Below are 54,327 nucleotides of genomic sequence, written 5' to 3'. Positions count from 1 at the left end.
GGCGGGTCTGGAATGGTTCGAGCAGGCGCTTGCCTCGGAACGCCTGCATGACGCGCTTGGCCGGCAGGTCATGTTCTCTGCCATCATCCTCGCGATCGAGGTGCCGCTGGGCATACTCGTGGCGCTCTGCATGCCGAAGCGCGGCTTCTGGGCGTCGGTCTGCCTGGTGCTGATGGCGCTGCCGCTTCTGATCCCGTGGAACGTGGTCGGCACCATCTGGCAGATCTTCGGCCGTGTGGACATCGGCCTTCTGGGCTACACGCTGAACGCGCTGGGGATCGACTACAACTACACCTCGGACGCGCTGGACGCCTGGATCACCGTGATCGTCATGGATGTCTGGCACTGGACGTCGCTGGTGGCCCTGCTGGCCTATGCCGGGCTTCAGTCGATCCCGCAGGCCTATTACCAGGCGGCCAAGATCGACCAGGCCAGCCGCTGGAAGGTGTTCCGCTACATCGAGTTGCCCAAGATGCAGGGCGTGTTGCTGATCGCCGTCCTGCTGCGCTTCATGGACAGCTTCATGATCTATACCGAGCCCTTCGTCGTCACCGGCGGCGGCCCGGGCAATGCCACCACCTTCCTGTCGATCGACCTGGTCAAGATGGCCACGGGTCAGTTCGACCTGGGCCCGGCGGCGGCGTTCTCGATCATGTACTTCCTCGTGATCCTGCTGATTTCCTGGGTGTTCTACACCGTGATGACCAACCTCGACAAAAGGGAGGGCGCGTGATGGCGGACGCGACCATGGCCGCAACCTCGCGCAGCACGGGCCTTGCCCTGCCGCGGATCAAGGCAAGCACCGTCGTGATGGTGCTGTACCTGGCCTTCCTGATGCTGCCGATCTACTGGCTGCTGAACATGAGCCTCAAGACCAACAGCGAGATCCTCGGCACCTTCTCGCTGTGGCCGCGGGAACTGACGTTCCAGAACTATATCACGATCTTTACCGATCCGAGCTGGTACTGGGGCTACATCAACTCGCTCACCTATGTGGTGATGAACACGGTCATCTCGATCGCGGTGGCGCTGCCGGCGGCCTATGCCTTCTCGCGCTACAGCTTCATGGGCGACAAGCACCTGTTCTTCTGGCTGCTGACCAACCGCATGGCGCCGCCCGCCGTGTTCGCGCTGCCGTTCTTCCAGCTTTATTCCTCGGTCGGGCTTTACGACACCCACATCGCCGTCGCGCTGGCGCACTGCCTGTTCAACGTGCCGCTGGCGGTCTGGATCCTCGAGGGGTTCATGCGCGGCGTGCCCAAGGAAATCGACGAGACCGCCTATATCGACGGCTACAGCTTCCCGCGCTTCTTCGTGAAGATATTCATGCCGCTGATCGCCTCGGGCATCGGGGTGGCCGCCTTCTTCTGCTTCATGTTCTCGTGGGTGGAACTGCTGCTGTCGCGCACCCTGACCTCGGTCGATGCGAAGTCGATCGCGGCGACCATGACGCGGACGGTATCGGCCTCGGGGCTGGACTGGGGCGTGCTGGCGGCGGCCGGCGTGCTGACCATCATTCCCGGCGCGCTGGTGATCTACTTTGTGCGCAACTACATCGCCAAGGGCTTTGCCCTGGGCCGCGTGTAAGCAAGGAGACGACCCATGGCATGGATGGCCTGGACCTGGCCCACGGCGATCTTCTTCATCGTGATCGCCTGCCTTCTGCTCACCATGACGATCCTCGCGATCAAGTTCCCCGAGACGCCGCGCCGCGGCATCCTGCGGATCGAGACCACGCGCGGCGACCGTCTCTTCATCAGTCTTCTGGGCTCGGCCTTCATCTGCCTGGCCTGGCTCGCCACCTTCGGCGCCCCCCTCTGGGGTGCGCTGATCGTCTGTCTCGTCTACGCCGCAGCGGTGTTTCGCTGGGTCTGACGGGGCAACCACAAGGCGACCGCGCGGGTGACAAGCGGGCGGTCGTAATCATAACCGCAGTCCTTTTTGGGAGGGATTAAATGAACTTGTCATACAAATCGTCCACGGCGCTGGGCCTTGCGCTCATCGCGCTCGCTGGGCCGGCCTTTGCGGACATGAACGCCGCCCGTGCGTTCCTCGACGCCGAGATCGGTGATCTGTCCTCGCTGACCCGCGAGGAGCAGGAAGCCGAAATGCAGTGGTTCATCGACGCTGCCGCGCCTTTCGAGGGCATGTCGATCAACGTGGTGTCCGAGACGATCACCACCCACGAATACGAAGCCCAGGTGCTGGCGCCCGCCTTCACCGCGATCACCGGCATCCAGGTCACTCACGACCTGATCGGCGAGGGCGACGTGGTCGAGAAGCTGCAGACGCAGATGCAGACCGGCGAGAACGTCTATGACGCCTATGTCAACGACAGCGACCTGATCGGCACCCACTGGCGCTATCAGCAGGCCCGCAACCTGACCGACTGGATGGCGGGCGAGGGCGCGGACGTCACCAGCCCGACGCTGGACCTGGACGACTTCATCGGGATCAGCTTCACCACCGGTCCCGATGGCAAGCTCTACCAGCTTCCCGACCAGCAGTTCGCGAACCTCTACTGGTTCCGCTATGACTGGTTCACCGACCCCAAGACCATGGAGGACTTCAAGGCGGCCTATGGCTACGACCTGGGCGTGCCGCGCAACTGGTCTGCCTACGAGGATATCGCCGAGTTCTTCACCGGCCGCGACATGTCCTACATCGGCGGCCCGTCCGAGGGCGTCTATGGCAACATGGACTACGGCAAGAAGGACCCCTCGCTTGGCTGGCGCTTCACCGACGCGTGGATGTCGATGGCCGGCATGGGTGACAAGGGCGAGCCGAACGGCCTGCCCGTCGACGAGTGGGGCATCCGCGTCAACGAGAACTCGCAGCCCGTCGGCTCCTGCGTGAACCGTGGCGGTGCCACCAACTCGCCTGCCGCGGTCTATGCGATCGAGAAGTACGTTCACTGGCTGAACAACTTCACCCCGCCCGCCGCCGGAGGCATGACCTTCTCCGAGGCCGGGCCGGTTCCGGCGCAGGGCAACATCGCCCAGCAGATGTTCATGTACACCACCTTCGTGCCGTCGCTGGTCGAAGAGGGCCTGCCGATCGTGAACGAGGACGGCACGCCGAAGTGGCGTCTTGCCCCGTCGCCGCACGGCGCCTACTGGGAAGAGGGCATGAAGGTCGGCTACCAGGACGCCGGTTCCTGGACGCTGATGGAATCGACCCCGGTCGATCGCGCCAAGGCCGCCTGGCTCTATGCGCAGTTCGTGACCTCCAAGACGGTGGACGTGAAGAAGAGCCATGTCGGCCTGACCTTCATCCGCGAGTCCACGATCGATCACGACTCCTTCACCGAGCGTGCACCGCGTCTTGGCGGCCTGGTCGAGTTCTACCGCTCGCCCGACCGCGTCCGCTGGTCGCCGACCGGGACCAACATCCCCGACTATCCCCGCCTCGCGCAGCTGTGGTGGCAGAACATCGGTGATGCGTCCTCGGGCGCCAAGAGCGCGCAGGAAGCGCTGGACGCGCTCTGCGAGCAGCAGGAGCAGGTGCTCGAGCGTCTGGAGCGTGCCGGCGTGCAGGGCGATCTGGGTCCGAAGATGAACGAGCCGCAGGACGCCGCGTTCTGGCTGAACGAGCCGGGCGCGCCGAAGCCCAAGCTCGAGAACGAGGACGAAGAGCCGATCACCATCGGCTATGACGAGCTGATCGCCTCCTGGCAGTAAGCCATCTCCCCCGGTCGGGGCCTGGCCAGGGCCCCGATCGAACCCGCCCGCCCCGGTCGCCTTTCGCGCCCGGGGCGGGTACTTTCCCCCAAACGCCACAACCAGAACGGACGAGGGGCAATGCCGCATATCCTTTCGATCGACCAGGGAACCACGTCGAGCCGCGCCATCCTCTTCGACGCGCGCATGAGGATCGTCGCCACCGCGCAGGAAGAGTTCACCCAGCACTACCCCGCCTCGGGTTGGGTCGAGCATGACGCGTCGGACCTGTGGTCCACCACTGCCGGCACCTGCCGCGAGGTGATCGAGCGGGCGGGCATCCCGGCCTCGGACATCGTCGCCATCGGCATCACCAACCAGCGCGAGACGACGCTGGTCTGGGACGCGAAGACCGGCCAGCCCATCGGCCGCGCGATCGTCTGGCAGGACCGCCGCACCGCAGCGCTGTGTCAGGAACTCCGCGACGCGGGCCATGCCGACATGGTCACCGAAAAGACCGGGCTCCTGCTCGATCCGTATTTCTCGGCCACCAAGCTGAAATGGATCCTCGACAATACGGACGGTGCGCGCGAGCGCGCCCGGCGGGGCGAGATCCTGTTCGGAACCGTGGACAGTTTCCTGATCTGGAAGCTGACCGGGGGCGCCGCCCATGTCACCGACGCGACCAATGCCGCGCGGACCATGCTCTACAACATTTCCGAGGGGCGCTGGGACGACGACATCCTGAAGCTTTTCGACATCCCGGCCGAAATGCTGCCCGAGGTGCGCGACTGCACCGGCGAGTTCGGGCGCACCCGCGCCGATCTTTTCGGGCGCGAGATCCCCATTCTGGGCGTGGCCGGCGACCAGCAGGCCGCGACCGTCGGCCAGGCCTGTTTCAAGCCCGGCATGTTCAAGTCCACCTATGGCACCGGCTGCTTCGCGCTTCTGAACACCGGCGAGACGCGGGTCGCGAGCCGCAACCGGCTGCTCACCACCATCGCCTACCAGTTCGACGGCAAGCCGACCTATGCGCTGGAAGGGTCCATCTTCATCGCGGGTGCCGTGGTCCAGTGGCTGCGTGACGGGCTGAAGATCATCCGCGAGGCGAAGGAGACCCAGCCCCTGGCCGAGGCCGCCGATCCGGGGCAGGGGGTGATCCTGGTGCCGGCCTTCACCGGGCTTGGCGCACCTTACTGGAATGCAGAGTGCAGGGGCGCGGTGTTCGGCCTGACCCGAAATTCGGGCCCCGCCGAACTGGCCCGCGCCGCGCTGGAAAGCGTGGGTTTCCAGACCCGAGATCTGCTTGAGGCCATGAAAGCCGACTGGGAAGGGAATGGCGGCAACGTGCTGCGCGTCGATGGCGGGATGAGCGTGAGCGACTGGGCGATGCAGTTCCTGTCGGACATCATCGGCTCTCCGGTGGATCGGCCCGAGGTGCTGGAGACGACGGCGCTTGGGGCGGCATGGCTGGCGGGTGTCACCGCCGGCGTCTATCCGGAGCAGGAGGAATTCGCCCGCGGCTGGGCGCTGGAGCACAGGTTCGAGCCCAGCATCGACGAGGCGACACGCGCCGCGAAATACGCCGCATGGAAACGCGCCGTGGCCGCCACCATGGCCGCGGCATGAGCCTGCCCGTATTCGGCTTCGTGACCGCCGGCGCGATCCGCTTCGGTCGCGGCGTCGCCTCCGAGGCGGTTGGCTTTGCGGCTGCCAGGGGGCGGCGCGCCCTGGTCGTCCACGGTGCGACTGCCGCAAGGGCTGACTGGCTTGTCGCGGGGCTGGAACGGGCCGGGCTTGCCACGGCCCGCATCGCCTGTGCCGGGGAACCTGCCCTGCGGGAACTGGAAGCCGCGGTCGCAACCGCGCGCGCCCACCGGCCCGACGTGATCCTGTCGCTGGGCGGCGGTGCCGCGATCGACCTGGGCAAGGCGGTGGCGGCCCTGAGCCCCGTGCCGGGCCCCGCGCTCGACTATCTCGAGGTGGTGGGCAAGGGGCGCAAGCTCGAGTCGGATCCGCTACCCTTCGTGGCGATGCCGACGACAGCCGGAACCGGCGCCGAGGTCACGAAGAATGCGGTGATCGGCGTGCCCGAAAGCCGGCGCAAGGTCAGCCTGCGGGACGACCGGATGCTGCCCGACCTGGCGCTGGTGGATCCGGCGCTGACCGACGGGCTGCCGAAGGCGGTCACGCTGGCCTGCGGGCTGGATGCGGTGACGCAGGTGATCGAGCCCTATGTCAGCGCGCGCGCGAACCCGCTGACCGACGCGATCTGCCGCGCGGCCATTCCCGAGGGGCTTGCGGCGCTCATGCGGCTGATGGAAGGCGAGGACGCGGACGCCCGCGAGCGCATGGCCTGGGTCAGCCTGTCCGGCGGGCTTGCGCTGGCCAATTCCGGGCTTGGCGCCGTGCATGGCCTGGCCGGTGTGCTGGGCGGCCGGATCGGCGGGGCGCATGGGGCCATCTGCGGATTGCTGCTGCCCCATGTGATCCGGGCCAACATGGCGGCGGTGCCGGAGGGCGGCCTCGTTCATGCGCGACTGCTGGAGGTGCGCGACTGGATCGCCACGGCGATGGGCGTGCCCGCCGGGGATGCGCTGGATGCCCTTGCCGGCTGGATGGTCGCGCAGGGCCTGCCCACGCTCGGCGGGCTGGGCGTGGGGCAGGCGGATCTTCAGACCATCGCCGACGATGCGGCGGCGTCCTCCTCGATGAAGGCGAACCCGGTGCCGTTGCCGGCCCCTGTGCTGGTCGGTGCCCTGCGCGCCGCCCTGTGAATTGTCCGCCTTGTGGCCGCTTTGGGGCCGCAGTTGCACAAACTGTTTCCGTGCAGATGGCTATTCCGCTGCTTGATCCCTTGCGATAAGCGCCCATCTGCGGACCAGGGGCGCGGGCCACCACAGGCCCGCCCAACAGGAGACAGCGATGACCGACAAGGCGATACCGGGCCTGCATCATGTGACCGCGATTTCCGGTCCGCCGCAGGCCAATGTGGATTTCTTCACCGGCGTTCTGGACCAGCGGTTGGTCAAGCGCACGGTGAATTTCGACGATCCGGGCACTTACCACCTGTATTACGGGGATCACGAGGGCAGCCCCGGCACGATCCTGACCTTTTTCCCCTTCGTGGGTGCGGGCCGCGGCAGCGCCGGGGCGGGCATGGCCAGCGCCTATTCCTATGCCGTTCCGAAGGGGCGCTTTGACGACTGGATCCACCGGCTGGACGATCTGGACTTTGCCCACGAGGCGCCGGCAGAGCGTTTCGGCGCCCGCGTCCTGACGCTGCACGATCCCGACGGCGCCCCTGTCGAGTTGATCGAGACCGACCGCGCGGGCGATGGCACCATGCTGGACGGGTTCCATTCCGTCACGCTCTGGCTGCGCGACATCGGCCCCACGGCGAAACTGCTGACCGAGGTCATGGGCTACGAGGAAGCCGGCCACGAGACCGTTGACGGGACCGAACGGCTTCGGCTGCGTGCGCCCGGCGATGCGCGCGGGGCCATCGTCGAACTGATGCGCCGCGAAGGGGCGGGCATCGGCCGGCAGGGCGCGGGGTCGATCCATCACGTTGCCTTCCGCGCCGAAAGCGACGCTGTGCAACTCGACTGGCGCGAGCGGCTTCTGCGCGCGGGCATGCAGGTGACGCCCGTGATCGACCGGCAGTATTTCAACGCGATCTACTTCCGCGAGCCGGGCGGCGTCCTGTTCGAGATCGCCACCGACCCGCCCGGCTTTGCCGCGGACGAGCCGGTCGAGACGCTGGGCCGCGACCTGAAGCTGCCCCCGCAATACGAGGCGTATCGCGCGCGGATCGAGCAGGTCCTGCCGCCACTGAAGGTGCCGGCATGAGCGGCGCCGACCCGCACGGCACGGCGCGCCTGCTGCGTTGGGGCGCGCCCGCCGGGCAGGCACGGCTTGGCCTGGTGCTTCTGCATGGTCGGGGCGGCAGCGCCGAGGACATTCTCGGGCTGGCCGCGCATCTGGGACTGGCCGATATCGCCGCCGTCGCGCCGCAGGCTGCGGGCCACAGCTGGTGGCCGACCAGCTTTCTTGCGCCCACCGCCGCGCTTGAGCCCTACCTGTCCTCTGCGCTGGCCGCGGTCGGACGATCCGTGGCGGCGCTGGAAGCCGAGGGCATACCGCGCGCGCAGATCGCCATTGCGGGCTTCAGCCAGGGCGGCTGTCTTGCGGTAGAGGCGGCTGCGCGGCTTGCCGGGCCGCTGCATGCCGTGATCGCCCTGTCCGGCGCGATGATCGGCAGCGGTGACGCGGACGGCGCCCCCACGGATGCGCTTTACGGCCATGCGCCCAAGCGTTTCGACTACGAGACGCGGCTCGACGGTGTGCCGGTCTATCTTGGCTGTCACGCGCAGGACCCGCATATCCCGCTGGCCCGCGTGAACGAAAGCGCGCGCGTGTTGCGCGGGCTGGGCGCCGAGGTGGACGAACAGATCTTCCCCGGCCCGGGCCACGGCATCCTGCCCGAAGAGATCCGCGCGATGCAGGGGCTGCTCGGTCCGTCGTCCTGAACCGGATCCACTGCCCGCGCCGCGTTTTCGGCGCGGGCCAACAGACTGTTTCCCCGTGTCATGACACTTTCAGGTTCTCTGGACAGGGATTCGACCTAGAGTCCGCGCCAACAACAGAATGACGGTGCGGCAGCAGCGGAGGGCCAGACATGCGCAAGATCCAGACACAGGGCGTACATCACATCACGCTGATGGGCGCCGACCGGCAGACCACGATCGATTTCTGGGAGGGGCTGCTCGGCATGCCTTTCATCTTCGATCAGCCCAATCTGGACAACCCGTCGGAAAGCCATCTGTATTTCGATCCGGGCGACGGGCGACTGATCACGGTGTTCTGCGACGAGAACCGCAAGGTGGACCCGGCCCGGACCTCGACCGATGTCGGCTGCGTCCATCACATCGCCTTCAGCGTGAGCCAGGCGACCTCGAAGCAGGTCGCGAAGCGACTGGACGAGCGTGGCATCCGCCATTCGGGCCACAAGGATCGCGGCTTCATGGACAGCTTCTACTTCAACGATCCGCTGGGGCTGACGATCGAGCTGGCCTCCTACCGGTTCGATCCGCCCTGGGGATACACCCACGCCCATGTGCTGCTGGAGGCGCACAAGCTGCGCGTCGCGCGCGGCGACTACAACATCCAGGAAGAGCACCTGGCCGACGCCATCGAGATCCTTGCCACCCGCAACCGCGAGACCCTGTCCGAGGATCGCGCGCCAAAGGATCCCTACCGGGCGTCCTGACCGGCTGCGCCCGCCCCGCCGCCCGGGGGCGGGGGGCATTGACGCAGGTCAAGGCTCCGGTCCGTCGCACCGGCGACAAGGGTGCAGGCGCTTCCGCCGGGGAAGCGAATGTGACTGTCGGAGCGTTGGATGACGGGGGCGGGAAAAGCCACGGATAGCAAGGCCGGGCAACCGCATGACAGCGGCCTGTCGTCCGCGCCCGGTGTGACGACCGCGCAGGCCGATGCCCGAGGCTGAGCGGCAGACAGGCGCGGCCGGACCCGATGGCGGGGTCGTGTTCCGCGCTGCGGGCCTGACCAAGATCTACGAGACCGGAGAGGTGAAGGTCCGTGCCCTGGACGGCGTGGACATCGAGTTGTTCGCAAGCGAACTGGCGGTGCTGCTCGGCCCGTCGGGCAGCGGGAAATCGACGCTGCTGAACATCGTGGGGGGGCTCGATCACGCGACATCGGGCAAGGTCTGGTTCCGTGGGCAGGAACTGACGGCGATGAACGATCGGGCGCTGACCCGCTACCGGCGCGCGAATGTGGGTTTCGTGTTCCAGTTCTACAACCTGATCCCCAGCCTGACCGCCCGCGAGAACGTGGCACTCGTGACTGATATCGCCGATGATCCCATGACCCCGGACGAGGCGCTGGGGATGGTCGGGCTTTCGGCGCGGCTCGACCATTTTCCGGCAGAACTGTCGGGCGGAGAGCAGCAGCGCGTGGCCATCGCGCGGGCCATCGCCAAGCGCCCGGGCGTGCTGCTCTGCGACGAGCCCACGGGCGCGCTGGACAGCAAGACCGGCGTCCAGGTGCTCGAGGCGCTGGACCGCATCAACCGCGAGCTGGGGACGACGGTGGCCGTCATCACCCACAACGTGGCCATTCGCGCGATGGCACACCGTGTGATCCGGTTCCAGGACGGGCGTATCGCTTCCGTCGAGGTGAACGCCAGCCGCATCCGCCCCGATCAGATCGAGTGGTGAGCCATGCGCGCGCTCGACAGGATGCTGGTGCGGGACTTCAGGCGGCTGGCGGCACAGGCGCTGGCGATCGCGCTGGTGCTGGCCTGCGGCGTGGCCACGCTGCTGATATCGTTCGGGATGCACCGTGCGCTGGACGAGACGCGCACCGCCTATTACGAGCGCAACGAGTTCGCCGACATCTTCGTGCAGGCCCGCCGCGTGCCCCTGTCGCTTCTGCCCGAGATCGCGGCGATCGAGGGCGTGCGCATCGCAGAGCCGCGCATCCGCGCCTCGGCGGTGCTGGACCTGCCGGGACGGGACAAGACGGCGGCGGGGCACCTGCTGTCGCTGCCGGTGACGGGCCTGCCGCAGCTGAACCGCCCGGTGCTCTTGTCCGGGCGTCTGCCCGACCCCGCGATGGCCGGAGAGGTTGCGGTGAACGCTGCCTTTGCCAAGGCGAACGGCTTTCTGCCGGGCGACCGGTTCGAGGCCAACCTGAATGGTCGCAAGCAGGCGCTGACGATCACCGGGCTGATGGCCTCGCCCGAGTTCGTCTACACCATCGGTCCCGGTGCGCTGATGCCCGACAATGCGGGCTTCGGCATCGTCTGGATGCCCGAGGCGACGCTGGCCGCCACCCATGACATGCAGGGCGCATTCAATGATCTGGCGCTGGTCCTGACACGAGACGCGGTGCCGGGCCGGGTGATCGATGCGCTCGACCGGCTGCTGGAGCCCTATGGCGGGATGGGCGCGCATGACCGCTCGCTTCAGCAGTCCAACGCCTTCGTCGAGGCCGAGATCCTGCAATTGCGGACCATGAGCTTCATCATGCCGCCGATCTTCTTCGCCATCTCGATCTTTCTGGTGAACATGGTGATCAACCGGATCGTCGCGCTCGACCGCGCCGAGATCGGGCTTCTGAAGGCGCTGGGCTACACCAATCTGGAGGTGGCGTTCCATTACATCGCGCTTGCCATGCTGGTGGCACTGGTGGGCATCGGGCTGGGCTGGGCCGCGGGCTGGTACCTGTCGCGGGCGCTGGCCCGGCTTTATGCGCAGTTCTTCGACTTTCCCTTCCTGATCTTTTCCACCGCCTTGGACGCCTATGCCGTGTCCGGGGTGCTTGGCCTGCTGACGGCGGGGGCGGGGGCGCTTGCCAGCGCGCTGCGGGCGGCGGCGTTACCGCCCGCGGTGGCGATGCAGCCCCCGGCGCCGCCGCATTACCGGCGCGGGCTGATCGACCGCCTGCTCGAGGTGCTGCGCCCCTCGCAGCCCACCATGATGATCCTGCGCTCGATCATCCGCTGGCCGCTGCGCTCTGCGCTGACGGCGCTGGGCCTGTCGCTGGCGGTGGCGATGCTGGTCGCGTCTTCCTTTTTCCAGGATGCGCTGGACGAGATCGTCGATCTCGCCTTCTTCCAGTCCTGGCGGCAGGACGCGATGGTGATGTTCAACCGCGACATGCCCGAGACCGCCCTGTCCGAGATCGCCCGCCTGCCCGGCGTGATGCAGGTGGAAGGCGCGCAGATGCATGCCGTCGTCCTGCGTCATGGCTACCTTGAAAAGCAGGTCGGCCTGGAGGGGCGCGCCCCCGGCACCGACCTTGCCCGCGTCGTGGATGCCGAGGGGCGGCCGGTGCCGATGCCGCCCGAGGGCATCCTTCTGACCGAGCGGCTGGCCGACCGGCTGGAGGCGCGGCCCGGTGACCTGATCGAGGTCGAATTCATGACCGGCCTGCGCGAGACCCATGTGCTGCCGGTTGCGGGGCTGGTGCGGCAGTATTTCGGGCTGGGCGCCTACATGGACATGGCGGCACTCGACCGCCTGTTCCGCCGTGCGCCGCAGATCACCGTCGCGAACCTGATGCTCGATGACGCCCGGGCGGACGCCTTCCACGCCGCCGTCAAGAAGACGCCCGCGGTGGCCGGAACCGTGATGCTGACCGAAAGCCGGATCAGCTTTCAGGATACGATCCGGCAGAACGTGGTCATCATGACCACCGTCTATGTGGTGATCGCGGTGCTGATCACCTTCGGTGTCAGCTACAACAGTGCCCGGATCCAGTTGTCGGAGCGCGCGCGCGAACTGGCCAGCCTGCGGATCCTTGGTTTCACAAGGGCCGAGGTGTCGTACATCCTGATGGGAGAAACGATGCTGCTTGCGCTGCTGGCGCAGCCGCTGGGCTGGTTTCTGGGCGGCTGGATCGCCTTCGCCTCGAGCCGGGGGTTCCAGAGCGATCTCTATACCGTGCCGCTGGTGCTGAACCGCAGCAATTTCGGCATAGCGAGCCTGGTGGTGCTGGGCGCGGCGATGGCCGCGGCGCTGCTGGTCCGGCGCAGGCTGGACCGGCTCGATCTGGTCGCCGTCATGAAGACGCGGGAGTAGGACATGCACATCAAACCCAGATCCGTGACGCTGGCGGTGGCCCTTCTGGTGGGGCTGGCGGGGCTTGGGATCTACCTGTTCCGTCCGGTGCCGGTTCCTGTGGACCTTGCCGAGGTGCGGCAGGATCTGATGCGGCAGACCGTCGATGTGGACGGCAAGACCCGCATCCGCGACATCTATGAAGTGGCCGCACCGATGACCGGGATCGCCCTGCGCTCGCCGGTCCATGTCGGCGACCGGGTGACCGCCGGAGAGACGGTGGTCGCGGTGGTCGAGCCGGTGGCACCGAGCCTGCTCGACAGTCGCACCCGCAGCCAGGCAGAGGCCGCCGTGCGCGAGGCCGAGGCCGCGACGGACCTGGCCCGCGCCCGCCTGACGCAGGCCGAGGTAGAGGTGGCCTATGCCCGGACGCAGCTGGACCGGATCACCGCGCTTGTCGATCGCGGCGTCGCCTCGATGACCCAGCTTGAGGATGTGACCCAGCAGATGCGCCTTCGCGAGGCGGAACTCGATACCGCGCGGTCAAGCCTCGCCATGTCGGAAGGCGCGCTGGCCCGCGCCCGCGCCGCGCTGATCGAACCAGATCCCGCCGGAATGGTCGTTGCGGGCGAATGCTGCGTCCGCATCACCGCACCTGCCGACGGGGTGGTGCTCGATATCGCGCAGACCAGCGAACGCCCGGTCGCGGCAGGCACGATCCTTCTGTCCGTGGGCGATCCGGCCGATCTGGAAATCGTGGCCGACGTTCTGTCCAGCGACGCCGTGCGGATGTCCGAAGGCGCCCGCGCGATCGTCGAGCGCTGGGGCGGCCCGGGCGCGCTGGAGGCGGTGGTCCGAGCCATAGAGCCGGCCGCGCGCACCCGGGTCTCGGCCCTGGGGATCGAAGAGCAGCGCGTCGATGTGCGGCTCGAACTGACCTCGCCGCCCGAAGCGCGCGCGGGGCTTGGCGAAGGATATTCCGTCTTTCTGCGCATCGTGGAGTGGGAGGCAGAGAATGTGCTTCAGGTGCCGCTCAGCGCCCTGTTCCGCCAGGGCGAGGACTGGGTCGTCTTCGTCGTCGTCGATGGCGTCGCAAGCCTCAGACCGGTGGTGATCGGTCGCCGGAACGGCCAGGTGGCAGAGGTGCTGTCGGGCCTTGCATCCGGCGATGCGGTGATCACCCATCCCGGCGACAAGGTTGCCGACGGGGTTGCCGTCGTGGACCGACGCAGCCTGACCGATCCGGGTGCCGGCAGATAGAAGCGGGTGGACCCGCGCCATTCCCGTCCTGTTCCGCTTCCGCCACGCTGTCCAAGCGCAACCGAAGCGCGGCAGGCTTGCGGGCCTTCTCGGGAAGGCGGAATGGCGGAACCGGAAGCCCCGCCGCCACGAACACGCCAGACCGCCCCCCGGCCGCCCTGGCGCTGGGACACCTGGCCAGCCACTTCCGGATGGCCCTTCAAGACCGTGGAAAGATCCGACCGCGACCGGATCGGGACAACACCGTCGTCTGGGCTGCTGGCGGACGGGACGGGGCCGGGATCCGACGCTCACGAACCCGGCCGATTGCCTTGTCGGGGCATGAACTGCCCGTCGCGCTTTGCCCGATCATGGCGGCATTCACGCTGATGCAACGCAGTGCCGTTCCCGCCGATGTCAGTGCGCGTGTGGATCCTGCCCTGTCGCCAACGCAAGATGATGGGCCTGGTGATGCATGCCAACCGTCATCACGCCGATGAATCCGAGGGCCCTGATGCGGTCAGGGTCGGCGCCGGTCACGGTCAGGGCCGCACCGCCCGGGATCTCTGAGGCCTGCATTGTCCAGCCCTCGGCGCCATTCATGGTCGCCGCGTGGGCCGGGACCATGGCGCGGATGGAATTGGCGACTTCCGCGTCCTCGGACGTCGCCGCGAAGCGGGCGCCGTCTTTCATCTCCTGGACCTGAACGCGGGCGCGGAGCGTCACGTTGTCCATGTCGACAAGATGCTGACGAAGTGCCGCGATATCGACACGGCTCCAGTCCGTATTCGGGTCGGCCATCAACTGCGCCACAATCTCCTGGATGGCGGCGAAGGCAGATTGCCCCCCCTCCATCGGCAATGCGGGAACGGTGTCCGCGTTCATCCCATGACCCGCGTGATCCATGCCGGGCATGTGCTGCCCATGCTGCATTCCCGCGTGTTGCGGGGTCGAATCCTGCGCCAGCGCCAGACCGGCAGAGGAAAGAAGTGCGAAAACGAAAAAAGGACGGATCATGGGGGCCTCTCGTGGGTGCGTGCCCCCTTGTTGCAGAGGAACGCCGGCGGCCATATGATCGCGATCATGCAGACATCGATTTCCCTGATTTTCCAGGATGCACGTCTCAGGGGGCTTGCGCCGGGCGAGACGCTGTTTGCCGCGGGCGAAGATGTCGCCGACATTTTCTTGGTACGCTCCGGCAGGGTGCACTTGCATCGGCACACGACGCATGGTGCCCAGATGGTTCTGCAGAACGCCGGTCCGGGCGCAGTCATCGCCGAGGCTTCGGCCTACTCGTCGCGGTATCACTGCGATGCTGTCGCCGCCGGGGAAAGCGTGGTTGCGGGCTTGCCGAAGGAGCGCTTCCTTTCCGTGCTTTCCAATGAGCCGGCGCTGGCGGAATGCTGGTCCGCGCTGCTGGCGCGCAGCGTTCAGGCGGCACGCCTCAGGTCTGAAATCCGGTCGTTGCCAAGGGTCGCGGACCGTCTCGACGCATGGCTCGGAGAAGACAATTCAATGCCGGAAAGGGGCCGCTGGCAGGAGGTGGCGGCCGAACTCGGCATCACGCGGGAAGCTCTCTACCGCGAGTTGGCGCGGCGACGGACCTGAGTGAAGATCACTTGCGGTGCTGGCATTTTGCCGCGACGGCCGGGCGGCTGGGCGACCGCAGGCGAAATCACCCCGACCGACGAATGGACAGCTTGCCGGGGAACGACGAAAGGAGTGGTGCGCCCACCATTCAGGATCGTGGCGGAAAGACCAAGGTGCCGAAGGATGAGCCGGATCCGCGCGGCTTCGGTCATCTGGCTGCCGTCGCGGACGGCGCTTGCGGCATCCGGACCTGCACCGAGCGTGCAGAGTTCGCGCCGCCTCATGTTCTTCTCAGGGCGAGCAGAGCGATGAAGGAGGCAACGCCGATGCCCGCCGTCAGCCATATCGCCGAAAGACCCCAGGCCGTCAGCGCAGCGCCGAAGATCAGGGGCGCCGCTGCTTGCAGGATGCGTGCCGGCGCATTGAGCCAGCCGATCCGCCGCCCGTATCCCGCAGCACCGAACAGCGCCAGTGGCAGCGTTCCTTTCGCGATCGTCAGGATCCCGTTCCCCGCGCCGTGCAGGAGTGCGAAGGCATAGGCGGCGGGTCCACCGAAAGTCACCAAAGCGACCGCGGCGGCAGGGTGCGCCGCTGCGGCCACGCGCGTGGACATCAGGGGATGTAACCGGCGCAGAAGGCCGAACTCAAGCACCCTTGCCGCGACCTGCGCGGGGCCGATCAGGGCGCCGGCGGCGATGGCGACCGCCGTGCTGGCCCCTGCGGCCTGTAGCAGGCCGGGCAGGTGCGCGGCCATTGCGGTCGAGTTGAACCATGTCGCCGCGAAGACGAACGCAAGAAGCCAGATGGCGCGATCCGAAGGCGGCGGTCCCTCCTCGACCGTCGTGCTTGGTGGGGCCTTGGTCTCGGCGCCCTTCGGCAGGCAGGCGTTCAGCGGCAGGGCCAGGAACAGATGGATAAGCGCCCAGCCGATGCAGGCTTCGCGCCAGCCCCAAGTCGCCAGCATCAGCCCCGAAAGCGGCCAGCCGACCGTGCTGGCAAAGCCGGCGATCAGCGTGATGCCTGTAATCGGCCCGCGCGCATCCTTGCCGTAGATCCCCGCCAGCGTGGCGAACCCTGCCTCGTACAGCCCGATGCCCATGCCGAGCCCGATCACGGCCCAGCCTGCGAAAAGCACCAGGGGCACCGGCGCCACGGCAAGCAGCCCGAGGCCCGCCGCGAAGACGATGTTGGACGCCATCAGCACGCCGCGCCCGCCGGCGCCGTCGATCCGTGCCCCGGCCCAGGGTCCGACCATGGCCGAAACCACCATCGCCATGGAAAACGCGCCGAAGACCCAGACCGGTGACAGGCCGAGGTCTTCGGCCATGGGCACGGCCAGAACCGCGGGGATGTAGTAGCTGGAAGCCCAGCTGACCGTGAGGGACGAGCCGAGGGCGGCGACGATCAGGCCGCGCCGGTCGGAAGACAGTCTTGGGATCATGATGAGGTTCGACCAGGAAAGGAGCGGCGAGACAACGCGCCTCGCCGTAGTTGTTCAAGTCATCGAGGTCCAGAGCTGGAACAGCAAGCCCGATGCAAATGCGCCGGTCAGGGACAGGCCGATATAGACCGCAAAGACCTGCGGCCGCGCCAGTGCCCAGACCGCCATCGCCGCCGGGATCGAGGTGACGCCCCCGGCCACAAGAAAGGCCATGCCCGCACCGGGCGCCATGCCCTGCTCGATCAGCCCGCCCACGAGCGGCAGCGCCGCATAGCCGTTCAGGTAGGCCGGAACCCCGACCAGCGTTGCCGTCACGATGGGCAGCAGCCCCTCGCCGCCAAGCGCGGCGGTCACGGTTTCCGCCGGGATCCAGGCCAGCATCAGGCTCTCTAGGATGAAGGCGAGCGTCAGCCATTTGGCCAGGAACAGCGTGGTGGTCAGCGCGGTCTTGCCGAACCTGGCCCGGCGGTCGGCATCCGCCCAGAACCGCCAGACGACGGGCTTGGGCGCGCGGATCTTCGCACCGCCGCAACCGCCATTGCCTACGCCATCGCGCAGTGGATCGGCGAAGGCCCCGCCTTTTATCATCAGGTGCACCACCGTGCCGCCGAACACGCCAAGCCCGATGGCGGCGACGGTCTTGGCGACCGCGAATTCGAGGTCGAGCACGCCCGCCGTCAGCACGAACATCGACGGGTCCATGATGGGCGAGGCCAGCCAGAAGGCCATGACCGCAGAAAGCGGCACGCCCATCGCCAGCAGCGCCGCGATCAGCGGGATCACCCCGCAGGAACAGAACGGCGAGATGCCGCCTGCCAATGCGCCGAGGCCGATCATCAGGATCGGCGCGCCGGTAAAGGCCTTGGCGATCAGGTTGTCGGCGCCGGTTGCATTGGCCCAGGCCGCGATGGCGATGGACAGGATCAGGAACGGCGCCGTGTTCAGAAGGGCGTTGCCCGCGAAGATCGCACTGCCCGCAGCCTGGGGCGCATCGAAGACCGCCAGCGCCGCAAGGATCAGCGCCGAGGCGAGCCAGACCCGCTGGTCTTGCCACAGATGGCGCAGCGTGGACCGGAGGCCCGGTGTCGGGAGGGTTGTGTCGGTCATCACCAAATCTCCGGAAATGCAGTTGTATCGAGGCAATAAAAAAGGCGTACGCGCATCATGCAGCGTCCTCCGACGGTCGCACCGCGACACCGGCGCAGCACTCCGAGGTCAGAAAGCCGACGAGCGTGTGCATCGCCGGGAAATCCACCCTGTTGAACACTTCGCGGCCCTGCTTGTCCTGGAGCACAAGCCCCGCATCGACCAATGTCGACAGATGATGCGCGAGCGTCGACGGCGCGAGGCCCAGATGCTCGCCGATATCGCTGACCCGCAGCCCGTCATCCCCGGCCTTCACCAACAGTCGAAAGATCGACAGGCGGGCATCATGGCCAAGAGCGGCAAGGGCGCGAGCGTTGGAGCTTATCGTGGTCATATCGTAAAAATAACTACAATTCCGGTTTTGTAAAGGATTCATTTCGGCAGACGCAGAACCACATCCCGGCAGGGATGTCCCGCATCACGCGCCGGGACGAAGGCAGCTTGTGCCGCAGGGCTCGCGTTCCACCTGGATGGTGCTGTGCGCGATGCCGAATTCGTGCTTCAGCCCCTCGGCAAGGACGTGCAGCACCGCGTCGGTATCCTGCGCCCCGCTGACAACATGCACCGACAGCGCGGTGTGCGTGGTCGAGAGCGGCCAGATATGCAGGTCATGCACATCCCGAACGCCATCCTGCCGCCCGAGCCAATCCGCCACCGCCGCCGGATCGACCTGGCCAGGTACGCCATCGAGGCTGAGATGCAGCGCCTCGCGGAACAACCCGGCGGCGGTCACGGCGATCAGCAGGCTGACGGCGATTGCGACGGCGGGGTCGAGCCATGTCCAGCCGGTCAGCAGGATCCCCGTCGCCGCCAGCACCACGGCGCCCGAGACGGCGGCGTCGGCGGCCATGTGCAGGAAAGCACCCCTGGCGTTCAGGTCGACCTTCCGGGCGCGCATGAACAGAAGCGCCGAACCGGTGTTCACCGCGATCCCGACCAGCGCCACGACCAGGATGGTCAGTCCAGGCAGGTCGACCGGCGTCTGGAACCGATGCGCCGCCTCCCATATGACCCAGACCACTCCGATCAGGATGGCGAGCGCGTTCAGCATCGCCGCCATGATGGTGGCGCGTCCCAGCCCCCAGCTATGCGCACGGGTCGCAGAATGTTTCGCCAGAACCGCCGCGCCCCAGGCGATCAGCAAGCCCGCCACGTCGGTCAGGTTGTGTGCGGCATCCGCCAGAAGCGCAAGCGAGCCGGTCAGAAAACCCGCTGCCGCCTCGACGATCACATAGGCGGTGTTGAGCCCGACCGCCCAGCGGAAGGCCGGACCAAGGTCCGCAGGCGTGCCATGATCGTGGGCGTGATCATGCGGCATGGATCAGTCCTTCCGCCGGATCGTCCCGACAAGCTCGATGGCCTCGGCCAGCGTGTTGGAGATGGTGCCGTATTTGCGCAGGTTTCGGTGCAGAAGATCGAGCCGCTGGTCGGTCTCATCCGTATCCACCACGATCGCGTAGTCGATGCGGACCATCCGGGGCGGGCTGTCCTGACGAACCCCGTGCAGGCTGACCTCGATCCCGCGCAAGTCGAACCTGAGCATCGGTGCCACCCGCTCGGCCCCCTTCAGCAGGCAGGCCGCTAGGCTGGCGAGCAGCATCTCGGCGGGATTGAACGCATCGTCCCGCCCGGCCAGGTCGGTGTCGAGCACGAGGCGTGCCGATTTCGCCTCGGCCTCGGATCCGTGGCTGTCGATCCGGCGGGCGGTGACGCGATACTCCAGCATCATTCCCATTCCATCTGCTGGAACGCGGTCTGCGCGTTGCGGCCGGCAAGGCTGTCGAACTGCTCGAGATACGCAAAGGCCGACTGGTCGACCTGCGGCGCGGCCATGATGTCACCGCCCTTGTCCAGCAGCGCCCCGATCTGCGCGCGCAGGTTCATCAGGTAGTCGTAGGTGTCGGCGCGGGCATGCTCCATCGTCGTGGGCCCGCCGTGGCCCGGCACGACATGCGCGGCTTCCGTCGCCTCTACCGCCAGATAGGCGTCGGGCCATCGGGCGATCGAACTCTGGTCGCCCACGCCCAGGATGCGCTCGACGTAAACGATGTCGCCGGTGAAGACCGTATCGCGCGCCGGTACCCAGACAAGGCTGTCGCCGGGCGTGTGCGCGGGGGCGGGATGCACGATCTCGAAGGTCAGCCCGCCGATCTCCAGCGAATGTGCACCGGCAAAGGTCACATCCGCGAAGCTGGGCTCTGTGCCATCGAGCGCGTCGCCGATCAGCTGCGACAGCGCCGTCATCTGCATCGAGGCGCGGGTCCGCTGGTCCTCCACCGCCGCATCGGATGCGATCACCGTGGCGCCCTGCGCCTGCCAGTAGCCGTTCCCCAGCCAGCGGTGGTCCTGACCGCCGGTGTCGATGACATGGACCACCGGCTGATCGGTGATCCCGCGGATGGCTGCGTGCAGCATGGCCGCCCCCTGCCACGAGCCGCCCGGATCGATCAGGACCGCACCCGCCTCGGTGACGACCAGGCCGAAGGTCGCATTGTTGCCCAGGTTCTCGGGGCTGCGTTGCCCCAGCGGGCCGACGATGGCCCAGACATCATCCGTGACCGGCTGGACTTCGAGGACGTCAGCGAGTGCAAGGGTCGGCGCACCAAGGACGGCGGCGAAAGCGAAGGCGCGGATCATGCGCTGAGCCAGTTGTCGAGTTTGGCCGCATCCGGCAGGCCACCGGCGTGGACAAGCCTGCCGTCGACCGAGACGCCCGGCGCCGACATGACCCCCGCCATGGCGATGGAGTTCGCGTCGATGACCTTGACGACCTCGACCTCGACACCAGGCCGGGATTCCGCGTCCCCGACCATGGCTTCGGGCGTTTCGCAGCGCTTGCAGCCGGGCCCGTAGACCGTGACGTTTTTCATGGGCGTGTTTCCTTCTTGCGAAAGACCGAGATCTGGAAGGACTGCGTGTTGCCCTTGGGTGTGCGATGGGTCTGATGCTCTGACTGTACGAGGGTCATCATGCCCGGCATCAGTTCTTCGACCCGCCCGGCAAGCGTTTCGGGCGAATACCGCTGCACCGGAAGATCTGAACACCGCTCCGGTCCTGTCAGGCCGAAGGTGGCGATGATGGCAATTCCGCCCGGGCGCAGGGTTTCATCCAGTGTTTCAAGATAGCGCTTCTGGTCGGCAGGCTCGGTCAGGAAATGGAACACCGCCCGGTCATGCCAAAGGTCGTAGGTCCTGTCGGGGGCCCATTCTCGCACATCGGCCGTGACGAAGCTGACCTGTCCGGCCTTCGCCCCAAGCCGGGCCTTCGTGATGGCCAGTGCTTCGGCCGACAGGTCCAGCAAGGTCAGCGCCGCGTGTCCATCCGCCAGCAGATGATCCACCAGCCGTGACGCGCCAGCGCCGACGTCAATCAGCGCCCCGCCCTCGGGCAGATGGTCGCGCACAAGCCGCAAGGACGCCTCGGGCATGTTCTCGAACCAGGTCAGCGCATCTTCGTTCCGCGCGCGATAGGCCTTGTCCCAGTGTTGTGAAAGGTCCATTTTCCGGTCGTCGCTCATGGCAGGAAGTTGAAGGGAAAGGCGGTGGCGAGGATCCCGGCCGACGCGACCGCGATGAAGATCGCGATCAGGCGGAGTTTCAGCACCTGCGCGGCGCCGATCTTCAGCCGCTCTTCGGGCGGATCGCCCACGGGACCGGCGTTCAACTCGCGCACCCGGTCCTGCCGGTTGCGCTCCAGCCCCATGCGGCCGAGGATGAAGCCCGCGACGGTGGCGATGGTGAAGCCGAAGACCAGGTAGATCGTCGCGATCTGCCCGCCGACGAGTCCGTAGAGCAGGCCCAGGCCCACCGGCCCCACAATCGGGCCCGCGATCAGGAAGGAAAACGTGACACCCGGCGGGATACCCGCCGAGACGAAGCCGATGAAGAGCGGCATCGAGAAGCAGGAACAGAACGGCGTCTGCACGCCGAGCAGCGAGGCAAGCGGGTAGCCCCAGATCTGGCTCTTGCCAGCCAGGATCGCGCCGCTCTTTTCCGGGCTGAACCAGCTGCGCAGGAACCCGGTGACAAAGACGATGCCCGTCAGCAGCAGCACCTTCGGCACGTCATGGACGAAAAAGGCGATGGCCTCGCCGGTGTGGCTGTCGCGCGCCACGGGCAGCATCGCCGTGACCAATTCCGAGATCGGGACCAGCCGGCCGTAGAGAAGATACAGGACCGCGCCCGCGACGGTTACGCCCACATACCAAAGCCAGTCGGGCGCTTCGCGATGCAGGACGGGATCATGGGGCACGGCGGTCACGCGACTTTCCTTTCAGGAACACGTTCGGCGGCAAGCACCGCGTCGATGGCCGCCGCGAATTCCGGCGCGAGATCCGGGTTCCTGCGATAGCGCACCCATTGCGCGTCGCGCCGGTCGAGCACGAGACCGGCCTCGCGCAGCACCTTCATGTGCCGCGACATCCGGCTCTGGCTCGCGTCAAGCCGAACCATCAGTTCGCAGACGCAATGCTCGCCCCCACCCCAAAGAAGTGCAAGGGCGGCGCGCCGGGTCGGGTCGCAGATGGCGGACAATATATCCTGCATGGCGGTATGATCATGCGTCGCAGCGCATATGCGCCTTGATCCATGTCAACCGCAGCCACCTCCAGCGCTCGCGATGCCGGCTTCGGCCGGGCGGATGCCCAAGGCAGCCTGCGCAACTCGATATCCCTCCGGCCGCGCGCATCCACGGGCAGGCCGCGATCCCGCCAGCACTTAGCCGGCGGGCGGCGTTTCGGCTGCACATGGGGTCGCGCGGACCGCGAGACGCTCGCCCCATCCCCGCGCGGGGCCGAAATCGACACGGATGGAAGCCGGATCCGTGGAACCCGGCTTCCCGCCCCGCCGCGCGGCGCGGATCATACCGCCAGGGCAAGATCCCTCGGGACATGGTCGCCCATAAGGTCGCGGGCCGCGGCGGCAATGGCAGCCGGTGCCGGACTGTAGGCGGCCTCCAGCGGGAAGCAGGCGGCGACTGGCGCGTCGGGTCCGGTCAGGCGCCGCACCGGGGCGCGCAGGGAGGCGAAGGCCGCATCCGCCACCATTGCCGCAACCTCTGCCCCGATGCCGCAGGTTCGGCTTGCTTCATGTGCAATCACCACTCGACCGGTCTTGCGCACCGAACGCAGGATCGCCGCCTCGTCTAGGGGCTTCAGGCTGCGCAGGTCCAGCACCTCTGCGGCGATGCTTGCGCGGGCAAGTTCTGCCGCGGCCTCAAGACAGGCCGGCACGGTCTTCCCGTAGCCGATCAGCGTGACGTCGCTTCCCTCGCGCGCAACGCGCGCCTGCCCGATCGGCACCGCTGTCTCGCCCAGTTCGCCAGGCGCATAAGCCAGTGCCATGTCGGTAAAGATCAGCACCGGGTTGTCGTCGCGGATCGCCGCGCGCATCAGCCCCCAGGCGTCAGCCGGGGTGGAGGGCATCGCCACCTTGAGCCCGGGCGCATGGGCGAACCACGCCTCCAGGTTGTGGTTGTGCTGCCCGCCCACGCCCCAGCCGCCGCCGGTGTGGGCGAGAACGACCATCGGGAAGGAAAACTGCCCACCCGAGAGGTAGCGCAGCTTGCCCGCGGCGTTGACGATCTCGTCCATGGCGTAGCAGAGGAAGGGCGCGAAGAGCAGATCGACGATGGGCCGAAGCCCGGTCGCCGCGGCGCCGGCCGCAGTGCCGGCGATAATCCCTTCGGCGAGCGGGGTGTTGCGAACGCGCGCGGCGCCGAATTCGTCGCGCAGGGCCGTTCGCTTGGTGGCGACGCCTTCGCCAAAGACAAGCACCGAAGGGTCGGTGCGCATCTCGGCGGCAATGGCGGCATCGATGGCGTCCATCATGGTCATCATGGTCATCATGGTCATGGCATTGTCCTCAGGCATAAACATGGGTCGTCAGCGCCTCGGGCGCCGGGAAGGGACTGGCCGAAGCAAAGGCCTCGGCCATGCTGATGCGCCTGGCGACGCGCGCCTCGATGCCGTCCAGCGTTGCGCGGTCCAGGGCGCCGGATCCGACCAACCGGTTGCGCAGCAGGTCGATGGGATCGCGGGCGGCCCAGCTGGCATGCTCCTGCGGATCGACATAGGCCATGTCGTCCGGCTCGAAATGGCCGCGCAGGCGGTAGGTCACGGTCTCCAGCAGATAGGGGCGGCCGGTCTCGGCGATGCGGGCGATGGCGTGGCGGGCGGCCTCATGCACGGCGATCACGTCAGTGCCATCGACGCGGGCGCCTTCGATCCCGTAGCCGGGCGCCCGGGCGGCGATGCTGTCCACCAGCATCGTCTCGTCGCGGTGCACAAAGGCCTGCCAGTGGTTGTTCTCGCAGACATAAAGCACCGGCAGGCCCCAGACCGCCGCCAGATTGACCGACTCGTGAAACCGGCCCTGGCAGGCTGCCCCGTCGCCGAAGAAGCAGGCCACGACCCCCTCGCGCCCGGCCATCCGCCGGCTCAGCGCGACGCCGGTCGCCAACGCCAGTTCGCCGCCGACGATGGTCGAGGTCAGCACCACGCCCAACTCGCTCGCCGAGACGTGCAGCGGGCCGCTCTTGCCGCCGCAGTAGCCATCCTGACGGCCCATGATCTCGGCCAGCAGCCGGTTCGGATCGGCCCCGCGGGCCAGCAGGTGTCCAGCGCTGCGGTGGTTGGTGAGGATCTCGTCGTCCTCGCCCAGCGCCCATACCACGCCCACCGCCGACGCCTCCCCGCCTATCGCAGTGCAGCTGCCGGGCGCGCGGCCCGCTTGCTGCAACGCGGCCGCCGTCTCCTCGTGGGCCCGGATCAGCATCATCCGCTCCAGCGCCTCGATCATCCATTCCGTGTTCATCCATAGCCTCCATCGGTGTGATGGAGGCGGCGTATAGACCGCTTGCCAGCGCAGCGGTGCCTAAATGATCGTGCACGAAAGGCTCAAGGAACCTTAATTGGCGGACTGGACCGCGGCGCCGCCGATCTCTTCCAGCTCGAATCGGCAATCCGCGGCCAGCCGGAACCGACCACGCCCGCAGCGTTCGATGCGGATGCCGTCGCCGCGTTCCTCAAGCCGGCGGCGCAGCAGCACAAGCCGCGCCTCCAGGTTCTCGGCGTGGTCGGGCAGGCGGCGGGCAAGGTAGAGCCTGAGCTCGCGGTTGGTGAATTCTTGGCGCCCGCTTTCGACATGCTCGCTCAGGACACGCCAGAGGATCGCGCCGGCAACGCCCTTTATGATGTAGTCGTGGCCGAAGAAGACGCTGTCGTCTGCGACATGACGGCGGACAGGGACCACCCGTGTCGCGTCGATTTCCTGCATGTCGAGACCGGCCTGTGCCGGCGCTTCGTCCCGCGGCATGGCCGCGATCAGTGCCCCGAGATGGGCGCCGACGAGCGCCAGCGCATCCTCGTCGGCAAACGAGAATCGCATCGCCTCGCGGCTTTCGACGAACAGCACGCCCAGCACGTTTCCACGACAGGCGATCGGCAGGGCGAGCTGGCTTTGGGGTGCGGCAAGGCCGGGAAAGGGGATTTCGGCACCGGCGAACCAGGCATGGCCGGACCGCTGCGCGCTCTGGCGGATCGCGTTGCCGTAGTCGTATTCGGCGGCCATGTTGCTTATGCGGATCGGGACACCCTCGCGAGCGGCGACGCCGATCACGCCGTCCCCGAACGCCACCTCCGAGCCGATGCCCGGGGCGGCGTATCCCCGCGACGCCACGGTATAGAGCCGGTCGGCCCGCGGTTCGCACATCAGGATCAGGGCGTGGGCGATGCCGAATTCCCCCGCGATGGCCTCGAGTGCCGCGTCGAGGAGATGCTCCAGATCGTCCTTGCCAGCCAGCCGATCCGCGACGCGCCGCAATGCCAGCAGGTCCTGGCGCGGCGGCGGCGCGCCCAGCGCCGGCCCGTCGATCGTCTCGATCGTACGCACCCGGAAGATATCGGAACCCAGCAGCTGGAACACGCCTGCCATGCCGCTGTGCGAGGCGATCCCGGCAAGGCGGGCCTTCATCGCCTCGAAGACCGGCCCGTGGGTCAGGGTCTCTTCGTAGTCCAGATCGAGCCGGTATTGTGCGCAGGTCACCGGATCGACCACGGCGACCGACGCGGCCCGGGTGGCGAGGATGTTGCGCCGGGTCTTGTTGAAGAACTGGTAGGACAGCGCCACGCGCTCGGCATCGACGAAATGCACCTGGCTTATCAGGGACACGTTGGGCAATCCGTCGGCATCGCAGGTGGCCAGGATCGCCGGCACGAATCCTTCGAGGCAGTTGCGGATCGCGACCAGGCAGTCGCTCATGGGCGGATCTCGCTGCCCGCCCCCGGCCCGGGGGTTTGCACGAAAGCACGCTCGGTCATCAGTGGGACCGTCACGATTTCCTGTACCTGGTAGGTCCCGTAAAGCGCCGAGAAGGCGGGACTGTAGCCCATGCCGATCAGCACTTCGCGGAACTGCGCCGTTTGCGTGGCCAGCGCCGCCATGTCCTCGGCATCTGCCGGGGTCGCGGACCCGGCCCGGCCCTTCAATTGGACCGCGCTGTGATCGCGCGGGCGGGTAAACGTGGCAGCCACCGCACTGCCTTGCGCGATGGCATCCAGAAGCGCCACGTTCGCCGGCCGCCGCAGCATCAGCCGCAGCACGCCGGCATCCGCCCGTGCAGCCAGCGCCAGCCCGGCGATGGGCCGACCGTTCGAACCGCGCGCGGCCATGACCACGCTGAGGCCCGAGGTGCAGAACGCGATCATCTCGGACGACAGCACGGAGCCGTCGGAGGCACCGCGCAGGATCGCGGACCAGGCGGCAAGATCCTCCGATGGCCTGGCGGGTTGTTCAGAGCGGAGCGTGGTTGCGGGCGTGGTCGTCACCGGGGCAACTCGGATGGAAGCGATCGAAAAGATTTACACCCGATCCCGGCTTGCCGAAAGCGGGATCTGCGCCGGGACGCCCGAGCGGCTTAAGATTGTTTTAGCATTCCTTAGCGAACTCTTAGCGGGCGCGGAGGTGCACCGATGGCTATGTCCCCGCCATCGCAATCGCCGCCCAAGGTAGCTTCGGAAAACCTGTCCGCGGGCGGCACAAGAACGAGGACAACCGCAAGATGAACATCGCCAGACAAATCGCCCTGGCCGCAACCGCGAGCGTCGGCCTCACCTCCGCCGTTGCCGCAGAGGAGATCGTCCGGGGGGCCGAAGTGGCCTTCGGGGCCGGGACCGCGCACAGCTGGGCGCTGCTCGACAGCCAGAACCGGCCGCAGGAGATCGGCGTGTCGATGTCCGCAGACGCCGTCGCGACCTTGGGCAACGACATGATCTTCGTTACCCTGCCGCTGCCCGAAAGGGCGATAGAGGCAGGCTACGGCCATGTTTCGCTCGACTGGATGCCGCATGGTCACCACCCCGACGGTCTGTTCGGCGTGCCCCATTTCGACGTGCACTTCTACTTCACGTCCGAGGCCGATCGGCTAGCCATCGACCCGGCGGACCCCGCCTACATGACCAGGGCGGCGAACTATCCCGACCGCATCTTCATGCCGGCCGACTACGCCCCGCCGCCGCAGCCCGACCCCGTTCCGGCGATGGGCGAGCACTGGCTCGACACGACCCACCCGATCTTTTCCGGCGCTCCGTTCGACCACGTCTTCATCTACGGCTCCTGGGACGGCGCGGTTACCTTTGTGGAACCGATGGTAAGCCTCGACGTGATCGCGTCGCGCCAGCCGATCACGGCCGAGGTCAAGCAGCCCGAGGCGGTGGCCAGGACCGGATGGTATCCGACCCGCTACACGATCTCCTACGATCCCAAGACGGACACTCACGATGTAGCGCTTGGCGGGCTTGTCCTGCGCGAACCGCACGCCCAACGCGCCGCCTTGCGGAACTGACACGGCAGTGGCCGGGCGGTCTGTCGCCCGGCCCGCCACCCCGATCCAGGCTTCCTGGCCAGCCCGCGCTGATACGGGCCATGGTGCCGGCCAAAAGGGCCCCCCCTTCCACCGAACGGTATCAATCCCGGTCATGGCAACTTCGCCGCGCCCACCGTCCGGGGCTGCGCCGGATCGAACGGGCATAGCCGCAGGGATATCCGGCGCAACAAGCCTCCACATACTGCGCGTGGGCGAGGTCGGGCGGATACCCTGCCCAGTAGCCACGCGGGCAAAACGCTTGAGCTGGTCGATTGAAACGCCGCGTTGCGGCTTGCTCCAGCTTGTCAGTCAGGACGAACTCCACACCGCCGTTGAAGGGGCCGCCCTCTTCCTGCGCCTTCTTGCGGGCGGCCAGGATCGCCTCCCGCCACTCCACAGCCGAAGCGAGGGAGAAGGCTTCGCCGTCGCTCAAGCCATCCTGCAGTCTGCGGATGTCGCCCGGCGCGAAGTCATGGAGCTTGCGGGCGGTGGAGATGGCGGGTGCCAAGCCCTTTCCTGGTCTCTGTGCCCAGCGGTATTCCGATCCATGGGTTCGGAACCCCCACGAGATCGGGCGGGCTCACCATCCCGAACCCCCAGCTCTCGCCGGGGCCGGGAGGCTGGACAACACAGCGCATGTCCTCGCTCGCGGCATTCTCGTGATACAGCCCGGACAGCAAAGCCCGGCCGTCGAGAGGAAAGCCCAGTAATACCAGTGATTTGTGATTGTGGCGGAGACGAAGGGATTCGAACCCTCGAGACGGTTTCCCGTCTACTCCCTTAGCAGGGGAGCGCCTTCGACCACTCGGCCACGTCTCCACTGACGCGGATAGCAGTGTTTGGCCCATGGATACAAGGGCGAAAACAGCATCTTGGCCCAAGCCCAAGATCGGCCGCCAAGGCCTGTCGTCGAACGGTGCCGCAGGCGTTCGCTGCGAGCACCGACCGGATATTGCCAAACCTGTTGGCGGTCCCTGCCAATGGCAATCCTGCCGTTTGTGATGGGCGCTGGGGTGGGCCCCTCGCTGCCATTCGATGGCGATCTGCTGCACCTTCGCGGTCGTACCGAAGGTGCAGCAGCAGCAGAAGCATGCCTTGCCGACGTTGAACGCCAGAAGCCTTGGGCGTCAGCACCTGAACGCCCCGGCGACGGACTGACCCGATGGAACGGCCTATCCGGCCGGCTGTGGTGGCGCGGACGGCGCAGCTACCTGTCCCGTCAGCCGAAGATGAAACTGTCCGCGGTCAGATCCGTGACATCGTAGGGAACGGCGTCGGGGTGGTGCAGGCGGATCCGCTCGTCGTCGACGAAGATCACGGCGCCCCAGAGCCGACTGGCGATCAGCAGGTCGTCCATGTGGTTCACATAGGCAAAGTCGCTCAGGTCTATCCTGTCGATCCCCGGCTCGAAATCGGCGATGCGGTCGGTCCTGCCATCCTTGATCAATACGAAGGTGTCCTCGCCGAGACCACCGTGAAGCATGTCGCGGCCGCGGCCGTCGATCAGGCGGTCGTCGCCCTCGTCGCCGAACAGCTGGTCCGAGCGGCCAAGACCCCAGAGCACGTCATCGCGGGGCGTTCCCACAAGCTGGTCTGGCACCGGGCCACCCCATATCTCCGAGCCGCTGCGCGAGAGATCGAGTATCAGTTCCGTCACGCCATGTTCCGAGGCAGAGCCGACCTGGACCCGGGCCGTGTCGCCGACCACCCTCACGGCCAGCGATGAAGGGTTGCGCAGGGTCGTGTCGAACCCGTCCGCCAGCGTCTCGAGATGGACGAGGCGGCCGTTCCAGGTCAGCTCGAACAGGGAAACGCCGTCATCGGCCCCGGCCGCGATCACGAAGGACCGATCCGCGGTCTGGAAGGCCTCCATCGCCTGAACGTCCTCGAACCGTGTGGCAAGGGTGTCGATCAGGTGGTCCACCATCTTCATCCGGCCATGCACGGAGAGCCGGAGCACCGAGAGAGAGTCCGTCTGCGAGGCCGCCACGACCACGAAGGCCCGGTCGCCGATCTGAAGGCTGTCGATCTCGGTCACACGGGCGAAGCCCTGGTCTTCCTGCGGGTGGAACCGCTCTATGAACCAGGGCCTGCCGCGCCAGTTCAGGCCCATGGATCCGATCCCCTGATCGAACGCGCTTGCGGCGAAGAGCCAGTCGGAGCCATGGAGATTGGCAGGATGCAGCGCCGTGACGTCCGCTATGGGCCGCGCGTTGATATCGACGAAGGTTTGAAGATGCGCAAGGCCGCCGCCCTGCAACACGTCGAATACTTCCAGCCCGGTGGCGCCGATATTGGCGGAATAGAGCAGGGTGCGGCCGTTGATCTCGTGGGTCGCGCCCACATGGCCGCCGGTGACGAGGGGCCCCGATAGCGGGACACCGGTCGGGGTCAGCGCACCGTCGTCGCCGAAGCTGTAAACCCCGTAGCTGTCATCGTAGCGCCCAAGCGTGACAAGCTGCATCCCAGTCGAAAGCGGCGCCGGGACCAGGTCCGAAAGCACGAATGTGCCGGATGTCGGCGACAGGTTCAGGCGCGCGACAAGTGTCGGGCCGGTGGCGTCGTCCAGCGCAAAGACAGAGACGGCGCCATGCGATTCGGATGCCACGGCAAGATAGAGGCCGGTTCCCGTCTCGATCCATTCGACATCGCTGATACCGTCGAGCGGGTTGTCGGCATCGCCGAATAGAACACGCCCCGTCTGAATGATCCCCGACATTCCGGCCCCCCGACCGCCCCCGCGCCTGTTGGCGCACCCGCGGTCATGCTAGGGAAGGGGTCCGACCACGGAGTTACCGGGAAAGGCCCGAATGCATGGCATTTAAGCTTAATGGCGCTGGGGGATGCGCGCCTCAGGTGTTGAAGAGGAAGTGCATGACGTCGCCGTCCTGCACGATGTAGGATTTCCCCTCGGCCCTCAGCTTGCCCGCCTCGCGGCAGGCGGCCTCTCCGCCCAGGGCGACGAAGTCGTCGTAGGCGATGGTCTCCGCCCGGATGAAACCCCGCTCGAAATCGCCGTGGATGACGCCCGCCGCTTTGGGGGCGGTGGTGCCGGCGGGGATCGTCCAGGCGCGGGCCTCCTTGGGGCCGACGGTGAAATAGGTCATCAGGCCCAGCAGCCCGTAACCCGCCGCGATCAGGCGGTCGAGCCCGGCCTCCTCCAGCCCCATCTCGTCCAGGAACTCGCGGCGCTCGGCATCGTCGAGCTGCGCGATCTCCTCCTCGATGGCGGCAGAGATCACCACGCAGCCTGCGCCCTCGGCGGCGGCCTTTTCCGCGACCTTCGCAGACAGGGCGTTGCCGGTCGCTGCCTTGTCCTCCTCTACGTTGCAGACGTAAAGGACGGGCTTCGCGCTCAGAAGTTGCAGCTGGTTCCAGGCCTTGCTGTCCTCGTCCGACACCTCGACGGTGCGCGCGGGCTTGCCGGACTCGATGGCGGCCTTGGCGCGGTTCAGAAGCCCCTGCTGGACCAGCGCTTCCTTGTCGCCACCCTTCACCTTGCGCGACAGGTTCGCGAGCCGGCGCTCGATGCTGTCCAGATCCGCCAGCATCAGCTCGGTCTCGATCACCTCGGCGTCCTCGACAGGATCGACCCGGCCCGAGACATGGGTGATGTCGTCATCCTCGAAGCAGCGCAGCACATGCGCGATCGCGTCGCATTCGCGGATGTTGGCAAGGAACTGGTTGCCAAGACCCTCGCCCTGGCTTGCACCCTTCACCAGCCCCGCGATGTCCACGAAGGTCATCCGCGCCGGGATGATCTGCTTCGACTGGGCGATATCGGCCAGCTTGTAGAGCCGGGCATCGGGCACCGCCACCTCGCCGACATTCGGCTCGATGGTGCAGAAGGGGAAGTTGGCCGCCTGCGCCGCCGCCGTGCGCGTCAGCGCGTTGAACAGGGTCGACTTGCCCACATTCGGCAGGCCCACGATGCCAGTCTTGAAGCCCATTTCCCCGCCTCGGCGCTGTTCCGGTTTCGCGGCGCTTCTAGGGCTTCGGGACCGGCAGGGTCAAGGGCGGCTCAGGGTTCCGCGTCCCTGATCGTCTTTTCGATGTCGGCGGTGGTGTGGTGGACGTAGTCGCCCAGGATCTCTGCCACCACATGCCTGCGCAGCCCCTCGCCCATGTCGCGGCGCAGTTCGCCCATCGTGCGCGGATCGGCCAGCACCACCATCGGCCGCGCCCGGCCCGGACGCTGGAGCTTTTCCAGATGCCGGGCAAGGTCGCGGGCGAAGGCCGCCTTGCCCAGGGCCTTCCAGTCGGTCTGGCCCATGCTGGCGCGCCGGTCGCCCGATGCCATGGTGCGGCCCGGACGGTCGGCGCCCTGCTCGCGCGTCGGGGGGATGTCCGTCTCCTCCACGTCGCGCACCCGCAGATCGATGCGCAACCCCTCGCCGGCATTCTCGAGCAGCATGTACTTCTCGCCATCGGCCACCACGACCAGCGTCCCGTTCTCAAGTCTCATGCCTTGTCTCCCTTTCCTGCGGCGCCCGAGCGGTAGTGCTCGAGCATCCGCTTCACCTCGTTGTCCGACACCTGGTCGAAGCGCCGGTAATGCGCGCCGACGGCCACGAAATCCGGCGGCGTCTCCAGAACCAGCATAAGGTCCGCGTCCCCGCCGATGGCCGCGCGCGCATCCGCCGGCGCCACTGGCACCGCCAGCACGATGCCGCGCGCGCCCTGACGGCGCAGCGCGGTCAGGGCGGCGCGGGCGGTGGCGCCGGTTGCGATCCCGTCATCCACCACGATCGCGATCTTTCCCGCGACATCCGTGTCGATCCCGTCCGGCAGCCACAGCGCGCGCCGCCGGGCGATCTCGGCCAGCGCCGCGGCCTTGCCGTCCTCGATCTGCGCCTCGGACATGCCGGACATGGCGATCACTTGCTCGTTGCGCACCAGCACCGGGGGCGTGCCGTCGACCACGGCGGCGGCCGCAAGCTCGCTGTGCCAGGGCAGGCCGATCTTGCGCACCAGCACCAGCCCGAGCGGCGCGTGCAGCGCCCTTGCGACTTCCATCGCGACCGGAACGCCACCCCGGGGCAGGGCCACGACGATGCGGGCGTCCCCCGGCCCGCCCAGCGCCGGGTCCCGGCCGATGCGGGCTGCAAGCGCCCGCGCCAATGCCTCGCCTGCCTCCTGCCGGTCCCGGAACACGCGCGGCGGCCCGCTCAGGGCTTGTCGGTGAACGCGGCGCGGGTGATCGGGCGCACCATGCTTGCATGGGGGCCCTTGTCCGCATCCCGCTGGTCGACGGTCAGCTCGACCGTGTCGCCCGGCAATAGGGCGTCGAACCCGTCTCCCAGGACGGCATTGCGGTGGAAATAGATGTTGCGCCCGTCCGTGGTTGCGATCTCGCCGAAGTCCTTGCCGGGTTCGATCCGGGTGATCCGTCCCTGAAGCGGGTGCTCCAGCACCGTGGGTCGTCCGCCGTGCTGTTCCTTCCAGCGCTTGAGCTGGCGCTCCATCGCATCGAAGGCATCGCGCACCGCGACCAGCGGATCCTGATGCGCGCCATCGTCCCCCGGCGATCGCCCGACCGAAAGACGGCCGCCATCCGGCAGTTCGGCGGCGATGTCCACGATGTAGCGCGTGCCCTTCTGGTGGCGCTGATGCGGGGCCCGGATCTTGACCGAGCAGGAGATCAGCTTGTCGCTGAGCCGGTCGAGACGCGTCAGCCGCTCGCGGATGCGCCTCTCGATCCGGACATCGGGATCGATGTCGACGAATGCGATCTGTGGGTCCGTGTGCACGATGGATGCCTTTCCTCTCGGAGAAGGGGCGCCTTGAGCGTCGCAGGACCGGGGCAGGGATGCATTGACCCGCATCAATTCGTAGGCGCCTTGCCGTGGCCCGCCAGTTGCAGGCACTCGGCCTCGCGTCCGCGCACGACGCGCCGCCCCTTCAGCGGGCCGCGCGTTTCGGTGACGACCGTGCGCTGACCCTCGCCGGTCGCGTCATGTGAGAAATGGATCACCACCCAATCGCCGGTACGGCCAAGCCGATGCGCAAGCCCGGTGTTCGAGTGAAGCGCCGTGAAGGACCAGCCGTCGCGATCAGCGTGCAGGATCGGCAGCCAGGCCCTGCCGTCGGGGTTGAAGCGCCGGGGCGCGATCTGCGGCAGGCGTCCGGCCGCGGCCTCTGCGCGGTAGTGCGCGTCGATCTCCAGCAGCAGGCCGACGCCGGGCTCTTGCCCGGTGTCCGAACGCACCCGGCTGCGCCGCGCCAGCCGTTGCGCCAGGCTGTCGCGGATTGCCTGCGCCCTGCGCGGCCCGATGCCATGCAGCCCTTCCAGCTGCCCGTCATGGGCGGCGACCTCCAGCGCCTCCAAAGTGTCCACATGCAGCGTTTCATGGAGCGTGCGTGCAAGCGCAGGCCCGATGCCGGGCAGGGTGCGGAACAGCGCCTCGGGCGCGCTGTCCCCGCGCAGCCGTTCCAGTTGCGCCCATCGTCCGGTGGACAGCATTTCGACGATGGCCCGGCTCAGCCGCTCGCCGATATCGGGCAGGGCGATGAGCGCCGCACGGCCGCCCTCGGCGTGGATGTCGGCGACCGGGCGTCCCAGACCCCTGAGCCGTGCTGCCGCATCGCGGTAGGAGCCGACACGGAACCGGTCCGCCCCCTGCGCCTCCAGCAGATCCGCCGCCTCGTCAAGACGGGCGGCGATCGCCGTGTTGTCCTGCATCCGCTTCATGCCCCGATGCTACGCGCGCCGGCGCGGCGCCGGTTTGACCGAGGTCAAGGCCACCCCCGATACCTTGACGCGGGCCTGGCCCGTGTCGGGACAGGACCGTTGTTTCCCGATGCGCAGTCCCCCGCCTTTCGTGATGGGGGCCGCGTTTCTCTAGCTGGCGCTGATGCCCGGTTGCGGCCCGGCAGGCAACTACCCGCGCCGGCTGGACAGGGCCGGCATCGCCCATGTCGTGCCCGACAGCGGCAAGGCGGTGCTTGTGAACATCCCCGCATTCGAGCTGATCGCCTTCGAGGACGGGGCGCCCGCGCCGCGAAGCCGCGTCATCGTCGCCATCCCCTCGCATCCGACCCCGGTGATCGGGACCCATACCACCTCTGTCCGGTTTCGCCCGACCTGGCGGCCGACACAGGCCATGGTCGCAAGCGGCGAGTATCGGGACCGCGCCTGGCCGCCGTGGCCCTCAAATCCGCTCGGGCTGCTGGCGGTGCGGCTGGCGCCGGGTCTGCTGGTCTACCTGCACGACACCGACCGAAGGGACTTGTTCGCCGAGGATCACCGCGCCCTGTCGCATGGCTGCGTCCGCGTGCCGGACTGGGCGGGGCTGGCGGCATGGCTGCTGGACAACGACCGGGAGACGGTCACGGCACTGGTCGAGGGGCGCCGGCCCTTCGACGTGCCGACGCCGCGCGTCCCTGTCACGTTGGGCTACTACACGCGTTTTCCCGATGCCCGGGGTCGCATCGTCGAATATCCCGATAACCATGACCGGGCGGGGCGGGGCGCGGCAACCGGTCCCGCGTCTGGCGGATGCGATCCACGGATCGGGCCCGGCTGAGCCCCGTCAGCGCTTGCGGCAGTAGAGTTCCAGCTTGTGGTGCACCACGTCATACCCCAGCTCGGCCGCGATCTCGGCCTGGAGCCGCTCGATCTTTTCCGACCGGAACTCGATCACCGCGCCGGTATCCATGTCGATGATGTGGTCGTGATGGGGGCTGTCGGCGGTCTCGAAGCGGGCGCCGCCCCCTTCGAATGTCAGGCGGTGGATGACGCCATGCGCCTCCAGCGCCGAGAGCGTGCGATAGACCGTGGCAAGCGACACCGTCGGATCCATCTCGCGCGTGCGGCGGTGCAATTCGTCGGCGGCCGGATGATCGTCCGATTCGGCCAGCACGCGCAGGATCGCGCTGCGCTGGCGCGTGATCCGCATGCCGTCGGCACGCAGGGCCTGCTCCATCTCGTCGATCTGCTGGTGCGCCGGTCCGTTCATGCGAACCATGTTTACCGCGCGCGAAAATGTGCGCAAGCTCCAGTTGCGAATAATTCTCAATTGCATTGACTTTCCAGGTTAAGCCGGCATATGACGTGAAAGACCGGCGGCCGGCCCCGCGCCCCGGTCGCGGAGACATTCACGGATGACGACCACAAGGCGCACGCTTCTCGGCCTCCTTCCCGTCCTCGCGCTCGGCAGTGCCGCGGCGCGCGGGTCCACGCCTCTCTCCATTGTCGCGACAACCGGGATGATCGCCGATGCGGCCCGTGTCATAGGTGGCGCGGCAGTCGATGTGCGCGCGCTGATGGGGCCGGGGATCGACCCCCATTCCTATCGGCAGACCCGGACCGATATCGTGGCGCTGGCGCGCGCCGAACTCGTGCTCTGGCATGGCCTCTATCTCGAGGCGCAGATGGAGGAGTTCCTTCTCGATCTGGCCGCCCGCCAGCCGGTCGTCGCTGTCGCCGAAAGTCTTCCCGAGGCGCGCCTGATCGGGCACGAGGACTACGCCGGCCGTCGCGATCCCCATGTCTGGATGGACCCCACCCTCTGGGCCGGGGCCGTCACCCGGATCCGCGACGCGCTTTCCGAGGTTCGCCCCGACGAGGCTGCCGACTTTGACGCCCGGGCCGCGGCATATCTGGCCGAACTGGACCGGCTGGCCCGATACAGCACGGACGTGCTGTCCTCGGTCCCCGAACAGGCGCGGGTGCTGGTCACAGCGCATGACGCCTTCCGCTATTTCGGCGCTGCCTATGGCTACGAGGTCGTTGGTATCCAGGGCATCTCGACCGAATCCGAGGCCGGGCTCGCGCGGATCGGCGAACTGGTGGACATGCTGGTCGAACGCCGCATCGGCGCTGCATTCGTGGAAAGCACCGTCTCGGACCGCAACATCCGCGCCCTGATCGAGGGGGCGGCCGCCAAGGGTCACACGGTGCGCATCGGCGGGGAACTCTACTCCGACGCGATGGGCCCCGACGGCAGCTACGAGGGCACCTATCTCGGCATGATCGACCACAATGTCAGCACCATCGCCGCAGCCCTTGGCGGCAGTGTTCCCGAACGCGGCATGGACGGTCGGCTGTCCCGCCCGGTCGAGGGGGCGGCATGAGCGCAGCGCCAGCCCTGGTGCGGGCCGACCCGCCGGATCTTGCGGCAAGCCCGCTGGCGATCCGGGGCCTGACGGTGGCCTATGGCGAGAAACCGGCGGTATTCTCGGTCGATGCGACCGTCGCGCCGGGCAGCATGACGGCGATCATCGGGCCGAACGGCGCGGGCAAGTCCACGCTTCTCAAGGCGGCGCTGGGCATCCTGCGGCCCGTCTCCGGCAGCGTGACCGTCTTCGGCCAGCCGCTCGAACAGCAGCGCGGGCGCATCGCCTATGTCCCCCAGCGCGCCAGTGTCGACTGGGATTTCCCGACCCGGGTGATCGACGTCGTCCTGATGGGCCTGTCGCGGGAACTTGGCCTGCTGGGTCGCATCCGCGCCGCGCACATGGCCCGCGCAAGGGATTGCCTTACACGGGTGGACATGGCGGGCTTTGCCGACCGCCAGATCGGTCAGCTTTCGGGCGGCCAGCAGCAGCGGGTGTTCCTTGCCCGGGCGCTGGCGCAGAACGCGGATCTCTACCTGCTCGACGAGCCCTTCGCCGGGGTGGATGCAGCCACCGAGAAGGCGATCATCGCCGTCCTGAAGTCGCTCAAGGCAGAGGAACGGACGGTCGTGGCCGTGCATCACGACCTGTCCACCGTGGCCGAGTATTTCGACCGCGTGCTTCTGCTGAACGTGCGCTGCATCGCCGAGGGACCGGTGGCCACCGCCTTCACCCCGGAAACGCTCCAGGCAGCCTATGGCGGGCGGCTCGCCACCGCGCAGATCGACCGGATCGCCGCCGGGGGATGACATGCTTCTCGAGGCGCTGACCCTGCAGCTTGGCTACAACGCCGCCCTTGTCGCGGCAGGTGCGGCGCTGCTGGGAATCGCTGCGGGGGTCACCGGCACCTTTCTCTTCCTGCGCAAGCGGGCGCTGGTCAGCGACGCGATCAGCCACGCGACGTTGCCCGGCGTGGGGCTTGCCTTTCTGGTCATGGTCGCGCTCGGGCTGGATGGCCGCTGGCTTCCGGGCCTGCTGGCCGGTTCTGCCCTGTCGGCGTTTGTCGGGCTATTGCTGGTGCAATGGCTGACCGGCCGCACCCGCCTGTCCGAGGATGCGGCCATCGGCGCCGTGCTGTCGGTGTTCTTCGGCGCGGGCATCGTGCTTCTGACCGTGATCCAGACGCTTGGCGCGGGCCGCGCGGCGGGGCTCGAGGATTTTCTTCTCGGGGCGACAGCCGGCATGCTCTGGTCCGACGCGCTGACCATCGCGCTGGGCGGCCTTCTCGTGCTGCTTGCCGTGGGCGCGCTGCACCGCCCGATGCTGCTGACCGCCTTCGATCCCGAATATGCCCGCAGCATCGGCATCGACATCCGCCGTGCCGATCTTGCCATGATGGCGCTCGTACTTGCCGTGACCGTGATCGGCCTGAAGATCGTGGGCCTTGTCCTGATCGTGGCGCTGCTCGTCATCCCCCCGGTCACCGCGCGCTTCTGGACCGACCGCGCCGGGCATGTGGCGCTGATCGCGGGCGGGGCAGGGGGGCTGTCGGGCTATCTGGGCGCGGCGCTTTCCGCCACGGCGCCCGCGCTACCGACCGGCCCCATCATCGTGCTGGTGGCTTTCGCGCTCTTTGCGCTCTCGCTCCTGCTGGCTCCGGGGCGCGGCGTTCTGGCCGCGGCCGTGCGCCATCGCCGCTTTCGCGACCGGGTGCACCTGCGGCAGGGGCTGCTGGCAATTGCCCAGGGCCAGGCAATCCACGAGCCGCTGACGCTGCGGCTTCTGCGCCGGGCAGGACTGATCCGTGCCGACGGTGTTCCCACCCAGGCGGGCCGGGCGCGCGCAGCCCGCGCCCTGCGCGACGAGGCGCGCTGGCGCATGGCCCGACGGATGGCGGCACATGACGACACCCTCTCGCCGCATGACGGCCTCGAGGAAATCGAGAGCGTGCTCACCCCGGACCAGATCGCCGAGATCGACCGCCGCCTCGGCCCGCCGCAGGCGCTGCCGGCATGAGCGGCGCGGAGTTCGTCCCCTTCAGCCTGACGCCGCTCCTGATCGGTGTCCTTTCCGCCATCGCCTGCGCGCTGCCGGGCAATTTCCTGCTGCTGCGCAAGCAGGCGCTTATCGGCGACGCGATCAGCCATGTGGCCCTGCCCGGCATCGTCGTGGCCTTTCTCGTGACCGGCACCGTCGCCGCCTGGCCCATGCTGATCGGGGCCGCGGGGGCGGCCGTGGTCGCCGTGGTGATGATCGAGACGATCCGCCGCCTCGGCCGGATCGAACCCGGCGCCGCGATGGGCGTCACCTTCACCGCGCTCTTCGCCGCCGGCGTGCTGCTGCTGGAGCAGTCCGACACCTCCTCGGTCCACCTGGATGTCGAGCATGCGCTCTACGGCAATCTCGAGACGCTGATCTGGCTGGACGCCACCGGCTGGGGCTCGCTCATCGATCCCGCTGCGCTGGCCGGCCTGCCGCCGGAACTGCTCCGCATCGCGTTGACCTGCGCGGCGATGCTGGCGCTTCTGCGACTGTTCTGGCGCCCGCTCAAGATCTCGACCTTCGACGAGGGCTTCGCCGCCACCCTCGGTCTGCCGGTGGGGGCGATCGGCGTCGGCCTGGTGATCGCGGCCGCCGTGGCCGCGGTGGCGGCCTTCGACGCGGTCGGCTCGATCATCGTGATCGCCATGTTCATCTGCCCGCCCGCAGCCGCCCGCCTGGTCACCAATCGGCTGGAGCGGCAGATCGCCTGGTCCGTCCTGTTCGCGGCGCTTTCGGCCATCTTGGGCTATGTCCTTGCCGGTTATGGCCCGCTCTGGCTTGGCGCAAGGGACGCGGTCAGCGCCGCCGGCATGATCGCCACCGTCTCGGGTCTCATCCTGGGCCTTGCGGCCGTCTTCGGCCCCTGCCGCGCGCGCGCCGGGGCGCCGGCCTCCGGAAACTGACTGTCGCCACGCGCGCGGGATTTGTCCTGACGCCGGTCCCTCCTATCTTGCAGTGCAACAGACAGGAGAGTTGCGATGCAGCCCGACGCCCAGAGCCCGTCCCTTCCCGATCCGCAGGAGTTCCGGCGCGCGCTGGGCTGCTTTCCCACCGGCGTGGCGGTCGTCACCACCCTCGATCCCGACGGGCGCCCGGTCGGCCTGACCGTCAGTTCGTTCAATTCCGTCTCGCTCGATCCGCCGCTCGTGCTCTGGAGCATCGCGCTCCGCGCGTCCAGCCTCCCGTCCTTCCAGCGGAACCCGCATTTCGCGATCAACGTGTTGGCGGTCGGGCAGTCCGACCTGCCGGGCATCTTCTCTTCGCGGGTCGAGGATCGCTTCGCGGGCCTCGACTGGCAGCCCGGCCTGCACGGGATCCCGGTCCTGCCCGACAGCGCCGCAAGCTTCGAGTGCGGCGTCTACAACCGCTGCGACGGCGGCGATCACGAGGTGATCCTGGGCCGTGTCCTGCGCTTCGCTGCCAGCGACCGCACGCCGCTGGTGTTCGGCAAGGGCCGCCTTGCACCCCTGATGGCGGCAGAATAGGCGGCGCTAGTCCCCGGTGACGACAACGGGCCGGGGGCGCTCGGCCTCCTCGGTCCATCCCTCCAGCAACCGCTGCAACTTTTCCGCTGCCGGGGCCGACGCGTCGAGGATCTCGCGCAGGCGGTGAAACTCCAGCGCCCGGAAACGCCCGGCGCCCGACCGCACCAGCATCTCCGGCGCCTCGGTCCGCATCCGCAACTCGAGCATGGCGCGCATCATCACCTGCATCGCACCCATGGTGCATTCGATGGTGCCGGGCACTTCGCCTGCATCCCCGTTCGGCGTCTCGGTCGCCATGTCGACGGCGATGACCATTGCCGCGTCCGGCAGGGCGTCGAAGGGCAGGTTGTTGACCACGCCCCCGTCCACATAGACCCGACCCCCCAGCGCATGGGGGCGAAAGACGCCCGGAATCGCGATGGAGGCCGCCAGTGCCGGCCGCAGCGGGCCGCTGTCGAAGATCTTCTGCTCCTGCGCGTGGTAATCCGTCGCGATCACCCGCAGCGGGATTTCCAGATCCTCGAACCGTTCCGGCACGCCGTCGGGCAGGAACGCCTCCACCATCCTGAGCGGGTCCATCGCCGGCAGGCTGCCCAGCCCTTCCAGCCCCATCGCGCCCGTGACGCGCCGCAGCAGCGACCAGCGATCGCCCAGCACCCCCTCCAGGTGTCGCCGCATCGCCGCCCCGTCCATGCCGGACGCGTGGCAGGCGCCGATCACGGCCCCCATCGAGGTGCCCGCGACCGCCACCGGCCGCAGTTCCAGCCGGTCCAGCACTTCAAGTATCGGCACATGCCCCAGCGCCGCGGCGCCCCCGCCGCTCAGCGCGAGCGCGAATTCCCCCAGCTGGCCCAAGGACGCCGGTCCTATTCGGCGGCCTTCGCCGCACCCGCGTCCAGTGCCGCAAGATAGCGCTCGGCATCGAGCGCTGCCATGCAGCCCATCCCGGCGCTGGTCACCGCCTGGCGATAGACATGATCCGTCAGGTCGCCGGCCGCGAACACGCCCGGGATCGAGGTGCGGGTCGTGCCCGGTTCCACCTTCACATAGCCGCCGTGATGGGTCTCGAGCTGGTCGCGCACCAGCTCCGAGGCGGGGGCATGACCGATCGCGATGAAGAGCCCCTTGCAGGGCAGCTCGCGCAGCGACCCGTCGCGCACGTCGCGCAGCCGGACCCCCTCGACACCCAGCGGGCTGTCGGTGCCCAGCACCTCCTCTATCTCGTGGAACCAGAGCGTCTCGATCTTCGGATTGGCGAACAGGCGCTCCTGGAGGATCTTCTCCGCGCGCAGCGTGTCCCGGCGATGGACCAGCGTCACCCTGGATGCGAAATTGGTCAGGAACAGCGCCTCCTCGACGGCGGTGTTGCCGCCGCCGACGACCACGATCTCCTGGCCGCGGTAGAAGAACCCGTCGCAGGTCGCACAGGCGGACACGCCGAAGCCCTTGAACCTGTCCTCCGAAGCCAGCCCCAGCCATTTCGCCTGCGCCCCCGTCGCAAGGATCAGCGCATCCGCGGTATAGGTCGTCCCGCTGTCGCCCGCGGCCACGAAGGGCCGCGCCTGCAGATCCAGCCGCGAGATGTGGTCCTGCACGATCTCGGTGCCCATGGCCTTGGCATGCGCTTCCATCCGCACCATCAGGTCGGGGCCCTGAACCTCGGTGTCGCCGGGCCAGTTCTCCACCTCCGTGGTGGTGGTCAGCTGTCCGCCCGGCTGGATCCCCTGCACCAGCACCGGGTTCAGCATGGCGCGCGCACCATAGATGGCGGCGGTATAGCCGGCGGGGCCGGAACCGATGATCAACAGGCGGGTGTGGCGGGTCTCGGACATGGCGCAGCTCCTTCTCGCACGCGTCTCGTGCAGGCATGGCCCCGTATATAGGCCGATCGGCGGGGCCGTGGAACCCCGGCCGAGCCGTCGGATCCTGCCGGTCTCGCGATTAAATCATTGCGCAAGCTTGAAACAATCTTGCGCAATATGCCGGTGCTGGTAAAATAACCTTCGATTTCCAGGGGGACCCGTTCCGTGCCAAGCGTCAAGCTCGATCCGATCGACCGCAAGATACTCGCTGAACTGCAGGCCGATGGCCGGATGACCAATGTCGAGCTGTCGCGCCGGGTGGGCATCTCGGCGCCGCCCTGCCTGCGGCGCGTGCGCACCCTCGAGGAGACGGGCTTCATCGAGGGATACCACGCCCGCGTCAACGGCCGCGGACTCGGCTTCGAGGTGCAGGTCTTCGCCATGGTCAGCCTCACCAGCCAGGCCGAGGCGGTGCTCTCCGCCTTCGAGGCCCGTGCCCGCTCCTGGCCCCTGGTCCGCGAATGCCACATGCTGAACGGCGAGATCGACTTCATCCTCAAATGCGTCGCCCCCGATCTCTCCACCTTCCAGAGCTTCCTCACCGAGGAACTCACCGCAGCCGACCATGTCGCCAGCGTCAAGACCTCCCTCGTGATCCGCTGCGCCAAGGACGAGCCCGGCGTCCCCTTCGAGATCGTCGAGGAACGCGCCGCCATGGAGGATTGAGCGCCCCCGCGCCCGCCTTCCACTTTCCTCAAATATCCCCGCCGGAGGCATCCGGCGCCGGCACCCTAGTCCTCGGTCAGGATGGCGAGAAAGGCCGTCCCGAACCGCGCGGTCTTCTGCGCGCCCATCCCCGGAACCGCCTCCAGCGCCGCCATCGAGCCCGGGCGCGTCTCGGCGACCTTCACCAGCGTCGCATGGGTGCAGCCAAGGTATTTCTCGAGCCCGCTCTCGCCACGCGCAAGCCGCACCATCTCGGCATGCAGCCGGTCGAACAGGTCCGCCGCGCCGCGCCCGGCGATCCTGCGCCGTGCCGGGTGCAGGGCGGCCACCGATGCGCCCGTGACGACCTCCAGGAACACCTGCCCGTAGCGCTCCAGCTTGGTGTCGCCCACGCCGGGCACCTGCCGCATCGCATCCAGCGTCGCGGGCCTCCGGGCGGCCATCTCGGCCAGCGTGCGGTCGGGAAAGATCACATAGGCCGGAACCTTCGCCGCCTCGGCCAGCGCCCGCCGCCGCGCCTTCAGCGCCGCGAAAAGGGCCGCGTCCTCCTCGTCGACCAACGCCCGCGGGGCCACCGTGACGGCCCGCGCCGCCCCTTCCAGCCGGTCGCGCCGCAGCTCCAGCCCCGCTTCGCCGCGCAGCAAGGGCCGCGCCGCCTCGGTCAGGCGCAACGCGCCGTGGCGCGTCACGTCGGGGCGCAGGTAGTCCAGGCCCATCAGCTGGCGAAAGATCACCTGCCACTGTGCCTTGGACAGATCCTTTCCCACCCCGAAGGTGGGCAACTCGTCATGGCCGCGCTCGCGCATCCGCTCGGTCCGGACGCCGCGCAGGAGGTCGATCAGGTGGCCCGAGCCGAAACTCTGGCCCGTGCGCAGCACGGCCGAAAACGCCTTCTGCGCCGCTTCCGTCGCGTCGTGCAACTCGGGCCGCTCGCGGCAGGTGTCGCAGCCGCCGCAATCATCCTCGGGCGTCTCGCCGAAATAGGCCAGCAGCGCCCGCCGTCGGCAATGCGGGGTTTCCGCCAGGCCCAGAAGCGCGTTCAGCCGCCCGTGATCGGCCTCCTTGCGCTCGTCGGGGGCAAGGCTTTCGTCGATCTGGGCCCGGCGCAGGCGGATGTCGTCGGCGCCGAACAGGGTCAGCGTCTCGGCCGGCAGCCCGTCCCGCCCGGCGCGTCCGATCTCCTGGTAATAGGCCTCGATGGATTTCGGCAGGTCGGCATGAACGACATAGCGGATGTCCGGCTTGTCGATCCCCATGCCGAAGGCGACGGTGGCGCAGACGATCAGCCCGTCCTCGCGCTGGAACCGCGTCTCCGCGTGGCGGCGTGCATCGGCCTCCATGCCGGCGTGATAGGCAAGTGTCGAATGCCCCGCCTCTCCCAGGGCGCGGGCCAGCGTTTCGGTCCGGGCGCGGCTTGCGCAATAGACGATCCCGGACTGGCCCCGCCGCGCGTTCACGAAATCCAGCAACTGCGCGCGCGGGTTGTCCTTGGGCCGGAAAACCAGGTCCAGGTTCGGCCGGTCGAAGCCGCGCAGGAACACCTCCGGCGTCTCCGGAAAGAGCCGGGTGACGATCTCGGCCCGGGTCTCGGCATCCGCGGTCGCGGTAAAGGCGGTGACCTGGCAGCCAAGCCGTTCGCGCAGCCGCCCTATCTCCAGGTAGTCGGGGCGGAAGTCGTGGCCCCACTGGCTGACGCAGTGCGCCTCGTCCACCGCGATCATCGTCGGCCGCACCCGGCGCAACAGCGCCTCGGTCCCGGCCCGCGCCAGCCGTTCGGGCGCCATGTAGAGCAGCTTCAGCCGCCCGGCATCGAGCGCGGAGAAGATCTCCTCCGCCTCCGCCTCGTCGGTGGCCGAGGTCAGCGCCCCCGCGCTCACGCCCGCCTCGCGCAGCGCGCGCACCTGGTCGCGCATCAGCGCGATCAGCGGCGATACGACCACCGTCACCCCCTCGCGGGCCAGCGCCGGCAACTGGTAGCACAGCGACTTGCCGCCCCCCGTGGGCATGATCGCCAGCACGTCGCGCCCGGCGCAGACGGCGCTGACGATTTCTTCCTGCCCGGGGCGGAAACTGTCGAAACCGAAGACCGACGACAGCAGCGCGCGCGGCTCGCTCACCCGGCTATCCATGGGCGGCATCCTCGGTCGGGGCGGGGGCAAATCGGCTCATGGCTCCGTGATAGGCGACCCTGCGGCAACTGGCCAGAGGCGCTGCCGCGTCAGTCCGGATCGCCCAGCCGAAAGATGCGGATCTGCGTCTCGCCGTAGCGCCGGTCATCCAGCGGCACAAGCCCCGCGGGCGGCGTTACGCTGGCCCCCGCGGCCTCTTCCCAGACGATCAGCGCACCCGGGGCGATCCAGCCCCCCGCCAGCGCCGAGACGAGCGCCCGTTCCCCGAACCCCTTGCCATAGGGTGGATCGAGGAACACCAGCCCGTAGGGCGCGCCCCGGTTTTCGCCCAGCCGTGTCGCGTCGCGGCGATAGATCTTCGTCGTCCCGATCGCCCGCAGCCGGTCTGTATTCTCGCGGATCAGCGCCCGCGCCTTGGCGCCGTCATCGACGAACAGCACATGGGCCGCGCCCCGGCTCAGCGCCTCGAAGCCCAGCGCGCCGGTGCCCGCGAACAGGTCGAGCACCCGCGCGCCTTCGAGCGGGGGATAGTCGCCATGCGCCAGCAGGTTGAAAAGGCTCTCGCGCACCCGGTCCGAGGTCGGGCGCAGATGCGCCTCCGGGTCCCCCTTGCCAACCGAGGCGAGCGCGGTGCCGCGAAATCTGCCGCCGACGATCCGCATCAGCCTGCCGCGATCTCTTTCAGGTCGCGCGCGGGCTCCGCGATCTCGTCCGGGGCGGGGGACAGCCCCGCCTCGATCCAGCGCTTCGCGGTCATGTAGGCGCGCGGGTCGTTCATCGCGTCCACCGCCAGCAGGCGCTCGCCCCTGAAGTACCACACCGACAGGGCGCCCTCGCGCGCACCCTTGCGGGTCACGACCCGGTCATGGCCGGTGTTCAGTCCCGCGATCTGCAACTTGACGTCGTACTGGTCGGACCAGAACCAGGGCTTGGCCACATAGGGCGGCGCGTCGGGGTCCAGCATCGCGGCCGCCACCGCTTCGGCCTGCTCGATGGCGTTGGGCACGCTTTCCAGCCGCAGCCGTCCGCCCTGCCACGGGAACGAGGTGCAGTCGCCGGCGGCGAAGATGTCGGGGTCGCTGGTCCGGCCGTTGGCGTCCACCGCGATCCCGTTGTCGATGGCAAGGCCCGCCGCCTCGGCCAGCGCGGTGTCGGGCGCGATGCCGACCCCGGCGATCGCGAAATCCACCTCCAGCGTGGTGCCGTCCGACAACTCTGCCCCCGCCACGCGCCCGTCCGCGCCCGGCAGCAGCCGGACGAGGCCGACGCCCTCGCGCAGGTCGACGCCATGGGCGCGGTGCAGGTCGCGGAAATAGGCAGCCGTGGCGTCGGAGGCGACACGGCCCAGGATGCGGGGCGCGGCCTCGATCAGCGTCACATGCAGGCCCTTCGACGCCGCGACCGCCGCCGCCTCCAGCCCGATATAGCCGCCGCCCACGACCAGCACCCGGGCGCCATCGCGGAATTCGGGCGCCATGGCATCGACATCCGACAGCCCGCGTACCACGAAGACGCCCGGCAGATCGCCGCCCATCGCCGCGGGCAGGCGGCGCGGGACAGAACCCGTGGTCAGCGCCAGCCGGTCGTAGTCCAGCCGCTCGCCCCCCTCCAGCAGCACGGCCTTGCCGGCCCGGTCGATCCCCGTCACCCGGCATCCCAGCCGCAGCGTGATGCCCTGCTCGGCGTAAAAGGCGGGCGGGCGCAGGAACAGCCGCTCCAGCGCCATTTCGCCCAGCAGGTATTTCTTCGAAAGCGGGGGGCGCTGATAGGGCGGATGCGCCTCGGCCCCGATCAGCGTCAGATCGCCGGCATGGCCCAGCGCGCGCAAACGCTCGGCCAGGCTGGCGCCGGCCTGACCGGCCCCGACAACGACGATCCGTGTCATCGATTTCCTCTCGCGTTTTCCGCTGGCGCCCCTATATGGCGCAACGAACCAAGGGTTTCCATTGCAAAAGGATCGACCAGACATGCCCCTGAATACCGGCGACCGCCTTCCCGACAGCGCTTTCCTCATCATGGACGAGGACGGCCCGCGCGCCGTGCAGGTCGCCGATCTTCTCGGCTCGGGCCGCGCGGTGCTGTTCGGGATGCCCGGCGCGTTCACCGCGACCTGCTCGGCGGTGCACATCCCCAGCGTGATCCGCAACATGGACGCGATCCGCGCCAAGGGCGTCGATACCGTGGGCATCGTGTCGGTCAACGACCCCTTCGTGATGAAGGCCTGGGGCGCGTCGAACGGGGCCACCGCGGCTGGCATCACCATGCTGGCCGACCCCGAGGCAAGCTTCAGCCAGGCGATCGGCACCTTCTCGGCGCCCGACCGGGGCCTGCTGAACCGCTCGATCCGCTACTCGCTGATCGTCGAGGACGGCAAGGTCGCGCATCTCAACATCGAGGAAGGCCGCGGCTCCTGCGACATCTCGGGCGGCGACCGCATCGTCGAGCTTCTCTGATCCCGACGCCCCGCGCCGCGGCTCAGTCCCCGGCGCGGGCATCCATCTCGGCGGCAAGCCGGGCATCGAGCGCGGTCAGCCCGCCCGCGTCATGGGTGGTCAGCACCACCTGCACCCGGTTGTAGACATTCCGCCATTCGGGGTGGTGGTTCATCTTCTCGGCAACCGCAGCCAGGGCGGCCATCCAGCCGAAGGCGGTCGGGAAATCCGCAAAGCGGAATTCCTTGACCAGTGCGTCCCGCTCGGCGTCCAGACTCCAGCCCGTCTCGAGCAGGGGGGCCAGCGCGGTGTCGCGCGCATCGCCAGTCAGTTTCTCGGCCATCATTCTTCTCCTTTCGTCTTGCGGAAGGGACCGTAGGTCGTCAGCACCTCGATTTCCTCGTCGGTTGCGTCGCGCTCGGCCTGAAGGTAGCGGGCGACCGCGTTGGCAAAGCCCGGCTCGGCGATCCAGTGCAGGGACCAGGTGGGCACGGGCAGGTAGCCGCGCGCCAGCTTGTGGCTGCCCTGCGCGCCCGCCTCGACCCGGCTCAGGCCATGGGCGATGGCATGGTCGATGGCCTGGTAGTAGCACGCCTCGAAATGCAGGCAGGGGTGATCCTCGATGCAGCCCCAGTAGCGCCCGAAAAGCGTATCGCGCCCGATGAAGTTCAGCGCGCCCGCGACCGGGCGCCCCGCGCGTTCGGCCAGCACCAGCATCATCAGCTCGGGAAAGCGCGCATGCGCCAGGTCGAAGAAGCGCCGCGTCAGATAGGGCGTGCCCCATTTGCGTGCGCCGGTGTCCTGGTAGAACCGCCAGAACGCATCCCAATGCGCCGGTTCGAAGCCCTCCCCGGTGATCTGGCGGATCGTGCCGCCAAAGGCTTGCGCCGTCTCCCGCTCCTTGCGGATCGTCTTGCGCTTGCGCGAGGACAGGTCGGCGAGGAAGGCGTTGAAATCGCGGTAGCCCCGGTTCTCCCAATGAAACTGCTGCGTGACCCGCTGCAACAGCCCCATCTCGCCGCCACGGGCCCATTCCTCCTCGGTGCAGAAGGTGACATGGAACGACGAAAGCCGGCTCTCCTGCGCCAGTTGCAGCGCGCCCTGGACCAACGCGGCGGTGCCGGTCCCCTCCCAGCCGGGGCGGGTCAGGAAGCGCCGCCCGGTCGCCGGGGTGAAGGGCACGGCGCCCTGTAGCTTGGGGTAATAGCGCCCGCCCGCCCGCTCATAGGCATGGGCCCAGTTGTGATCGAAGATGTACTCGCCCTGGCTGTGCCCCTTCAGGTAGAGGGGCATCACCGCGATCGTCTCGCCCGACAGCCGGGCCACCAGGTGGCGCGGTTGCCAGCCGGTGCCCGGCCCGACCGAGCCCGACTCCTCGAAGGCCAGCAGCACCCGGTGCGTGGTGAAGGGATCGACGGGCCAGCCCCCGCCCGGGTTGGCGCAGGCGTCCCAGTCGGCCGCGTCGATGCGGTCGAGGCCGGAAAGCACCGTTATCTCGATCTGGTCCTGGCCGTCCATGGCTGCCCTTGCTGCTGGTCCCCAGCGATACCAGATGGGCGCCAGCGCGTCGCGGTCAATGCGCCAGCGCGGCCGCGTAGCCCTCGAAGGTGATGTTGTCCGCCAGCCGCCGCGCCTCGGCCTCCTCGGCCGCGGAACGGATGGTCCAGCACAATATCGGCACCTGCCGGGCGCGCAGGCCGTGGATCGGCGTGCGGTCCAGGTCGCGCCAGTTGCAGGACACGAAACTGGCCCCGACGCGGTCGAAATCCGCGATGGCGGACAGTTCCAGCCGCCGGGCTTCGGGCACGGTGTCGTACTCCGCCTCGTCGAAGGATTCGGTCACGATCCCGCGCGCGATCCCGGGGGCGGCCTTGCCGAAGGCCGCGACGGAATGGGGATTGAAGGACATCACCGCGACCGGCCCGCCGTAGCCCGCCAGAACCCCGGCGACCGCCTGCTCCAGCGCGCCGACATCCGGCCCCAGCGTTCCGTCCTGGTCCTTGATCTCGACCAGCAGCGGCACGCGACCGCCCACGACGTCGAGGATATGGGCCAGCGTCGGGATCCGGTCGGTCCCGCCGGTCAGGGCGATCCGGCCCAACTCACCCGCGCTCAGGTCGGTGATGTTCCCCTCGGCCCCGGTCAGGCGCGAAAGCCTTGCGTCGTGGAACACCATCGGCACGCCCTCGGCCGAGGGCTGGATGTCGATCTCGATCCCGTAGCCCGCCGCGATGGCGGCGCGCACGGCGCTTTCGCTGTTCTCGATCACGCCCCTCGCGCGGTCATGCAGGCCGCGATGGGCGATGGGCAGGCGCAGGAAATCGGGATGCGGGGTCATCTCAGGCCAGCCGGAAGATGCCTTCGATCTCGACCTGCACGTTGAACGGCAACGAGCCCGACCCGACCGCGGCGCGCGCATGGCGGCCCTTGTCGCCGAACACCTCGACCATCAGGTCCGAGCACCCGTTCACCACCGCCGGGTGCTGGCCGAAATCGGGCACGGCGTTGACGAAGCCGGTCAGCTTGACCACCTGCGCGACCCGGTCCAGATCGCCGCCGGCGGCCTTGCGCAGCTGCGCGATCAGCGCCAGCCCGCAGGCCCGCGCCGAGGCCTGCGCCTCCTCCAGCGACACTTCGGCGCCGACCTTGCCCACGCGCAGCCCGTTCGCGTCGCTGCTGACCTGGCCCGAGATGAACACCATGTCACCGGCCACCACGAAGGGGACGTAGTTCGCGGCGGGGGCGGGGGCGTCGGGCAGGGTGATGCCAAGCTCGGCGAGGCGGGCGTCTATGATGCCGGTCATGAAGGGCTCCGGTTCAGGTTTCGCGGAAGGCGCGGTTGAAATAATCGGCGAGCGGCTTGACCAGGTAGTTCAGCGGCGTCCGCTCTCCTGTCCGGATATAGGCCTCGACGGGCATCCCCGGCAACAGCTGACGGTCGCCCAGCTTGTCGGTTTCGCCGGGTAGCGGCAGAAGCTCGGCGGTGTAATAGGCGATTCCCGTGTTCTGATCGGTAAAGGCGTCGGCCGACACGCGGGTGACGACCCCCTCGATTTCCGGCGTCATCCGCTGGTCGAAGGCGGGAAAGCGCAGCGACGCCGCCTGCCCGACCCGGACCTGGTCGATGTGGATCGTCTCGATCCGGGCGGCGATCACCAGCGGTTCGTCCTGCGGCACCACATACATCAGCACATCCGCCGGTCGCACCACCGCGCCCACGCTATTGACCTGCCGGCCATAGACGATGCCCGAGACCGGCGCCCGCACGTCCAGCCGCGACAGGGTTTCCAGCATGGCAAGGCGGCGCTCGCGCAGCTCGAACTCGCGCACCTCGAGGTCGCGCAACTCGGCGATGGCCTCTTCGCGCAGGGTCGAGGTCAGGCGCAGGATCTGGATCCCCGTCTCCGAGATCTGGGCCCGTGCCTGCGCCTCGCGCGCCTGCAACTCCCCCACCAGCCCGCCCAGCCGGGCGCTTTCGCGCTTCAGCGCCAGCACCCTCCCGGCCTGGGTCAGGCCCCGTTCCAGCAGGCTCTGCTGATCGGCCAGTTCCTCGCCGATCAGGCTGCGCTGCTCGCTCAACGCGGCGATCTGGGCGCCGACGCCCTCGATCTGGCGCTCGATCTGGCGGATCCGTTCGCGCAGCTGGTCGGCCTCGGCCTCGGCGCTGTCACGGCGGGCGAAGAACAGCTGGCGCTGGCCGTCGATCAGCTCCTGCACGTCGCGGCTTCCGGTGGCCGCCGCCAGCAGGTCGGGCGCGAATTCCGGCGCGTCGGCACCGTCGCGTTCCGCGACCAGGCGGGCCTTGCGGGCCAGCCCCTCGAACAGCTGCGCCTCGATGATCGCCAGCTCCGAGCGGAGCAGCGTGTCGTCGAAGCGCAGAAGCACCTCGCCGGCCGTCACGTCCTGCCCTTCGATCACGCGGATATCGCCGATCACGCCGCCGTCGGGATGCTGCACCGCCTGGCGGTTGCCTTCGACCTCGATCATGCCGCCGGTCACCACCGCGCCCGAGATCCGCGCCATCGCGGACCAGCCGCCAAGGCCGATGACAAGGATCGCCAGCGCCGCGAAGCCCAGCGCCACGGGCCGTGCGGCGCTGAACGCCCCGGGCCTGCGCGCGGTCATTTCCGTCCCTCCGCCCCGATGGCGCCGGCCACCTTGTCGTAGTTGACAAGCTGGGCGCGCAGCACCTCGTCGCGCGGCCCATAGGCCTTGCGCAGCCCGCCCTCCAGCACGAGGATCCGGTCGCATTCGGCGATGCCCGCGGGCCGGTGGGCCATGATCACGACCGAACGCCCCGCCTCCTTCATCTGGCGGATGGCGGCGTTCAGCGCCTGCTGGCCCGCCGCGTCCAGATTGGCGTTAGGCTCGTCCAGGATCAGCAACGCCGGGTCGCCATACATCGCCCGCGCAAGCCCGATGCGCTGCTTCTGCCCCCCCGACAGCCGGCTGCCGCCTGCGCTCAGCAGGGTGTCGTATCCGTCGGGCAGGCCCAGGATCATCTCGTGCGCGCCCGCGCGTTTCGCCGCATCCACCACGGCGGCGGCATCGGGCTCTTCCGCAAGCCGGGCGATGTTCTCGGCGATGGTGCCGGGAAACAGCGCCACGTCCTGCGGCAGGTAGCCGATCGCGCGGCCCAGCGCCTCGGGCGCATAGCGGTCGAGCGTCGCGCCATCCAGCCTTACCTTGCCCGAGGCGGTGGGCCAGATCCCGGTGATCGCCCGTGCCAGCGTGGACTTGCCCGAACCCGACGGGCCGATCACCCCCAGCGCCTGCCCCGGCTCCAGCCGGAAGCCCACCATCCGCAGCGTGGCCGTCTTCTCGCCCGGCGGCACGACCGTCACCTGGTTCACGTCCAGAATGGCGCGCGGCGCGGGCAGCGGCGTCGGTTCCGCCGGCGGCGGCGTTGCGGCAAGCAACTCGGTCAGCGCCTGCCACCCCTCGCGCGCGCGCTGGAACAGGGGCCAGCCGCCGATCGCCAGTTCCACCGGCGCCAGCGCCCGGCCCAGCAGGATCGAGGCGGCGATCATCGCACCCGCGGTCAATTGCGCCTGCAGCACCAGCCAGGCGCCCAGCGCCAGCATGGCGGATTGCAGGAAGAACCGGAACGACCGCGAGAAACTGGCAAAGCCGCCGCTGCGGTCCGCCACCGCAAGCTGACCCTCAAGCGCCTTGTCCCGGCTCTGCCGCCAGCGCGCCAGCACCGCCGGACGCATGCCCAGCCCCTGGATCAGTTCCGCCTCCTCGCGCAGATGGTCGGCCAGCGCGTGCGACTGCGCCGAGGCGGCCGCCGCCTCCCGGTTGGGGCGCGCGGTGGTGACCTGGTTCAGCAGGGTGACACCCACCAGGACCAGCCCGCCCGCCACCGCAAGCCAGCCCAGCAGCGGGTGGAACAGAAAGATCGCCAGCAGGAAGACCGGCGCCCAGGGCAGGTCGAAGATCGCGAAGAAGACCGGCGCCGAAAGGAACTTCTGCACCGCCTCCAGATCGCGCAGGCCGGTGGCCGGACGGCCCCGTTCGGGCGGGGACACGGCGCGGCGCAGGATCGACTCGAAGACCCGCGCATCCAGCGCATCCTGGAAGCGCGCGCCCATCCGGGCGGCGATCCGCCCGCGGGCATGGTCGAGCAACCCCATCAGCAGATAGAGCGCCGCAACCAGCACGAACAGCGCCGCCAGGGTCGCCTCGGACCGGCTGGCAAGCACGCGGTCGTAAATCTGAAGCATGAACAGCGGCCCGGTGAGCATCAGCAGGTTCACGAAAACGCTGAACAGGCCCACCGACAGGATCAGGCCGCGCCCGCGCCCCATCGCGGCCGCCATCTCTGCCGCGACGTCGGCCCTGGACTTGCGTTGCGCGGGTGTGAGCATGGGCCTGCCTCTCGCGGAAAAACCGTCAATCTTTCGTCGCCTTTGGCCGCCGCTCAGTATATGCGAGTGCGCACGATAAGCATCACTTTCTGCGGAGCGTCGGTTACAGACTGATCCCGCCCGCGTATATGATCGTGCCGCCACCGAGGTTGACGAATGTTTGAGACAATGCGTTTTTCCGTGCTCCCGCGTCTTGCGGCCCTTGGCCTGCTGGCGGCCCTCGCTGCGGGCTGCACCCGCTCTGATGTGCCCGCTGGCGAGACGCCCGATCCGTTCGAGAACGTGAACCGCTCTGTGCACGCCTTCAACAAGGGGCTCGACCGCAACGTGCTGCGGCCGTCGTCGGACGTGTATGTCACGGCGGTCCCGCAGCCGGCGCGAAAGGGAATAAGCAACGGCGTCAATACCTTGTCGCAGCCGGTCTACTTCGCGAACCACCTGCTCCAGGGCGATATCGAGGATGCGGGCGGCGCGCTCACGCGGTTTCTGCTGAACGGGTTCTTCGGTCTCGGCGGCATGCTCGACGTGGCAAGCGAGGCGGGCGTCTTCGACAATCCGACCGATTTCGGAGAGACCATGGCCGTCTGGGGCGTGCCGTCGGGGCCTTACGTCGAACTTCCGGTCTTTGGTCCCAGCACGGTGCGCGACAGTTTCGGCCGCGTGGTGGACCGCGTCGGCGACCCGGTCCCGGGCGCGCTGCCCGACGGCTCCACGGGCTATCTCGTCGCCGCAGAGGTGGCGGATGTCCTTCAGATCCGCAGCGATCTGGGCCGCGTGATCGACGCGTTGCTCTACGAATCGGCGGACAGCTATGCTGCCGCCCGTATCGCCTACCTGCAGAACCGCTCGCGCGCCGCGAATGACGGCGTGAGCGCGGAAGAACTGGAGAACCCCTATGACTTCTGACCTTTTCCGACCCGGCCGCCGGGGCTTTCTGACCGTCGGCCTTGCCGCGGCCGGCGTGGCACTGGTGCCGCTGCGGGCATCGGCGCTTACCACCAACGAGGCGACCGCGCTGATCCAGCAGGCCGTGGACGAGTTGATGGCGGTGGTGAACTCGAACGCCTCGGAAAGCCAGGCGATCGGCTCGTTCGAGCGGATCTTCGCCCGCTACGCCGACGTGCCCGTGATTGCCCGCTCGGTGCTGGGGCAGCCGTGGCGCAGCGCCAGCGCGGCGCAGCAGAACGCCTTCGTCGCGGCCTTCCAGTCCTACCTGGCGCGCAAGTACGGCGCCGAGTTCCGCGAATATCGCGGCGCCCA

At 68.3% G+C, this 54,327-nt stretch carries 58 protein-coding genes and 1 tRNA gene (2 of these 59 running past the window's edge); 24 read left to right on the top strand and 35 right to left on the bottom strand.

Translation table 11 applies throughout. From position 1 onward, the window contains the following. From HMH01_RS14750 to HMH01_RS14695, 12 genes are all read left to right on the top strand, one after another. Nucleotides 1–733: the 3' portion of a carbohydrate ABC transporter permease gene (locus HMH01_RS14750; RefSeq protein ID WP_171326518.1), read on the top strand. Its footprint begins 140 nt before the window's first position; only the last 733 of its 873 coding nucleotides appear in the window; its start codon lies off the left edge, out of view; it ends in the stop codon at nucleotides 731–733. After that, nucleotides 733–1,587, top strand: coding sequence for a carbohydrate ABC transporter permease (locus tag HMH01_RS14745; protein WP_171326517.1), 855 nt, complete (start codon nucleotides 733–735; stop codon nucleotides 1,585–1,587). The genes HMH01_RS14750 and HMH01_RS14745 overlap by 1 nt, the downstream gene beginning before the upstream one ends. A gap of 15 nt (nucleotides 1,588–1,602) precedes the next feature. Continuing rightward, complete coding sequence (locus HMH01_RS14740) at nucleotides 1,603–1,875, top strand: DUF2160 domain-containing protein (protein ID WP_171326516.1); 273 nt, start codon at nucleotides 1,603–1,605, stop codon at nucleotides 1,873–1,875. Between the two features lie 80 nt (nucleotides 1,876–1,955). Further along, nucleotides 1,956–3,680, top strand: a complete 1,725-nt coding sequence (locus tag HMH01_RS14735) for an ABC transporter substrate-binding protein (RefSeq protein ID WP_171326515.1) — start codon at nucleotides 1,956–1,958, stop codon at nucleotides 3,678–3,680. Nucleotides 3,681–3,800: 120 nt separating this feature from the next. Continuing rightward, complete coding sequence (glpK, locus tag HMH01_RS14730) at nucleotides 3,801–5,288, top strand: glycerol kinase GlpK (RefSeq protein WP_171326514.1); 1,488 nt, start codon at nucleotides 3,801–3,803, stop codon at nucleotides 5,286–5,288. A 2-nt stretch (nucleotides 5,289–5,290) separates the two neighbouring features. Beyond that, entirely contained in the window at nucleotides 5,291–6,436 is a 1,146-nt protein-coding gene (locus HMH01_RS14725) for an iron-containing alcohol dehydrogenase (protein WP_425483621.1), read from the top strand. Between the two features lie 148 nt (nucleotides 6,437–6,584). Beyond that, on the top strand, nucleotides 6,585–7,511 hold the full coding sequence (locus HMH01_RS14720) for a ring-cleaving dioxygenase (protein WP_171326512.1): 927 nt from the start codon (nucleotides 6,585–6,587) through the stop codon (nucleotides 7,509–7,511). After that, nucleotides 7,508–8,191: an alpha/beta hydrolase gene (locus HMH01_RS14715; protein WP_171326511.1), complete on the top strand. Its 684-nt coding sequence runs from the start codon at nucleotides 7,508–7,510 to the stop codon at nucleotides 8,189–8,191. Before HMH01_RS14720 ends, HMH01_RS14715 begins: the two co-directional genes overlap by 4 nt. A gap of 149 nt (nucleotides 8,192–8,340) precedes the next feature. Beyond that, a complete protein-coding gene (locus HMH01_RS14710; protein WP_171326510.1) occupies nucleotides 8,341–8,931 on the top strand; it encodes a VOC family protein in 591 nt (196 codons plus the stop codon). 223 nt (nucleotides 8,932–9,154) lie between these two features. After that, the gene (locus tag HMH01_RS14705) at nucleotides 9,155–9,901 is read left to right on the top strand and encodes an ABC transporter ATP-binding protein (RefSeq protein WP_171326509.1); all 747 of its coding nucleotides are present in this window, start codon (nucleotides 9,155–9,157) and stop codon (nucleotides 9,899–9,901) included. 3 nt (nucleotides 9,902–9,904) lie between these two features. Next, nucleotides 9,905–12,268 carry an ABC transporter permease gene (locus tag HMH01_RS14700; protein WP_171326508.1) on the top strand — a complete coding sequence of 788 codons (2,364 nt, stop codon included), beginning with the start codon at nucleotides 9,905–9,907 and terminating at the stop codon, nucleotides 12,266–12,268. Nucleotides 12,269–12,271: 3 nt separating this feature from the next. Continuing rightward, nucleotides 12,272–13,507: an efflux RND transporter periplasmic adaptor subunit gene (locus tag HMH01_RS14695; RefSeq protein WP_171326507.1), complete on the top strand. Its 1,236-nt coding sequence runs from the start codon at nucleotides 12,272–12,274 to the stop codon at nucleotides 13,505–13,507. A gap of 396 nt (nucleotides 13,508–13,903) precedes the next feature. Here the strand turns inward: HMH01_RS14695 and HMH01_RS14690 are convergent, their stop codons facing one another. Then, nucleotides 13,904–14,371 (bottom strand): hypothetical protein, encoded by a 468-nt coding sequence (locus HMH01_RS14690; protein WP_171326506.1) that lies wholly within the window; start codon nucleotides 14,369–14,371, stop codon nucleotides 13,904–13,906. A gap of 3 nt (nucleotides 14,372–14,374) precedes the next feature. Here HMH01_RS14690 and HMH01_RS14685 point away from each other — a divergent pair, with 3 nt between their 5' ends. After that, a complete protein-coding gene (locus HMH01_RS14685; RefSeq protein WP_171326505.1) occupies nucleotides 14,375–15,094 on the top strand; it encodes a Crp/Fnr family transcriptional regulator in 720 nt (239 codons plus the stop codon). Between the two features lie 262 nt (nucleotides 15,095–15,356). Here the strand turns inward: HMH01_RS14685 and HMH01_RS14680 are convergent, their stop codons facing one another. The 14 genes from HMH01_RS14680 to HMH01_RS14615 form a co-directional block, all read right to left on the bottom strand. Beyond that, entirely contained in the window at nucleotides 15,357–16,517 is a 1,161-nt protein-coding gene (locus HMH01_RS14680) for an MFS transporter (protein ID WP_171326504.1), read from the bottom strand. Nucleotides 16,518–16,571: 54 nt separating this feature from the next. Further along, entirely contained in the window at nucleotides 16,572–17,624 is a 1,053-nt protein-coding gene (locus HMH01_RS14675) for a permease (protein WP_171326503.1), read from the bottom strand. Between the two features lie 55 nt (nucleotides 17,625–17,679). Next, nucleotides 17,680–17,997 (bottom strand): ArsR/SmtB family transcription factor, encoded by a 318-nt coding sequence (locus HMH01_RS14670; RefSeq protein ID WP_171326502.1) that lies wholly within the window; start codon nucleotides 17,995–17,997, stop codon nucleotides 17,680–17,682. A gap of 84 nt (nucleotides 17,998–18,081) precedes the next feature. Beyond that, nucleotides 18,082–18,981 carry a cation diffusion facilitator family transporter gene (locus tag HMH01_RS14665; protein ID WP_171326501.1) on the bottom strand — a complete coding sequence of 300 codons (900 nt, stop codon included), beginning with the start codon at nucleotides 18,979–18,981 and terminating at the stop codon, nucleotides 18,082–18,084. A 3-nt stretch (nucleotides 18,982–18,984) separates the two neighbouring features. After that, nucleotides 18,985–19,392, bottom strand: coding sequence for an OsmC family protein (locus tag HMH01_RS14660; protein ID WP_246237412.1), 408 nt, complete (start codon nucleotides 19,390–19,392; stop codon nucleotides 18,985–18,987). Then, complete coding sequence (locus HMH01_RS14655; RefSeq protein ID WP_171326500.1) at nucleotides 19,389–20,300, bottom strand: MBL fold metallo-hydrolase; 912 nt, start codon at nucleotides 20,298–20,300, stop codon at nucleotides 19,389–19,391. The genes HMH01_RS14660 and HMH01_RS14655 overlap by 4 nt, the downstream gene beginning before the upstream one ends. Beyond that, nucleotides 20,297–20,533: a thioredoxin family protein gene (locus HMH01_RS14650; protein ID WP_171326499.1), complete on the bottom strand. Its 237-nt coding sequence runs from the start codon at nucleotides 20,531–20,533 to the stop codon at nucleotides 20,297–20,299. Before HMH01_RS14650 ends, HMH01_RS14655 begins: the two co-directional genes overlap by 4 nt. After that, the gene (locus HMH01_RS14645; RefSeq protein ID WP_216366864.1) at nucleotides 20,530–21,162 is read right to left on the bottom strand and encodes a class I SAM-dependent methyltransferase; all 633 of its coding nucleotides are present in this window, start codon (nucleotides 21,160–21,162) and stop codon (nucleotides 20,530–20,532) included. Before HMH01_RS14645 ends, HMH01_RS14650 begins: the two co-directional genes overlap by 4 nt. 14 nt (nucleotides 21,163–21,176) lie before the next feature. Then, nucleotides 21,177–21,923, bottom strand: a complete 747-nt coding sequence (locus HMH01_RS14640) for a permease (RefSeq protein WP_343035328.1) — start codon at nucleotides 21,921–21,923, stop codon at nucleotides 21,177–21,179. Further along, entirely contained in the window at nucleotides 21,920–22,207 is a 288-nt protein-coding gene (locus HMH01_RS14635) for an ArsR/SmtB family transcription factor (RefSeq protein WP_171326497.1), read from the bottom strand. Before HMH01_RS14635 ends, HMH01_RS14640 begins: the two co-directional genes overlap by 4 nt. A gap of 314 nt (nucleotides 22,208–22,521) precedes the next feature. After that, the gene (locus HMH01_RS14630) at nucleotides 22,522–23,514 is read right to left on the bottom strand and encodes an alpha-ketoacid dehydrogenase subunit beta (RefSeq protein WP_216366863.1); all 993 of its coding nucleotides are present in this window, start codon (nucleotides 23,512–23,514) and stop codon (nucleotides 22,522–22,524) included. A 10-nt stretch (nucleotides 23,515–23,524) separates the two neighbouring features. Then, a complete protein-coding gene (locus HMH01_RS14625) occupies nucleotides 23,525–24,475 on the bottom strand; it encodes a thiamine pyrophosphate-dependent dehydrogenase E1 component subunit alpha (RefSeq protein ID WP_216366862.1) in 951 nt (316 codons plus the stop codon). Nucleotides 24,476–24,568: 93 nt separating this feature from the next. Then, on the bottom strand, nucleotides 24,569–25,921 hold the full coding sequence (locus HMH01_RS14620; RefSeq protein ID WP_171326496.1) for a GAF domain-containing protein: 1,353 nt from the start codon (nucleotides 25,919–25,921) through the stop codon (nucleotides 24,569–24,571). Next, on the bottom strand, nucleotides 25,918–26,487 hold the full coding sequence (locus HMH01_RS14615) for a hypothetical protein (RefSeq protein ID WP_171326495.1): 570 nt from the start codon (nucleotides 26,485–26,487) through the stop codon (nucleotides 25,918–25,920). The genes HMH01_RS14620 and HMH01_RS14615 overlap by 4 nt, the downstream gene beginning before the upstream one ends. A 233-nt stretch (nucleotides 26,488–26,720) precedes the next feature. Here HMH01_RS14615 and HMH01_RS14610 point away from each other — a divergent pair, with 233 nt between their 5' ends. Next, nucleotides 26,721–27,503 carry a hypothetical protein gene (locus HMH01_RS14610; protein ID WP_171326494.1) on the top strand — a complete coding sequence of 261 codons (783 nt, stop codon included), beginning with the start codon at nucleotides 26,721–26,723 and terminating at the stop codon, nucleotides 27,501–27,503. 121 nt (nucleotides 27,504–27,624) lie between these two features. Here HMH01_RS14610 and HMH01_RS14605 read toward each other — a convergent pair whose 3' ends face one another. The 8 genes from HMH01_RS14605 to HMH01_RS14570 all read right to left on the bottom strand — a co-directional run bounded on the left by HMH01_RS14605 (nucleotide 27,625) and on the right by HMH01_RS14570 (nucleotide 34,215). Next, complete coding sequence (locus tag HMH01_RS14605; RefSeq protein ID WP_171326493.1) at nucleotides 27,625–28,032, bottom strand: hypothetical protein; 408 nt, start codon at nucleotides 28,030–28,032, stop codon at nucleotides 27,625–27,627. A gap of 221 nt (nucleotides 28,033–28,253) precedes the next feature. Further along, nucleotides 28,254–28,343: transfer RNA gene (locus HMH01_RS14600), tRNA-Ser, on the bottom strand. Nucleotides 28,344–28,743: 400 nt separating this feature from the next. Then, complete coding sequence (locus HMH01_RS14595; protein WP_171326492.1) at nucleotides 28,744–30,243, bottom strand: M10 family metallopeptidase C-terminal domain-containing protein; 1,500 nt, start codon at nucleotides 30,241–30,243, stop codon at nucleotides 28,744–28,746. Nucleotides 30,244–30,376: 133 nt separating this feature from the next. Beyond that, nucleotides 30,377–31,474, bottom strand: a complete 1,098-nt coding sequence (gene ychF, locus HMH01_RS14590) for a redox-regulated ATPase YchF (protein WP_171326491.1) — start codon at nucleotides 31,472–31,474, stop codon at nucleotides 30,377–30,379. 71 nt (nucleotides 31,475–31,545) lie between these two features. After that, a complete protein-coding gene (locus tag HMH01_RS14585; RefSeq protein ID WP_171326490.1) occupies nucleotides 31,546–31,989 on the bottom strand; it encodes a baeRF12 domain-containing protein in 444 nt (147 codons plus the stop codon). Next, nucleotides 31,986–32,678, bottom strand: a complete 693-nt coding sequence (locus HMH01_RS14580) for a phosphoribosyltransferase (protein WP_343035326.1) — start codon at nucleotides 32,676–32,678, stop codon at nucleotides 31,986–31,988. The genes HMH01_RS14585 and HMH01_RS14580 overlap by 4 nt, the downstream gene beginning before the upstream one ends. Nucleotides 32,679–32,692: 14 nt before the next feature. Then, nucleotides 32,693–33,274 carry an HPF/RaiA family ribosome-associated protein gene (locus HMH01_RS14575; protein ID WP_171326489.1) on the bottom strand — a complete coding sequence of 194 codons (582 nt, stop codon included), beginning with the start codon at nucleotides 33,272–33,274 and terminating at the stop codon, nucleotides 32,693–32,695. 74 nt (nucleotides 33,275–33,348) lie between these two features. Continuing rightward, complete coding sequence (locus HMH01_RS14570; RefSeq protein ID WP_171326488.1) at nucleotides 33,349–34,215, bottom strand: helix-hairpin-helix domain-containing protein; 867 nt, start codon at nucleotides 34,213–34,215, stop codon at nucleotides 33,349–33,351. Nucleotides 34,216–34,378: 163 nt separating this feature from the next. On the opposite strand from HMH01_RS14570, the gene HMH01_RS14565 reads away from it, so the two are divergent. Then, the gene (locus tag HMH01_RS14565) at nucleotides 34,379–35,050 is read left to right on the top strand and encodes a L,D-transpeptidase family protein (RefSeq protein WP_171326487.1); all 672 of its coding nucleotides are present in this window, start codon (nucleotides 34,379–34,381) and stop codon (nucleotides 35,048–35,050) included. Between the two features lie 6 nt (nucleotides 35,051–35,056). On the opposite strand, the gene HMH01_RS14560 is transcribed toward HMH01_RS14565, so the two are convergent. Then, nucleotides 35,057–35,482 carry a Fur family transcriptional regulator gene (locus HMH01_RS14560; RefSeq protein WP_171326486.1) on the bottom strand — a complete coding sequence of 142 codons (426 nt, stop codon included), beginning with the start codon at nucleotides 35,480–35,482 and terminating at the stop codon, nucleotides 35,057–35,059. A gap of 145 nt (nucleotides 35,483–35,627) precedes the next feature. On the opposite strand from HMH01_RS14560, the gene HMH01_RS14555 reads away from it, so the two are divergent. The 5 genes from HMH01_RS14555 to HMH01_RS14535 all read left to right on the top strand — a co-directional run bounded on the left by HMH01_RS14555 (nucleotide 35,628) and on the right by HMH01_RS14535 (nucleotide 40,108). Beyond that, nucleotides 35,628–36,599: a metal ABC transporter solute-binding protein, Zn/Mn family gene (locus tag HMH01_RS14555; protein WP_171326485.1), complete on the top strand. Its 972-nt coding sequence runs from the start codon at nucleotides 35,628–35,630 to the stop codon at nucleotides 36,597–36,599. Beyond that, nucleotides 36,596–37,390 (top strand): metal ABC transporter ATP-binding protein, encoded by a 795-nt coding sequence (locus tag HMH01_RS14550; RefSeq protein ID WP_171326484.1) that lies wholly within the window; start codon nucleotides 36,596–36,598, stop codon nucleotides 37,388–37,390. Before HMH01_RS14555 ends, HMH01_RS14550 begins: the two co-directional genes overlap by 4 nt. A 1-nt stretch (nucleotide 37,391) precedes the next feature. Further along, a complete protein-coding gene (locus tag HMH01_RS14545; protein ID WP_171326483.1) occupies nucleotides 37,392–38,597 on the top strand; it encodes a metal ABC transporter permease in 1,206 nt (401 codons plus the stop codon). After that, nucleotides 38,594–39,526: a metal ABC transporter permease gene (locus tag HMH01_RS14540; protein ID WP_171326482.1), complete on the top strand. Its 933-nt coding sequence runs from the start codon at nucleotides 38,594–38,596 to the stop codon at nucleotides 39,524–39,526. Before HMH01_RS14545 ends, HMH01_RS14540 begins: the two co-directional genes overlap by 4 nt. A 75-nt stretch (nucleotides 39,527–39,601) precedes the next feature. Next, complete coding sequence (locus HMH01_RS14535; protein ID WP_171326481.1) at nucleotides 39,602–40,108, top strand: flavin reductase family protein; 507 nt, start codon at nucleotides 39,602–39,604, stop codon at nucleotides 40,106–40,108. Between the two features lie 6 nt (nucleotides 40,109–40,114). Here HMH01_RS14535 and HMH01_RS14530 read toward each other — a convergent pair whose 3' ends face one another. Both HMH01_RS14530 and trxB read right to left on the bottom strand, forming a co-directional pair. Then, nucleotides 40,115–40,963: a patatin-like phospholipase family protein gene (locus HMH01_RS14530; RefSeq protein ID WP_171326480.1), complete on the bottom strand. Its 849-nt coding sequence runs from the start codon at nucleotides 40,961–40,963 to the stop codon at nucleotides 40,115–40,117. Between the two features lie 11 nt (nucleotides 40,964–40,974). Next, on the bottom strand, nucleotides 40,975–41,940 hold the full coding sequence (gene trxB, locus HMH01_RS14525) for a thioredoxin-disulfide reductase (RefSeq protein ID WP_171326479.1): 966 nt from the start codon (nucleotides 41,938–41,940) through the stop codon (nucleotides 40,975–40,977). Between the two features lie 195 nt (nucleotides 41,941–42,135). On the opposite strand from trxB, the gene HMH01_RS14520 reads away from it, so the two are divergent. Then, the gene (locus HMH01_RS14520; RefSeq protein WP_171326478.1) at nucleotides 42,136–42,636 is read left to right on the top strand and encodes a winged helix-turn-helix transcriptional regulator; all 501 of its coding nucleotides are present in this window, start codon (nucleotides 42,136–42,138) and stop codon (nucleotides 42,634–42,636) included. Between the two features lie 65 nt (nucleotides 42,637–42,701). Here the strand turns inward: HMH01_RS14520 and recQ are convergent, their stop codons facing one another. The 3 genes from recQ to HMH01_RS14505 form a co-directional block, all read right to left on the bottom strand. After that, nucleotides 42,702–44,765, bottom strand: a complete 2,064-nt coding sequence (recQ, locus tag HMH01_RS14515; RefSeq protein ID WP_216366861.1) for a DNA helicase RecQ — start codon at nucleotides 44,763–44,765, stop codon at nucleotides 42,702–42,704. 89 nt (nucleotides 44,766–44,854) lie between these two features. Continuing rightward, complete coding sequence (rsmD, locus tag HMH01_RS14510; protein ID WP_171326477.1) at nucleotides 44,855–45,427, bottom strand: 16S rRNA (guanine(966)-N(2))-methyltransferase RsmD; 573 nt, start codon at nucleotides 45,425–45,427, stop codon at nucleotides 44,855–44,857. Further along, entirely contained in the window at nucleotides 45,427–46,650 is a 1,224-nt protein-coding gene (locus HMH01_RS14505) for an NAD(P)/FAD-dependent oxidoreductase (RefSeq protein WP_171326476.1), read from the bottom strand. The genes rsmD and HMH01_RS14505 overlap by 1 nt, the downstream gene beginning before the upstream one ends. Nucleotides 46,651–46,732: 82 nt before the next feature. On the opposite strand from HMH01_RS14505, the gene HMH01_RS14500 reads away from it, so the two are divergent. Further along, the gene (locus HMH01_RS14500) at nucleotides 46,733–47,218 is read left to right on the top strand and encodes a peroxiredoxin (protein WP_171326475.1); all 486 of its coding nucleotides are present in this window, start codon (nucleotides 46,733–46,735) and stop codon (nucleotides 47,216–47,218) included. 22 nt (nucleotides 47,219–47,240) lie between these two features. On the opposite strand, the gene HMH01_RS14495 is transcribed toward HMH01_RS14500, so the two are convergent. Genes HMH01_RS14495 through HMH01_RS14470 form a run of 6 tightly spaced genes read right to left on the bottom strand, consistent with a single transcriptional unit; the run spans nucleotide 47,241 to nucleotide 53,067 of the window. Beyond that, nucleotides 47,241–47,540, bottom strand: a complete 300-nt coding sequence (locus HMH01_RS14495; protein ID WP_171326474.1) for a 4a-hydroxytetrahydrobiopterin dehydratase — start codon at nucleotides 47,538–47,540, stop codon at nucleotides 47,241–47,243. Further along, complete coding sequence (locus HMH01_RS14490; RefSeq protein ID WP_171326473.1) at nucleotides 47,540–48,715, bottom strand: GNAT family N-acetyltransferase; 1,176 nt, start codon at nucleotides 48,713–48,715, stop codon at nucleotides 47,540–47,542. Before HMH01_RS14490 ends, HMH01_RS14495 begins: the two co-directional genes overlap by 1 nt. Nucleotides 48,716–48,770: 55 nt before the next feature. Next, on the bottom strand, nucleotides 48,771–49,535 hold the full coding sequence (locus tag HMH01_RS14485) for a glycerophosphodiester phosphodiesterase family protein (RefSeq protein WP_171326472.1): 765 nt from the start codon (nucleotides 49,533–49,535) through the stop codon (nucleotides 48,771–48,773). 1 nt (nucleotide 49,536) lies between these two features. After that, complete coding sequence (locus HMH01_RS14480) at nucleotides 49,537–50,001, bottom strand: RidA family protein (RefSeq protein ID WP_171326471.1); 465 nt, start codon at nucleotides 49,999–50,001, stop codon at nucleotides 49,537–49,539. Nucleotides 50,002–50,014: 13 nt separating this feature from the next. Continuing rightward, a complete protein-coding gene (locus HMH01_RS14475) occupies nucleotides 50,015–51,322 on the bottom strand; it encodes an HlyD family type I secretion periplasmic adaptor subunit (RefSeq protein ID WP_171326470.1) in 1,308 nt (435 codons plus the stop codon). After that, nucleotides 51,319–53,067, bottom strand: coding sequence for a type I secretion system permease/ATPase (locus HMH01_RS14470; RefSeq protein ID WP_343035323.1), 1,749 nt, complete (start codon nucleotides 53,065–53,067; stop codon nucleotides 51,319–51,321). The genes HMH01_RS14475 and HMH01_RS14470 overlap by 4 nt, the downstream gene beginning before the upstream one ends. Before the next feature lie 180 nt (nucleotides 53,068–53,247). On the opposite strand from HMH01_RS14470, the gene HMH01_RS14465 reads away from it, so the two are divergent. Then, nucleotides 53,248–53,973, top strand: a complete 726-nt coding sequence (locus tag HMH01_RS14465) for an MlaA family lipoprotein (RefSeq protein WP_171326469.1) — start codon at nucleotides 53,248–53,250, stop codon at nucleotides 53,971–53,973. Beyond that, nucleotides 53,963–54,327, top strand: partial view of an MlaC/ttg2D family ABC transporter substrate-binding protein gene (locus HMH01_RS14460; RefSeq protein WP_171326468.1) — the 5' portion only. 253 nt of this gene lie beyond the right edge of the window; only the first 365 of its 618 coding nucleotides appear in the window; its start codon is at nucleotides 53,963–53,965; its stop codon lies off the right edge, out of view. The genes HMH01_RS14465 and HMH01_RS14460 overlap by 11 nt, the downstream gene beginning before the upstream one ends.

The organism is Halovulum dunhuangense, from assembly GCF_013093415.1.
In the GTDB taxonomy this organism is placed as follows: Bacteria; Pseudomonadota; Alphaproteobacteria; order Rhodobacterales; family Rhodobacteraceae; genus Halovulum; species Halovulum dunhuangense.
This window is presented reverse-complemented; position numbering and strand designations above follow the sequence as displayed.

What these genes read in the sequence shown, in the direction of transcription:
- HMH01_RS14650 (WP_171326499.1), bottom strand. Translation starts at nt 20,533, where the DNA reads ATGAAAAACGTCACGGTCTACGGGCCCGGCTGCAAGCGCTGCGAAACG.
- HMH01_RS14715 (WP_171326511.1), top strand. Translation starts at nt 7,508, where the DNA reads ATGAGCGGCGCCGACCCGCACGGCACGGCGCGCCTGCTGCGTTGGGGC.
- HMH01_RS14610 (WP_171326494.1), top strand. Translation starts at nt 26,721, where the DNA reads ATGAACATCGCCAGACAAATCGCCCTGGCCGCAACCGCGAGCGTCGGC.
- HMH01_RS14560 (WP_171326486.1), bottom strand. Translation starts at nt 35,482, where the DNA reads ATGAACGGACCGGCGCACCAGCAGATCGACGAGATGGAGCAGGCCCTG.
- rsmD (WP_171326477.1), bottom strand. Translation starts at nt 45,427, where the DNA reads ATGCGGATCGTCGGCGGCAGATTTCGCGGCACCGCGCTCGCCTCGGTT.
- HMH01_RS14680 (WP_171326504.1), bottom strand. Translation starts at nt 16,517, where the DNA reads ATGATCCCAAGACTGTCTTCCGACCGGCGCGGCCTGATCGTCGCCGCC.
- HMH01_RS14710 (WP_171326510.1), top strand. Translation starts at nt 8,341, where the DNA reads ATGCGCAAGATCCAGACACAGGGCGTACATCACATCACGCTGATGGGC.
- HMH01_RS14645 (WP_216366864.1), bottom strand. Translation starts at nt 21,162, where the DNA reads ATGGACCTTTCACAACACTGGGACAAGGCCTATCGCGCGCGGAACGAA.
- HMH01_RS14700 (WP_171326508.1), top strand. Translation starts at nt 9,905, where the DNA reads ATGCGCGCGCTCGACAGGATGCTGGTGCGGGACTTCAGGCGGCTGGCG.
- HMH01_RS14665 (WP_171326501.1), bottom strand. Translation starts at nt 18,981, where the DNA reads ATGCCGCATGATCACGCCCACGATCATGGCACGCCTGCGGACCTTGGT.
- HMH01_RS14690 (WP_171326506.1), bottom strand. Translation starts at nt 14,371, where the DNA reads ATGAACGCGGACACCGTTCCCGCATTGCCGATGGAGGGGGGGCAATCT.
- HMH01_RS14490 (WP_171326473.1), bottom strand. Translation starts at nt 48,715, where the DNA reads ATGGACGGCCAGGACCAGATCGAGATAACGGTGCTTTCCGGCCTCGAC.
- HMH01_RS14535 (WP_171326481.1), top strand. Translation starts at nt 39,602, where the DNA reads ATGCAGCCCGACGCCCAGAGCCCGTCCCTTCCCGATCCGCAGGAGTTC.
- HMH01_RS14675 (WP_171326503.1), bottom strand. Translation starts at nt 17,624, where the DNA reads ATGACCGACACAACCCTCCCGACACCGGGCCTCCGGTCCACGCTGCGC.
- HMH01_RS14545 (WP_171326483.1), top strand. Translation starts at nt 37,392, where the DNA reads ATGCTTCTCGAGGCGCTGACCCTGCAGCTTGGCTACAACGCCGCCCTT.
- HMH01_RS14470 (WP_343035323.1), bottom strand. Translation starts at nt 53,067, where the DNA reads ATGCTCACACCCGCGCAACGCAAGTCCAGGGCCGACGTCGCGGCAGAG.
- HMH01_RS14740 (WP_171326516.1), top strand. Translation starts at nt 1,603, where the DNA reads ATGGCATGGATGGCCTGGACCTGGCCCACGGCGATCTTCTTCATCGTG.
- HMH01_RS14585 (WP_171326490.1), bottom strand. Translation starts at nt 31,989, where the DNA reads ATGAGACTTGAGAACGGGACGCTGGTCGTGGTGGCCGATGGCGAGAAG.
- trxB (WP_171326479.1), bottom strand. Translation starts at nt 41,940, where the DNA reads ATGTCCGAGACCCGCCACACCCGCCTGTTGATCATCGGTTCCGGCCCC.
- HMH01_RS14630 (WP_216366863.1), bottom strand. Translation starts at nt 23,514, where the DNA reads ATGACCATGATGACCATGATGACCATGATGGACGCCATCGATGCCGCC.
- HMH01_RS14475 (WP_171326470.1), bottom strand. Translation starts at nt 51,322, where the DNA reads ATGACCGCGCGCAGGCCCGGGGCGTTCAGCGCCGCACGGCCCGTGGCG.
- HMH01_RS14635 (WP_171326497.1), bottom strand. Translation starts at nt 22,207, where the DNA reads ATGCAGGATATATTGTCCGCCATCTGCGACCCGACCCGGCGCGCCGCC.
- HMH01_RS14695 (WP_171326507.1), top strand. Translation starts at nt 12,272, where the DNA reads ATGCACATCAAACCCAGATCCGTGACGCTGGCGGTGGCCCTTCTGGTG.
- HMH01_RS14565 (WP_171326487.1), top strand. Translation starts at nt 34,379, where the DNA reads ATGCCCGGTTGCGGCCCGGCAGGCAACTACCCGCGCCGGCTGGACAGG.
- HMH01_RS14745 (WP_171326517.1), top strand. Translation starts at nt 733, where the DNA reads ATGGCGGACGCGACCATGGCCGCAACCTCGCGCAGCACGGGCCTTGCC.
- glpK (WP_171326514.1), top strand. Translation starts at nt 3,801, where the DNA reads ATGCCGCATATCCTTTCGATCGACCAGGGAACCACGTCGAGCCGCGCC.
- HMH01_RS14660 (WP_246237412.1), bottom strand. Translation starts at nt 19,392, where the DNA reads ATGATGCTGGAGTATCGCGTCACCGCCCGCCGGATCGACAGCCACGGA.
- HMH01_RS14735 (WP_171326515.1), top strand. Translation starts at nt 1,956, where the DNA reads ATGAACTTGTCATACAAATCGTCCACGGCGCTGGGCCTTGCGCTCATC.
- HMH01_RS14655 (WP_171326500.1), bottom strand. Translation starts at nt 20,300, where the DNA reads ATGATCCGCGCCTTCGCTTTCGCCGCCGTCCTTGGTGCGCCGACCCTT.
- HMH01_RS14625 (WP_216366862.1), bottom strand. Translation starts at nt 24,475, where the DNA reads ATGAACACGGAATGGATGATCGAGGCGCTGGAGCGGATGATGCTGATC.
- HMH01_RS14480 (WP_171326471.1), bottom strand. Translation starts at nt 50,001, where the DNA reads ATGACCGGCATCATAGACGCCCGCCTCGCCGAGCTTGGCATCACCCTG.
- HMH01_RS14570 (WP_171326488.1), bottom strand. Translation starts at nt 34,215, where the DNA reads ATGAAGCGGATGCAGGACAACACGGCGATCGCCGCCCGTCTTGACGAG.
- HMH01_RS14505 (WP_171326476.1), bottom strand. Translation starts at nt 46,650, where the DNA reads ATGACACGGATCGTCGTTGTCGGGGCCGGTCAGGCCGGCGCCAGCCTG.
- HMH01_RS14595 (WP_171326492.1), bottom strand. Translation starts at nt 30,243, where the DNA reads ATGTCGGGGATCATTCAGACGGGGCGTGTTCTATTCGGCGATGCCGAC.
- HMH01_RS14500 (WP_171326475.1), top strand. Translation starts at nt 46,733, where the DNA reads ATGCCCCTGAATACCGGCGACCGCCTTCCCGACAGCGCTTTCCTCATC.
- HMH01_RS14540 (WP_171326482.1), top strand. Translation starts at nt 38,594, where the DNA reads ATGAGCGGCGCGGAGTTCGTCCCCTTCAGCCTGACGCCGCTCCTGATC.
- ychF (WP_171326491.1), bottom strand. Translation starts at nt 31,474, where the DNA reads ATGGGCTTCAAGACTGGCATCGTGGGCCTGCCGAATGTGGGCAAGTCG.
- HMH01_RS14685 (WP_171326505.1), top strand. Translation starts at nt 14,375, where the DNA reads ATGACCCGCGTGATCCATGCCGGGCATGTGCTGCCCATGCTGCATTCC.
- HMH01_RS14555 (WP_171326485.1), top strand. Translation starts at nt 35,628, where the DNA reads ATGACGACCACAAGGCGCACGCTTCTCGGCCTCCTTCCCGTCCTCGCG.
- HMH01_RS14720 (WP_171326512.1), top strand. Translation starts at nt 6,585, where the DNA reads ATGACCGACAAGGCGATACCGGGCCTGCATCATGTGACCGCGATTTCC.
- HMH01_RS14485 (WP_171326472.1), bottom strand. Translation starts at nt 49,535, where the DNA reads ATGACCCCGCATCCCGATTTCCTGCGCCTGCCCATCGCCCATCGCGGC.
- recQ (WP_216366861.1), bottom strand. Translation starts at nt 44,765, where the DNA reads ATGGATAGCCGGGTGAGCGAGCCGCGCGCGCTGCTGTCGTCGGTCTTC.
- HMH01_RS14550 (WP_171326484.1), top strand. Translation starts at nt 36,596, where the DNA reads ATGAGCGCAGCGCCAGCCCTGGTGCGGGCCGACCCGCCGGATCTTGCG.
- HMH01_RS14670 (WP_171326502.1), bottom strand. Translation starts at nt 17,997, where the DNA reads ATGACCACGATAAGCTCCAACGCTCGCGCCCTTGCCGCTCTTGGCCAT.
- HMH01_RS14495 (WP_171326474.1), bottom strand. Translation starts at nt 47,540, where the DNA reads ATGGCCGAGAAACTGACTGGCGATGCGCGCGACACCGCGCTGGCCCCC.
- HMH01_RS14705 (WP_171326509.1), top strand. Translation starts at nt 9,155, where the DNA reads ATGCCCGAGGCTGAGCGGCAGACAGGCGCGGCCGGACCCGATGGCGGG.
- HMH01_RS14620 (WP_171326496.1), bottom strand. Translation starts at nt 25,921, where the DNA reads ATGAGCGACTGCCTGGTCGCGATCCGCAACTGCCTCGAAGGATTCGTG.